This is a genomic window from Colwellia sp. Arc7-D (assembly GCF_003061515.1).
GTDB lineage: Bacteria > Pseudomonadota > Gammaproteobacteria > Enterobacterales > Alteromonadaceae > Cognaticolwellia.
This window is the reverse complement of record NZ_CP028924.1, coordinates 173,015-230,685: the sequence shown is the minus strand read 5'-3', so window position 1 is coordinate 230,685 and position 57,671 is coordinate 173,015. Positions and strand designations below refer to the sequence as shown.

Sequence of the window (57,671 nt, the reverse complement as noted above, 5' to 3'; positions counted from 1 at the left end):
CGAAGGCTGAGCCGTCAGATTTACAGTCTGATCCCTTTGGCCACTCGGGAACCCCTCCAAATTTTATTTTTCACATTACAAGTAATGTATTAATGGTGCCGACTGCCGGAGTCGAACTGGCGACCTACTGATTACAAGTCAGTTGCTCTACCAACTGAGCTAAGTCGGCACTACATTAAGTGGTGCGAATTCTAGAGTAATGTTTTCTAGCTTGCAACACCAAAATGCAAAAAAAAGCATGTTTTTATGCGTTTGATGGTTTTTTGCACACAATGACATTTAATTGTTGATTGTATCTCGTCGTTCAGTGGCCTTAAAACAGCTTAAGCCATGAAATATTAGCTTTGGCTCAAGCTGACAAGTCTCTGGAATAAGGTTAGCAATTTCTTGAGCATTGCCGCCAGTGATTAACACTTTGTTCAGTACAAGCAAGTTGTTTGCTTGGGTAATCGCTTCTTTGATAGCGCCAATAGTCATAGCCCAACTGCCATGATTTAAGCAACTTGAGCTGTCGGTACCAAATTCAAGGCTTGCGCTAGCACTTGGTGAGGCAACAATTTTATTAGTTCGAGACAACAAGCTACTAAATAGCACCTCTACGCCAGGCATTATCCAACCACCATGATGCTGACCATTAACATCTAAAATATCCACTGTTGTTGCTGTACCGGCATCAATAATTAGTATGTTTTGTTGTGGGTAAAGCTGCTTGGCTCCTATTAAAGCTAGCCAACGGTCAACACCTAAGCGTTCTGCTTGATGATAAGAAGACGTAACACCAAAAGCTTGTGCACTGCTGTGAACTTGTAAGCAGGCAATATTTTTTTCTGTAGCCCAGCATTCAATTGATTCAAGTACTTCCTGTCCATGCACGTTAGCCACAATAATTTCAGTGACTTGTGAAAACTCACCTTGCGATAATTGGTTTTGAAAAGTCTGATAATCTACATATATAACATCAGAGAATACCGAAGAGGTTTTAGTGCCTTGCAGCACATATTTTACCTGCGTGTTACCAACATCAACTAATAGTCTCATATACCAGCCCTTAAACTTACTTCACCGCCATAAACAGGACTAACTTGGCCGTTTATTTCTAGCATTAATGCGCCTTGTGCGTTAATGCCGCGACAAATACCCCGGGTAACTTTTTCTCCCGTGATTAATGAAACTGGTTTATTGTAATAAAAATCTTGTGATTGCCATTGCGCAACCATGGTATTTATACCTGTTTCGCTGTGTACTTTAAGGCGTGTAAGCAATGCTGAAATAATACTGGCCGCCAAAACATTACGATCTATATCTACACCAAGCGCCGTCGATAAATCAATCCAAGGTTGGTCAACTAAGGCTGCACTCTTTTCTGGCATTTTAATATTTAAACCAATACCAATAACACAATGACAAGGCTCCATTGCTTGACCTTCAAGATCAATTAAAATTCCCGCAAGTTTGACACCATTAAAATAAATGTCATTTGGCCATTTCAGTTCAACATCAACACTATACAAAGATTTTATAGCATCACTCACGGCAAGTGCAGCGACAACGCTTAAGCCCATTGCAGCCGACATACCTTGCTCTAAATGCCAATACATCGATAAATAAATATGCGAACCAAAAGGAGAAATCCACTGCCGCCCTCTTCGCCCTCGCCCTGCACTTTGGTGCTCAGCGATACACACTTGCCCAGGAATATTTTGATTAGGTAAGCGTCGCATTAAGTAACTATTAGTAGAATCAATTAAGTTATGTACTTCTACTTTTGCTTGCGTTTTTTGCTCAATAAGTAATTGCGTAATACGGCTTTCATCGAGAAGTTCAATTGGGCTTGCTAAACGATAACCTTTACCGGTAACACTAAATATATCGAAGCCTATTTCTTGCAAAGCACTAATATGCTTTGAAATGGCAGCTCGGCTAACACCTAACTCCTCACCTAAAGCTTGGCCTGATAAAAACTCACCTTTGACCAACCTCTTTATTAATTGCTCACGTATGGCTTTCATTTTCACTTCCTGTATTGGCATTGCGCAATTCACCGTTAGCACCAATAAACCGAACTTCTGGCACTAATTGGATGTTAAATTTAGCCATAACTTGTTCCTGAATATAAACCGACAGAGCTACAATTTGTTCGCCCTGTTCACTTTCATAATTGATAATAACTAAGGCTTGGTTTTCATGCACGCCAACACCGTGTTGACGAAAGCCTTTAAGACCTGTTTGTTCAATTAACCATCCCGCTGCTAGCTTTATGTCACCATTAGATTGTCGATAATGCGGCATAGTAGAATACTGATGATGCAGTTTATTAAACAAAGCTTCTTTCACTATAGGATTTTTAAAGAAACTGCCCGCGTTAGGCAAGTCTTTAGGATCAGGTAATTTGGCTTGGCGAAGCTGAATGACCTTTGCCATTATAGCTTCAGGTGTAACAGGTGAGGCAATATCGCTCAAACCTTGATAGCTATTTACTGCTTGCCAAGCTTTTGGAAAAACGAAATTAACATGGGTAATAATACCCGAACCATTTAACGCTTGCTTAAAAATACTGTCACGATAACCAAATTGACATTGCGCGTTAGTAAAGTTTATTTGTTTTTGTTGAGCAAAATCGAACCATGAAACAGACTCGATGAAATCGCACACTTCGATGCCATAAGCACCTATGTTTTGCACAGGTGCAGCACCAACACTTCCAGGGATTAAGGCTAAATTTTCTAAACCGAATATGCCATGTTTAATACAAAACAGCACAAAATCATGCCAATTTTCTGCACACGCAACTTTAACTTTAAAATATTCATCGCTTTCGTTGACTTCAATGCCCATAAGACTGGGTTTAATGATAATAGGAGCACTTGTTTGGCAAAATAAAGAGTTGGTACCTTCACCGAGAATATAAGATGACGTCGCTTTTGCTACTGGTATTTCAGCCAACTCTTTTAACGTCGATGGAAAAAATATCTCTGGCGTAACAACAGGCACATTAAAGCTATTGAAAGATTTTAAGGAGAAGTTTGTACGTATTTTCATAACAGTGACTATTAAAAATTTGCCCTATTGTACGCAAAAATAGCCAAGGCATAAACTGCTTTGATCGCAATTGAATTAAGTAAGTAAATGATAATAAGTTTGAGTTAACCGCGTTTTCTGGCCGCGAGCTTAATGATATTGTCACGCTCGGTATAATATTTATTCTGATATTTATCAGTATCAATATTTTCACTGTGGTTAACCACCACACCTTCAATTGGTGCATTCACTTGTTTTAGCATTCTAAGACCTGACGAAATTTGTTCTCGTTTAGTTTTGTTACCGTGCACAATATAAATAACACTATCCACTAATTTTGAGATAATAACGGCGTCACTCACTGCATGAACAGGTGGAGTTTCAATAATAATACGATCATAAAAGTTGCCAAATACTTTAATCAACATATTAAAACGTTTCATTGAGAGAAAGGCTAACGGATTAGCGGGGGTTACACCTGAGGTTAAAATATCTAATTTGACGTTTTTATCACGAATAATACATTCATTAATTTGATGCGTTTTAGCTAACAAATTAGATAATCCTGGGCGATGTTCGTTCAAATTCATATTTTTAGCAATGGTTGGGTGTCGCATATCGGCTTCTATAAGTAACACTTTTTCCATTTCACTGAACGAACGAGCAAGATGCAACGCAACAGTCGATTTACCTTCATTAGGCACTGAAGAAGTTACTGCTATAATTTTCGGCGGCTTCTTTTCATTATTAAATAACAAAGCAGTGCGTAATGTTCTTATCGCTTCAGTAAATCTATTATCAGTAGTGTAAGCATCTTCCTTTTTTTGATGAGCTCTCACCTTGATTTTTGGTAAAACAGCGAGAATAGGTGCGTCATTAAAATTATCCAATTTTCGGCGCGAATTCAATGTATCCATTAACAATTCACGCATGATAATAATCAACGAAATCACAGCTAGCGAGAGTATAAATGTGAAAGCTATCACCATTATTTTATTAGGTGCAGACTGGCTTTTTGGTACGGTTGCTTTATCTATAAACCGAACATAAAAATTCGATTTATAGTTACCCATAGCATCAGCTTCTTTTAAGCGTACTAAATAGTTATTGTAAAGCTCTTTGTTGGTATCCACTTCACGCGTTAACTGCGAAAATTTATTTTGCAAACGACTTAAGCGTAAGTAGTCTTTTTTAGCGATATCTAAGCGCTGTTTTGTACCATTAACCTTCTCTATTGCACTATAATATTCTTTCTCCATTGAGATAACAATATCGTAAACTTGCTGTGTAATACGGTTTTGTAAGGACATTAATTCGGCATTAACGGCAATTTGTTTCGGATGCTTAGGGCCATATCGTTTCGATAACTCGAACATTTTACGTTCAACTTTCTCTTCTTCTCGACGTAATTGCATTAACGTTGCATGACTACTTATTTCATGTAGCTCACTGAGCTTTGCAATATCTCCTGAGTATTTTTGAATCTCTTGATGTGAAATAGCAAGATCATCGGCTAATTTCGCCGCCTTCAAGGTTTCCGATGTTAACTCTGTCAGTTGAGAGCCTACCAAGCCCACCACACCATGAATATCGACAATACCTTCAGCTTCTCGATATGCTTGCAAAGACAACTCTGACAGTTGCAGTTTTTTGCCTAACTCTTCAAGTTGGTCAACCAGCCACTGAGAAGTGGTTTCTTTTGATGCACTATGAATTTCGTCTTGATATTGCAGATACGTAACACCCACTTGATTCGCTATTTCTTGTGATAATTGTGCAGAAAAAGATACATAAGATATTTTAACTAACTCAGTACCCGCAATTGGTACTATGGATAAATTTTGTTGAAATTTTCGAACAACATCACTGACTGTCGCTTGAGATTTTCGTTGCCCCACGTTAGTAAGAAAAACAAGTTTATCGTTATATTTCCCGCTATTGAATTCTGCGTGTTTAACTAGATTAAGTTGATAAATAACACGCTCGGCAAACTTTCGAGAACGTAATAACTCAAATTGTGTTTGAATTTGCTCTTTACTGGCATTTGATTCATTAAAGGCATCATTAATCGATAAGGTATTCGCAGGTTTGTTAGTACCAATTTGTAGAATTGCAGTCGCACTATATGAAGGTTTAAGTAACGATACATAAACTGCAGCTAAAAGTGTCAAGATCAAAGTAAAAAATATAATTTTCCATCGACGCGACCAAAGTGGCGTTAAAATTTCTTTTAAAGCCACTTCTTCATTAATGGATATTAAATTTTTATTTTCTATTGTTTTCAAAAAAAGCTTTGCTCAATTTCTATTATATCGTCTGGTAAAATCGCGCTAGAGACATTCGCGTCAATTACCAATTTTTTACCATCGACTAATCTTGTAATATTCCAAGATGACTTCGACGCTCTAGCTGCTAGACCACCAGCGATAGCTATCGCTTTATCTAGGGTTAAATCCTCTTGAAAAGGATAACCTCCCGGGCGCTTAACTTGCCCATGAATAAAAAAAGGTCGATACATTGCAATAGACACACTTACTTGTGGGTCAATGAGATAATCACCACGTAAGCCGTTTGCAATTTTATTCTCTAATTCTTTTGGCGATAACCCCGCCACCTTAATATCAGATAAAAATGGAAAAGAAATAACACCAGATTTATTAATTTTAATGTTGGTGGTTAAATCTTTTTCGCCATAAACCGTGATCTGAACTTGATCGCCAGCACCTAATGTATAATCACTACCTGTTGCATGGGCAAGAAAAAACAACAAGCCAAAGATTAAAATTCGCATATCTTTCATCCGATTATGTTAAAAATTTAACATCAAGTTAAAGCTCTCTACTGACTCTTAAATGTTAGTAACATTATTACTGCCACTTAGTATCTGTTCACACGCTTAAGCAATTAAAATTTATCTATTATTGCATTTACTGCTTAACTGCTATTTTTGCCAGATACAAATATTCGTGACTTACAAATCAAGTTTTAGGCTAATACCTAGTTTGTTATACGCAAAGTCGATATTGCCATAATTTGCATCGAGTGTTTTATAGTCATAAGACAATTGAAAACTTAAACGATCGTTGTACGCGTAATCTAATTCCAGCGTAGTAAATAAATAGTCTTCATCTTTACTTCCCAGTGGCGATATAAATTCATCGTTATTAATACCGACAGCAAAAAAGACAGATAAATGCTCTGTAAAGTCATGCATAACATCAATTTGATATGTTTGTGCTAAACGATAACTGCTGATTAACCGATAGGTTTCATCAAATTTTCGATTTGATACAATATGCAGGGTAGTAAAATCAGATGGACGCCATGTGTAGTCAACTCGCCACTTGAACGCACTATCATCGCTTAAGCGATTATCTTCGAAAGTTAAGTTCTGATAACCAACAAGAAAGTTAAGTTCGCTGATCACCGTGGTGTACCATTTAACACCAATGAGTCCCGCTATGCTGTCTCGACTAATGAGAGGATCATTCGGGTAGTCGATAATTTTGTAATCAAGATCAAAGGCTAAATACGTTTTCCCCGATAATAAATAATCAAAACTCGATTTTATGTGCAGTATTTCTGTATCTAATCTGTTGGTGTCAGCACGTCGAGTAGTAAATTCACTTTCTTGATAGTTAAGGCCGAAGTTTACTCTGCCTTGAGATTCAAATGTGCCGTACTCATAGCCAATACTTGCACCTAAAATTTCTTGTTCATCACCTTTTGATAAGGCTTCAGCTTGGCCTAAAGATAAACCTGTACCGCGATAAATGTAATTGTTTAACCAAAGTGCAGAAACATGTAGCCGTTGATTTTGACTAAACTTGAATTGATATTTAGGAATGATAGTGAAATTGGTATGGTTGTCATCCTCGAACTTATCGAAAAGATGCGTGGCAATATTAGCATCGAAGTTAAATGCCGATTGTTGGCTTTTTGAAGTTAAAGATACATCAGAGCTTAGCGAATAAAAACGAGTACCTGGTTCGTTATTAGATAAATATAAAAAATTATCTATATAACCCGCTTCAGGAACTACGCTAAACGCTAGTGTATTGTCAGATTCTGCCAATACTAACGTGCTAAATGTGCAATAAGTTGCACATACAGCTAAGAATCGAGAAAAACTCATATCTCAAATTTGCCTATTTTTTATTATTATTATACGGATAAGTACGTTAATCCGGTTGGCAGTTTAGCCATTTATATTACCTAGTATGCACAAAAACAAATTCTATTGAAATGATTTGTTATAATTTGTAACCGATATTAAGTATAGCGTTGGTAAATGTTAGAGGCACAAAAAAAGCAACCTTGCTGGTTGCTTTTTATATCTATGGTAAGCTTCAATAATTAAATGGCTTTAGTAAATGCCTTAGACTTACGTTGAATGTTATACATCTTTTGCTTACCTTCTGGAAGGTTTTCAATGGCTTGCTCACTATAACCTTGTTCAATAAACCAATGAGCACTAACCGTAGTTAAGACGAAAATAGAATTGAGGCTTTGCCTTTTAGCTGCTTCTTCAAGCGCTTGAATTAGCCTAATACCTCGATTACCACCTCTATAATCAGGGTGAATGACTAAACAGGCAATTTCGCCTGTTTTAGCCTCCGGGTAAGGGTAAAGTGCTGCACAAGCGATAATAACGTCTTCTTTTTTAATCACGGTAAAGCGATCAATTTCAATTTCAAGTAACTCACGAGAACGCTTTACAAGTACACCTTCTTCTTCGAGAGGGGCAATTAATTCTAAAATACCACCAACATCATCAATATTGGCAGCCGACAGTTGCTCTTGATAATCTTTAGCTATTAGGGTGCCTGCACCATCACGCGTGAACAGCTCTTGTAATAAAGCACTATCGCTGGTGTAGCTGACACTATGACAACGCTCAACACCTTGTTTACCACACTGGATAATGGCTTTTAACAGTAATTGTTGTACATGATCTTTTTGATCGGCAAGCAGTTGACTAACCGTCGCAATACCACAACTTCGGATTAACGCGCCTTTTTTATCGATTAAACCATCTTGTTCGGTTAAGGTGATTAACTTATCTGCTTTTAAGGCAATTGCAGCCTGTGCTGCAACATCTTCTAACGCTAAATTAAACACTTCGCCTGTTGACGAATAACCTACTGGCGATAGCAATACTATTGAACCAAAATTCAATTGTGTATTAATGCCCTCAGCATCAATTCTGCGTACTAAACCACTATGTTTAAAATCAATACCGTCACGAACACCAATGGGCTTAGCAATAACAAAGTTACCCGTGCTAACCCGTATTTGTGCACCATGCATCGGCGAATTAACTAAGCCCATAGTTAGCAGGGCTTCAATATGAATACGCAGTGAACCGGTAGCGTCTTTAACAGCGAGTAAAGTCTCTGCATCGGTAATTCGAATGTTGTTTTCTATGTGCTGTGGCAGTGCGCGAGCGGTTAACCGCTCTTCTATTTGCACGCGCGCACCATGCACTAAAACTAACTTCACACCTAAACTTCTTAGTAAAGCAATATCATGAATAATATTAGCAAAATTAGCATGTTGCACTGCTTCTCCGCCAAACATTAACACAAAGGTTTTACCGCGATGGGCGTTAATATAGGGCGCAGCACTTCTAAACCACTTTACATTTTCTTCATTACTATTCATGACATTTGTTCACTAATATCGATCACTTACTACCAATGCTAAAACGACTATGCTTCTTCTGCACAGCGATTAACAATATATTCCATCGCCACTTCATCTGCAGGGTCTTTATGCGGACTTTGCTCACTGTCTTCAATAATATTGTCAGCTAATGAGTTTTTATCAATTAAGTTAAAGCCTAATTGCTCAAAATATTGTGGAATATAAGTCAGCACTATAATTTTTTGTAGTTGAATTTGATGAGCAAATTCTAATAAATATTGCACTAGCGCTTGCCCTTGGCCTTGACCATGAGCACTTTTATCAATAACGACCGAGCGAATTTCAGCTAGTCCCGTTTGATAAATATAAAGTGATGCACAACCCACAACAACACCGTCAACTTCTGCGACAACAAAATTTTGTACGTCATGAATAATATTGTCGCGACTGCGCGGTAATATTTCTCCAAGATCTGCCCAGTAATCAACTAACGCCGAAATACTATCAATGTCTGACATTCTTGCTCTTCGAACCGACATAGCGGCTGCTCGTTGCGCATTCAAACGTTGTTTAACTTGTTTTAAGGTCATGTTGATTTGCGTTTTACTGGGTGCCCCTAAAACTTGTGTGTTTAGAGTATCTTGATTATCAGATAAAAGATTACCCGACTGCACTTCTGCTAAGGCTTTTTCAACTTGTTGACGAGAAGTACCACCTATTGCACCACGTTTATCTAAACACGACTCAATGGATAAATGTTGGTAAACATCTTGCTCTATTCTGTCACTAAATTTTTGTAATTGCGCAATCGAGAAGTCTTCTAGTGCATGACCAGCATCGATTGCCGCCAATACCACTTCACCAACAATATGATGTGCTTCGCGAAATGGAATATCTTTACTTACAAGATAGTCTGCAAGCTCGGTTGAGTTTGCATAACCTTGTTGAGCAGCAGCTAATGTACGGGCACGATTTACCGTTAAACCTTCTGCAACTAAAACAGCCATTTGCATACATTCTTGCCACGTATCAAGCGCGTCAAATAAACCTTCTTTGTCTTCTTGCATGTCTTTATTGTAGGCAAGCGGTAAGGCTTTCATTGTCATCATCATACCGGTAAGAGAGCCCATTACTCGGCCTGCTTTACCACGCAGTAATTCACAAGCATCTGGATTTTTCTTTTGCGGCATTAATGATGAGCCAGAGCTAACCAAATCGCTCATTTCAACAAAACCGGCTTCGCCTGAATTGTAAAACACTAAATCTTCTGCAAAACGTGACAAGTGCATCATGCTGATACTGGCAGTTGATAATAACTCAATGACATGATCACGGTCTGAAACTGCATCTAAACTATTCAGCGTTGCGCTTCTAAAACCAAGGTTATGGGCCAGTTTTTCACGATCAATCGGGTAAGCTGTACCCGCTAAGGCGCCTGAGCCTAATGGCGAAGTGTCTGCACGATATAAAGCATCTTTTAAACGTCCTATATCACGGTTAAACATTTCAACATAAGCCAAACACCAATGACCAAAGGTAATCGGTTGAGCACGTTGTAAATGGGTATAGCCTGGCAGTACCGTATTACGTTCGCGTTCAGCAAGATCTAGCATAGCTTGTTGTAAGTTCACTAATGCATAAAGTAAATCACTACCAGTTTCCTTGCACCAAAGTTTTAAATCAGTGGCAACTTGGTCATTACGGCTGCGGCCGGTATGCAATTTCTTGCCTAAATCACCCGTTTTTTCAATCAGGTTAATTTCTACCCAGCTGTGTATGTCTTCAGCATCGGAAGCTAAAATTTGCTTCGGATTTTCTTCTACTGATGCTTTTAACTCTAGCAGCGCTGCTTTCAATTCTTGAAATTCTGCTTGGCTTAGCACATCAACCGTAGTTAATGCTTCTGCCCAAGCAATTGATCCAACAATGTCTTGCACTGCCATACGATAATCAACAGGTAAAGAGTCATTAAACTTTTTAAACTGTACACTCGCTTGCTCTTTAAACCGTCCGCCCCATAATGCCATGGCTAAATTCCTCTACCTTTTTTATTTCTTTTCAGTTAATACTGAGTCTGCTTGTTTTAGTGCGGTTATTCTACTTGATAAACTGAACAAACGAATAAAACCTTCTGCATGTTTTTGGTCGTAAACATCGTCAGCACCGAAAGTAGCAAACTCTTCTGAATATAAACTGTTTGGTGAACGACGTTGAGTGACTTGCGCCATGCCTTTATAAAGTTTTACTACTACATCACCAGTAACTTTTTCAGCAAAAGATGCTGCTGAAGCAAGTTGCGCTTTAGCAAGTGGCGTAAACCAACGACCGTCATAAATTACGTGTGAAAACTCATGACCAACCGATTCACGATATTTAAGTGATTCTTTGTCTAGAATAAGTGATTCTAAACCTTTATAGGCTGCCATTAATACGGTGCCACCTGGAGTTTCGTAACAACCACGTGACTTCATACCTACTAAACGGTTTTCAACAATATCAATACGGCCAACACCATGAGCGGCGGCTTTTTCATTTAAATACATTAATGACTGATACGCTGACATAGGTTTACCATCAACGGCAACTAACTCACCTGCTTCAAAACTTAACATGACTTTGCCAGCTTCATTAGGTGCATCCATTGGATCAACTGTCATGGTCCATACTTCTTTTGAAGGCTCACACCAAGGGTCTTCTAGCTCACCACCTTCATGCGATATATGCCACGCATTTGCGTCACGGCTATAAATCTTTGTTAAAGAGGCAGCACAAGGAATATTACGTTCAGCTAAATAATCTAATAAGTCTTCACGTGAAACCATGTCCCACTCACGCCATGGCGCAATAACTGTTAACTGTGGAGCTAAAGCAGCAAAACAAGCTTCGAAACGTACTTGGTCATTACCTTTACCAGTACAACCGTGACAAACGGCATCAGCACCAACTTTTAAGGCAATTTCAATATGAGCTTTGGCAATCACTGGACGTGCCATTGAAGTACCTAACAAATACTGTCCTTCATAAACCGCACCAGTTTTGATGATAGGGTAAATATAATCTTTAACATATTCTTCTTTTAGGTCAACTACATAACATTCTGATGCACCTGAAGCTATCGCTTTTTCTTTAATGCCAACAAGCTCTTCTTCGCCTTGTCCAACATCAGCACAAAATGCGACAACTTCACAACCATCATAATTCTCTTTTAACCAAGGAATAATTGCTGATGTATCTAAACCGCCAGAATAGGCCAATACGACTTTTTTAATGTTTTTCTTTGCTGCTAATGCCATGATTTTTTTCCTTTACAATTTTTTATCATCAGTCTAGCTAACTCTATGGAATTGGCTAGGCTAAAAAGTATTTTTAAAATTAAATATGATTTATTTGTTTAATAACAACTGCGTGATTAGTCCGCTAATAATGTAACTAACACGGCATTTTGTGCCCACATACGATTCTCTGCGGATTGAAAAGCCACTGACATTTCGCTGTCGAATAACTCGGTGGTAATTTCTTCTTCAAGGTGAGCCGGCTGACAATGCATAACTATACTTGCCCCTGCTGTAGCCATTAATTCATGGTTAACTTGATATGGCTTAAAGGTTGCTAAAATATCAGCGACGTTGGTGTTACTGCCCATAGATATCCAAGTATCAGTATAAATAGCATCTTGTTGACCTAACGCTGAAATATCGTGGCTAAAAAATAATTTACTGCCTGATATTTCGCTAAATTTCACTGCCTTATTAAGCATGGTTTCATCTGGACCATGACCTTGTGGACAAACTAACGTGAAATCAACACCGATAATAGCCGCCATAATCATTAATGAATTTGACACATTATTGGCATCACCAACATAGGCGAGCTTGATGGTGGTTAAATCAGAAAAGTTTTCTGCAAGGGTGACAAAATCAGCTAATGCTTGGCATGGGTGATATACATCACACAAAGCATTAATCACTGGTACGCTACCATGTGCAGCCAATTGCTCAATAGAACTGTTACTAAATACGCGAGCAACAATAGCGTCGGCATAACACGATAGGTTTTTAGCGTAGTCGCTAACCCTTTCACGATCACCTAACTTACCATTTTGTTGGCCTAAGTAAAGTGCATGCCCACCTAATTTATTGATACCGATATCAAAACTGACATGTGTTCTTAAAGACGGCTTCTCAAATATCATTGCAACCGACTTGCCCGCTAAAGCCTGATTGTATTTTTTAGGCTGCTGTTTAATATCACGTGCTAAGGCAATTAAATCGAGTATTTGTTGTTTATTTAGCTGATCATCAGCTAAGAAATGTTCTAAGTTCATTAAAATTATATCCTGTACGAAAACGAGTTCACGACGTGTTTTGGTTATTTATGTTTAACTAACACTTGGCTGTATTCGGGTACCTACGTTGGCACCATTGAGTAAATCGATAATTTGCTCAGGCGATTGCCAACTAGCAACCGCGATACTTCGTCGTAACTTATTTGCCGCTTGCAACGCTGCATTTACTTTTGCGGTCATGCCTCCAGCAATAACACCACTACTAATCAGCGCTTCTGCTTGCTCACGATTAAGTGAACTTAAATATTCTCCTGTAGCACCTTTAACACCATTAACATCAGTGAGTAATAGCAGCTCAGCATTGAGTAGCTGACATATCGCAACGGCGGCATCATCAGCATTTACATTCACGAGCTCACCATTTTCTAAAGCACCAATTGACGAAACAATAGGTAAAAAGTTAGCTTTTAACAGTGTATCCAGTAATGCGCTACTAAAAGGCTTAGGTACGCCTACTTGCCCTAACTCTAAAGGGCTTAAGTCACATTGAACCATTTTGCCATCAGTAAGAGATAAGCCAACTGCAGCTAGCTTCAAGCTAGCTGCAGTTGCAACGATAGCTTTATTAACACTTCCCGCAAGGGCACCACTAATAATTGGCATTTGCGCTTTTGGTGTCACACGTAAACCGTGCTTTTTCTCGGTTGTAAATCCTGCTTGGGCAAGCATTTCATCTACAACGCAACCGCCGCCGTGTACTATCACGACAGGCTGATCTTTTAAACTAGCAATAACTGACAATAATGCTGTCAAAGCGAAAGTGTTACCTTGGTTGTAGCCATCTAAAATAGCCCCACCAATTTTTATCACGACGGGTTTTTTCATAAACTTTTCCCTGGCATCAATAAGCTATATTCACTCGGTAGACCTAAGCTAATATTAGCGCATTGTATTGCTTGTGATGCTGCACCTTTTAATAAGTTATCAATAGCGCAACTTACAACAACAACATGCTTAGCTTCATCGACTTGCCAATGCACATCGGCAAATGGGGTATGAGCGACATTGTCTATTTTAGGCCACGTATTAACTATTCTTACTAACGGAGTGTTTTGATATGCTTGTGTATAGGCTTCGTCAACTTGCTGACTAGTTACATCAGATTTTAACTGTAATGTTACCGTCACTAATAAACCACGCTTATAAGGCGCTAAGTGCGGATTAAAAATCACCTCAGCATTGGCTTCTTGACTAATTTCAGGTTGGTGTCTGTGTTGTAAAATATTATAAGGCGTTAAACTCACTTCACAAAAACTTGTTGCTAAAGACGCTTTACGCCCGGCACCCGTTACCCCACTAATGCCATTAACGACAATAAGTGAATTTTCTTGATGAAGTGCATTACTGGTAATGGGTTTTAACGACAACAAACTAGCGGTTGGATAACAACCTGGCACAGCAATAAGCATACTAGCTGCAATTTCATCGGCTTGCCATTCAGCTAAACCGTACTGAGCTTGTTCAAGTGCTTTTAACGATTGGTGTTCAAAACCATAATGGATAGGATAATGTGTCGCATCTTTTAAGCGAAACCCGCCAGACAGATCAAAAACTTTAATACCTTGATCAATAAAGGCTTGTGCCCATTGCGCACTAAATTCATGAGGAGTAGCAAAAAATACGGCATCTATACCATGCGCAGGCGAACTAATATGTTGATCAAACCATTGCTGCGAAAAAGAATGCAGGGGTAAAGCACATATCCCCTGCCAGCGAGCATGTAATTCCGCAAAAGTTTTACCACTAGAAGTACTATTTTCAGACACTAACAAATGTTGAATTGATATTTTATTGTGCTGCGTTAGCAACCCAATTAATTCAGCACCTACATAACCACTTGCACCTATAACTACAACGTTCATTTACTTACCATTTAGCTTATGATTAGAAATTACAACGGCTGTGTTATTAATACGATACGTTTGCAATTCTATTCAACTTTGACCGATTACTTTCTAGCTATTATTAATAAACTCAATAAACTAACTAAAAAGCCATGACTTCCAAGACCTAATATATGACTCTATCGTCGTCGCATAGTTGAATACATTACATACATTTTCATAGTGTGGTTAAATTAGGCTATTTACATTGTGGTGCTAAAGTATCATCATATAACTAGTTATGCAACTAAATCGCATAACTACCCATGAAATAATTTTAGGTTACTATATATAATGAAAAGTACGCAATTAAAACTACCCAACTTTACTCAAGCCATTAGTCAACTAATAGCGCAACCCAGCATTAGTTCATCGCAGGCAAGCTGGGATCAAAGTAATGAAAGTGTCATAAACCTACTAGCCGCTTGGTTCGAAACTCTTGGTTTTGACATTACTATTCAACCAGTACCTGGTACGAAAGGTAAATTTAATATGCTAGCTAAATTAGGCACGGGTGATGGCGGCTTATTACTTGCTGGCCACAGTGACACAGTACCTTTTGATGAAAATCGCTGGTTATCTGACCCACTTAAAGTTACCGATAGCGATAATAAACTCTTTGGCCTGGGTAGCTGCGACATGAAAGGCTTCTTTGCATTTATCTTGCAGGTTTGCCAACAAATAGACCTGAAATTATTAAAGAAGCCATTATATATTTTAGCTACTGCTGACGAAGAAACCACGATGGCAGGCGCACGATTTTTTGCTGGTAGCGGTATTATAAAGCCTGATGTTGCTATTATAGGTGAGCCAACCAATTTAGTGCCGGTAGTTATGCATAAAGGGCATATGTCTCATAAAATTAGCATTAAAGGGCAAGCTGGTCACTCCAGCAAGCCTGCAAGTGGTGTTAATGCTATTGAGATAATGCATCAAGTCATTAGTGAGTTATTTAAGCTCAGAGAAAAACTTGACCTGAGTTATCAAAATGAAGCTTTTGATGTTCAAACACCAACGATGAACTTAGGCGCAATTCATGGTGGCGATAATGCTAATAGGATTTGTGGCCATTGTGAGCTCGATATTGATATGCGCTCTTTACCTGGTATGAAAGACGAAGAGTTGGTTTCTTGGTTATCAACGGCATTAGCGCCCATAGCAGAAAAATACCCTGGACGCTTAACCATCAACGAACTAGATCCAAGCTCGCCAAGCTTTGAACAAACAGTAGAAAGTGATTTAGTGCTAACGGCTGAGAAGCTTTCTGGCCATAGTTGTTGTGCCGTTAACTACGCAACAGAAGCACCTTTTATTCAACAGTTAGGCTGTCAGACTATTGTTATGGGGCCAGGTTCAATTGACCAAGCTCATCAACCTAATGAATATTTAGCACATAGTGAAATTACAAAAACAGAGCTATTACTGACAAAAATCATCCACCATTATTGCTTTTAATTTTTGTTTTTATCCTCTGTTTTAACCAAAAAGTGTAAGCAAGATTATTGTTAATCTTGCTTACCTAACTGTAATTCATACGATTCCAAAGTTTTTGATTAATTTTTTGTGTGAAAAATTCTTCAGGCTGCCAGCAACGTGGAAGTAAATCGAGTTTTTTACGTTCAAGATAATTGGATGATAGTAACTCTAAAATTTCGTTCAGCCTTTCTTTGTTGATGCTTGAAAACTCTTTCGCTGTTTCGACAAAATAAAGATTATTAGTTTTTTTAACAACCAAGTCATGACCATGGCCAATAAATGCCAACTGCCGAGTGGCTATTCTACATATCGGTTCATTAGGTTTCTCTGGGTATAGCTGGGTTACAATGGCATATTCGTAGCGAACGTTTTGATCGCTATCCTTGGGGATATAAATAACACCAAACCCTTGTGGGAAATCGCCAGTAATTTTATATAAGCTGTCTACAACACCACGGCAACAATTACCACGCTCTGCATTTTGGTATAAAGCTTGGTATACCTTAGGCAGTAATTTGTAGTTGTAATTATCTTTAGTTGATAAAACAATGGCGGTATATATTTGGGGGATTTTTAATATATTTCCCACCCCTAGCTTTGGCTGTATACTTCCTTTAAGTAACTGTTTAACAAAACGCAATTTATTAGTTTCGACTTTATTAAAAGTATTTCTTTCTTCTTTTGAGTTACCTAAATACATTACTACGCCGATACCATTAACAAGATACTTCATCGTTTCGCGATAATTTATTTGTAATAGGGCTTTGCGTTCTTCAACGTTTAATGCACGAAATACACTTTTTTTACCATCACTGCCTTGCATAATCATCTGTGCATCAGGATGGTAATTACCAATATCTTGCAGAATAGCAGCCATTAGCATGGGTATTTTTACATGATCGACAAACTCAAGATAAGCGGTTTCGTTCTCATTACGAAGATCTTGATAGTCATATTCAGATATTTTAGCTAGCTCTTGGGTTAAATAGGCACCTGACGAAAGGGTTTTCAAACAGATTTGATCAAGTAACCTTAAAGTAAGCACTCCACGATATAAAGGCTTACTGCGCTCATTTACGCTGGCAACTTTACTGCCTTCTGTTGGTGATAACAGTTGAATGGTTCCTAGAAGCTCTGCAGATTTTTTGTTAGTGTCTGCACGAGTTTCGCCTTCACATAATTCGATTATATCTCGACACACTAACTGTAGCTGTTGCGCCCGCTCATTACTTTGCTGTCGTAATACTTGTAGATAATCTCGTTGTTCACGTTTCAGGTTAGTCAGTTTATTTTTACTTTTATCACTGCCCACACTGACTAGCCTAGTAATCTCATTATTGAGTTTATCGAGCTTACGTTGTGATAATGCTTCTAGTTCAAAATAACTAATAGCTCTTTCCAAGACAGAGTCTTTTAAAGGGCTACGGCCATAAATTTTACTTAATAAAATTTTCACCTTGGCTGTAAAATTAGTATCACCTGTTAAATATTTCGACATGAATTCCGTTCAATAAAAATAATACCTATTGGTATAATGCTAATACGGTACAACCTTAAAACCTATACTTGGCTGCTCAATCAGTGGCTTAATTATTACTTTTTATACTTTAACCTTATGCAATATAATGAAAATATCAATACAAAAATAGCTAAAAAACTGAAAAATTACAAAATGTTGATAAATTTACATCATTCTTAGTTTTATATAAAAGTAAAGTGCATAACCGAGCAATAATTAAGTAAGTATTATTTGTCCAACTTAACTTGAATACCGCTTAGAAGAGCTAGTTCTGTTTAGGTGTGCACCAAGTGATTAAAAAAGCGTGTTGCTTGATAGATATTACGCATTAGCACATACTGCTAAAATGCGCTTAAATAACTCATTAATCGTTTAAGGATAGTAATGGCCTCAAGTAACTTTAAGAAAACATTTAAAAGTGTCGGTGCGGCATTTTTTGGCGTACAAAGTGATAAAAATAGGGAAAGAGATTTTACTGAGGGGAAATTCAGCCATTTCATTATTGCCGGGGTCATTGCAGTGGTGATATTCATAGCCTCATTAATTGCTATCGTTAGCCTCATTTTACCAAGCTAAAAACCTATTCTAAGATTAACCAACCCCGTATCTAGGCTTAATGGCAACATCAAGCTATAAGTTTACTTATTAACGGTTCTTGCTTACCTTTATTGTCGAACGGTTATATAAATGGTAATGGTCTTAAGCGCCAGTTACATTTTAATACAGCGCGAGAAGTTCAGAGACCTTATTACGTTTACTGCCTTTTTGGCTAATTGTTCTAGAGACTTCTATTGAATGTTGCTTTTTTGCATGCTCATAAATTTTTCTAGTCCAAATAGTATCGTGATTACTAATAAGCACAGATATATTTGGTACTTTAGTCACTTCTTCAGCAACATTAGCTAAATCAGCTTGCTCATCTAAGCCAAAACCATTACCTGAATAACTCGTAAAGCTAGCCGTTTTACTTAATGGCACATATGGCGGATCGCAATAAATAACATCTCCCGATTTTGCATGAGCAAAAGTTTGTCGATATCCATCACAAATAAATATCGCTTTTGCCGCCTTTTCTGAAAAATAAATCAGTTCAGCTTCAGGAAAATATGGACGCTTGTATTTACCAAAAGGCACATTATAACCACCAGATTTATTGTATCGGCATAATCCATTATAACCATGTCGATTCATATATAAAAAAACTAGAGATCTAAAGTAGGGATCTGAGCTTGCATTAAACTCTTTACGTAATTGGTAATATTTTTCCGCTTGGTTATATTCAGGGGTAAAAAATCGTCGTGCATCGGCAATAAATTTATCAGGTGTGCGTTGAACAATTCGATAAAGATTAACAAGATCCTGATTGATATCGCTCAGTAAATATTCGTCATAATCACTATTCAGAAAAACCGACCCTGCACCGACAAAAGGTTCAATCAGTCGATTTCCTTTTGGCAACATAGAGTTTATGACATCGCTTAGTGCGTATTTACCACCTGCCCACTTTAAAAATGCTCGATGTTTCTTCTTCATGACACCTACAAACTATAAAAATTAAAACCAGATGATTAGTATCTGAAAAGTAAGCGGGGATTGTATCCTGAATCAAGCTTTATTGGGAGAGTTGAAATGCATTGATTTCGTTATTCACCACACTTGTTGGCTTAATCCAAGGTTGTCGAGATAAAAGTGACTCGGGTAAACTTGATAAGGCTACTTGTGCTGAAGCTTTATCTGTATAAACCTTACTGGTAATAACCATCAAGGGTTTATCATTTAATTGACGCTGATAAATGTGATATTCAATCGTTGCTAATGCTGCTAGATATTTTGGCGGTAATGTTAAATCGCTAAAAGCTGATAATTGAATAACATACCCTGCTTTAGCTGCATAAAAATTATTATCCACTAGGAAATTATTAACTAAATTTAGCTCTACTTCAGTAGCTTTTACTTCAATTTTATCAATTTTTGGTTTTACCAATGATACATTCTCTGCTGCACTATCCGTTTGTTCAATGGTTATTGCATAGATAATATCCAACGGGGTCGCTGGTAATGGGAGCTCTTTTTTCATCACGCTTGTTTTGGGGTTGACTAATAATGAATAGATGTCTTCGGGGATCGCACTTTCTTTTGATGTTACTGTTTTTAATGTCGTGTCATCAAGAGCATCAAGAGCATCAAGAACCATAGTTTGTGGCTGTTCTAAAGTTTCTGTTAGCGATACCTTTTCAGGCTTTAGAGCTGATATTGACTGCGTAAAATTGAAACTATCTAATTGTAAAAGGTTAATCACAACTGCAGAAATGGCTAAGCAAAAAAGTACTGCACCAAGTAACCATTTATTACGTTTAGTCAAAGCCCAAGTTGTGCGATTCTTTTTAAATATAGCTGAAGTAGTTGATAATAATTGCCCAGATTGTGAAGATAACAAAGAAAGTTTATTATCAAATAAGCTTTTATTAACGGCGACATTCCTACCAGACTGTAATGAGCCAAACATAACAACATTAACGACTAAGTTTGCCTTTTTTGCAATTAAGGCTAATTGCGTTAACTCATGCATAACTTGTAAAGATAAATGTTGAGCACTGTCGAGTACAATACTAATACTTTGTTGTGATTTTTTAGCTAAATTTATCACACTTACGGCTAGCGAAATTTCAGGATCAAATAACTCGCCAGTGTATAATTGCTCAATAACACGACAACGAATTTGAATATTATTAAACTGCGATGAAAGGGCAACATAGGCTACATTATGCTGCTCGGGTAAGCTTGCTAGAAGTTGGTTTGAAATTGTGGCGTTTTGTTCAACGCTTTCATCAATAACCAGAATGGCTTGTTTTGAAAAACGTAAAATATAGTCGATACGCGCTTGAGCACTGATTTTTGTGACACTTGTAATATCGTTCGATATGTCAATATTTTGTGTTAACGCCGACATGCTTCACCTACTCTGAATATAATTACAGAATTTGCTGAAGGAGTTCCACGCTAACATCATCGTTAATTTCAGACTGGCCTATTGCCGTCGGAAGAATAAAACGAAGTTTACCGGCTAAATTCTTTTTATCGCGACGCATATGACAAATAAATTCATCAAAACCCATATTCTCGGGAGCGATCAGCGGTAAATCAAAAGCACTAAGTAAAGCTTCAATACGACGAAGATCTGACACTTCAAGCAAATTCATTGCTACTGATACTTTAGCAGCAAGTACCATGCCAGTAGCAACAGCTTCTCCGTGCAACCAATTACCATAACCTTGATCTGCTTCAATGGCATGACCAAAAGTGTGGCCGAGGTTTAATAATGCACGAACACCTGCTTCAGTTTCATCTTCTGCAACTATGGTTGCTTTGCACTGACAACAACGTTCAATCATTTGCATTAGGATAGTATTATCACCGGCTTTAATTGCATCTGTATGCTCTTCAAGCCAGGTAAAGAACTCTCCATCACCTAGTATTCCATACTTAACCACTTCAGCCATACCAGCGTTAAACTCTCTAACAGGTAAAGTAACTAAGCTTGCTAAGTCGATAAATACAGCTTTAGGCTGATAGAACGCGCCTATCATGTTTTTACCTAAGGGATGATTAACCGCGGTTTTACCACCAACAGATGAGTCTACTTGTGACAACACCGTTGTTGGAACTTGAATAAAATCAATACCACGCTGATAACATGCTGCAGCAAAACCCGTTATATCACCTATAACACCACCGCCTAATGCGATTAGTGTTGTATCTCTACCATGATTACCGGCAAGTAAGTGAGACATTATCCGTTCAAAATTTGCTAAACTTTTTTGAGCTTCACCATCCGGTAAAATGATTTCATCGACATCGAAATCCTTTAAGCTGGTTTTCATTTGCTCAATATATAATGGAGCGACAATATTATTACTAACAATGCAAACTCGTTTACTGCGGATATGACTAGACAGCAGTTTACTATTTGATAGTAATCCACTGTCTATATAGATTGGGTAGCTGCGAGAGCCAAGTTTAACGTGAAGAGTAGTCATAGGTATTTTGGTTAGAAATCTAATCGCTCTACTATTTTACTAGCTACAACCTTTGCACTTTGATCATCCGTTTGCACGATAACATCGGCAATTTCTTCATATAACGGATTACGCTCAACAGCTAGGTTTTCAAGTACAGTTCTAGGTTCTTCATCAGTTTGGAGTAGCGGACGGCGTCGGTCTCTTTGCGTGCGAGCAACTTGTTTATCTATAGTAGTTTCAAGATAGACAACAATACCGCGCGCTGATAAGCGATTGCGTACTTGAGCGCTAATCACAGAGCCACCACCAGTAGCTAAAACAATTCCCTGTTTTTCACTTAAGTCTTCAATGACTGATTCTTCTCTCAATCGAAAGCCTTCTTCACCTTCAAGATCAAAAACCCATGCGATATCAGCACCAGTACGACGCTCAATTTCTTGATCGGAATCAAAAAACTCTAAATGTAGCTTATCTGCTAATTCTCTACCAATGGTGCTTTTGCCTGCGCCCATTGGGCCTACAAGGAAAATATTACGTTTTTCTGCCATTAGATTAATTAATACTCGTTTATTTATTACGTGAACAGGTAAGAGGGAACCCCCTCGAAAATTTCAAGGGCGCAATTATCGCAATTGTTGGGTACAAATTGCAAGCATGTAAGATGAAAACACCAACTTACATGCAAATTAACTTAAAATCTTTCCGTAACTATGCGTGGTGTAACGAATATTAGCAGTTCTTTTTTCTCATTAAAGTTACTACTATTCCTAAACATCCAACCAAAATACGGAATATCACCTAAAACTGGCACTTTTGATACCGAGCTAATAATTTGTTGCTGATAAATACCACCTAATACAATGGTCTCACCATTATTAACTAAAACTTGTGTGCCAATTCGCTGTGTATCGATTGCAGGTGCTGTGCCATTAGATACATCTGAGACGGTATCTTGGGTAACGACTAAGTCCAAGATTATTCTGTCATCCGGTGTAATATGAGGCGTGACCGTTAAACTTAATACCGCTTTTTTAAATTGGGTTGATGTTGCACCACTTGAAGCCGCTTCTTGATATGGAATTTCTACACCTTGTTCTATATAAGCTTCTTTCTGGTTAGCGGTAGTAATTCGGGGACTGGCAATAATTTCACCTTTGTTTTCTTTTTCCATCGCACTCAATTCAAGATCCAGAATCGTACCATCGGCTAATCGTGCCACCTGAAATGCAATGCTACCAGCCGGGCTTGCTACAGGTAAGTTAACATTAAGTCGGTCACTTAACGAAGGTATGATGCCATTGCCAGCACTTTCAGCACCAGACAATGAACCAGATGTTGATGAGTCTGAACCCGTATCAGTTACGCCCCAACGAATACCTAACTCTTCATTGATATTATCTTTTACCGTTACCATACGAGATTCGATAATAACTTGGCGAACAGGAATATCTAACACCGATACCATACGCTTAATATCTTCGATACTAGTTGCCGTATCTCGAATTAATAATGTATTAGTTCTTTCATCAACACTCACGCTACCACGAAGTGATAAAATACTATTATCTTCATTCTTGATTAGCGCAGCAAATTCAGCAGCTTTTGCATAATTAACTTGTACATACTCAGAATATAAAGGCGCTAGCTCTTCTACTTGCTGTTGTGCTTGTAAATCACGAGCTTCTCTTGCAGCTAATTCATCGCTTGGTGCAACCATAAGAATGTTGCCTTCCATGCGTTTGTCTAAACCTTTCACTTTTAGAATAATATCGAGAGCCTGATCCCAAGGTACACCATCTAATCTCAGGGTAATATTACCGACAACGGTATCACTGGTGACTAAGTTAAAACCATTATAATCCGCAACAATTTGCAATACTGTACGTACAGAAATATCTTGGAAGTTCAATGATATAGCTCTACCACTAAAGTTTTCTTCTTCACCAAGGTAACCGTCTTGCTTAACTTTAGCGTTAACAGTTAATGAAAACACATCATTAAATTGCTGATGTTTATATTCAAATGGACCATTAATATCAACAACTAAACGCGCATTTCTCCCTTCCTTAAAGGTTTCAATGCCAGTAACCAAAGTGCCAAAGTCGGTCACATCTAACTTGTAAATGTAATCGTCTAAAATTTCAGTATTATGAAATTCAATATAAAGTTTGCCAAGTTTATCACTTACATCTACAGCGACTTTACTGTCGATAAGTTTCACTAATAACTGCGCTTCATTTTGCTGACCACGTTTAAAGTCAATATTATCTATTTGATTAATAAAGCCATGACCAAGTGGAATTAACTGGGTTACTGATGGATTTACTTGCCCAGTATTTAACGTTAACGCAAAGGTATTGCCTTTTTGGACTGCATCAAAAATTGAAAGGTGCTGCAAACTCACATCAGCAACAACTTTACCCGCAATTTTCTGTACGGTAATGTTATTAACACCCGCGTGATCAATCAGCGTTGAAGCAACTGTAGGATTAAACTGATCTGCATCAAAAGTAATTCTAACTTGTGCAGGTGACATCGATGTAACCACTTCGGGCGCCACAGCGATATTGTCAGATAACTCAAACACTAATTCTATTTCGTTGTTTTGAATCGTATTATAGCTGATCCCAGTTAACTCGCTTGCCCACGAAAAAGTGGAAAATACGCATAAATAAGCGACTGTGACTAGCTTCATTTTTTTGCAATGTGTCATAAGATTATCGTTTTTGATTTTATTAAATAGCAACATTACTTCCTTTGCCCCTCTGCACTTGTCTCCGTCATGGTAACGACAGTTTCACGTTCCACCCAGCACCCAGCGCCATCTGGGATTAATTCTAGTACTTTTACATTATCTTGACTTACTGTGGTAATTTTCCCGTGGTTTAAACCCACATAGCTCCCAACAGCTACTCTGTGTAATGTTCTGTCAGACGCCTCGACGAGCGCCCAAGTAACACCTAATTCACCTAAAGTGCCACGCATGACCAAATTACTCAGAGAATATTTCTCCAATGGCTGTTTTCTTCGACGCGGATCAGGGCTCAAGCAGCCTGACATTTGTTGAATTTTTTCTTGAATTGCTTCTGGCTTTGGCACATCAAATGGACTGCGCAGAACGTCTGCTGAATAGTCAAAGTGATCGAAAACTCTAACTTCTGGCATCGGCTCTATCGTATTACCGGTTCCTGATTGTACCGTAGCAATATGTTGCTTTAAATCATCAGTATCATTAAAACAGCCCGATAATATCACAGCACTTAATAAGATTAATTTCTTCATTATTCTGCTGCCTCCCGATAACGATAGGTTTTAGCTTGCAGCTTTAATTTTAAGTCACCTGATGCTTGCTTTTGTAAATTAATATCAAAGTCATGCAGCGTTACTATACGTGGCAATCCGGCAATTCTACTAACGAATTGGCCAAACTCATGATAAGTGCCGATGACTTCTATATCTATCGGTAACTCGATATAAATTTCTTGCTCTATCTCTGGTTGCCAATTTAATTTTACAAAATTAAGCCCAGTAGTTGTGCCAACAAAAGTAATGTCATCAAGTAAACCTGGTGTTTCATGGCTTTCGGGCAAACTTTTCAATTGATTAGCAAACATTGCTTCCGCTTCAATCATTTGTTGTTCAAATAATTCTAAGTTTGCCGCTATGTGATACTTAGCTTGGTATTGTTGCTTAAGCGTGGTTTCTTCAACAGTCACACGTTTAAGTTGTTCAATTTGATCGCTGATCATTAAAACGTAACCTAAACCTAACACTAAGATAACCAAAAATATTGATAATACAATTTTTGCAGCTTTTGGCCATTGTCCAATATTATCAAGCTCTAAGCCATCGAATTGCTCCATAAATTCCGATAAATCAAAATTCATTATAGCGCTCCTTGACTAGTAGGTTCATTTAAATTGATCAACCCTTTGATTCGAACACGCATTTTGAAATCACTTAGTAATTTACTTTTTGCATCATTAGAGGTTATAGATTCAAGTATCGCATCTTCAAATAAATCAGAGCTTTCTATTTCTCTAATCATATTGGCTAAGTGGTTGTTAGATTCACTTTTACCGATAATATTTAAGCTGTTGCCTTGTTTTTCCAAACGTGTGAGATATATACCGTTTGGCACTACTTTTGCAATTTCGTCTAAGACTTGCGTACCTACATTTCGACTGCGTTGTAACTGTTCAACAACACTTGTGCGCTTTTGAAGTTCTTTTTTCTTTTCATTTAACGACTTTATTTTCGAAATTCTTAAATCTAATATTTGTATTTCATTTTGTAAGAATTGATTACGAGTCTGTTGACCGTCAATACGCATTTGATAAAATTGATTTACAGAAAACACAATCACAAATGCCACTAATGCCACAATAGTCAGTACGGTAAAGTACTCACGCTGTTTAGCTTTTTCGGCTTCTTCGCGCCATGGTAATAGATTTATATATGCCATGGTGTGAAACTCCTTAATGCTAAACCAGCCGCGACCATAAAGCGTGGCGCTGTTTTAGCTAACTCTTCTTGATTAATTGTGCTCGATACTTCCATGCCAGTAAAAGGGTTAGCTATTACCGTATGAATACCTAATTCTTCAGTTAACAGTTGTTCAACACCTTCAACTAAGGCACTGCCGCCTGATATCACTAAGTAATCAATTTTTTCTTTACCACTTGTTGTTAAAAACATCTGAATTGCACGACGAATTTGTTGAACTAAAATGGTATGAAATGGCGCTAAAACTTCGAAGGTATAATTAGGGGGTAGATCATCGGTCAATTTAGCAATTTCTGCCTCTTCAAACGATTTATTATAATAAGAAACAATTGAGCGAGTGTATTGTTCACCGCCAAATAACTGATCTCGGCTGTAAATATGGTTACCTGCTTCAGTAACGGAAAATAAAGTCATTGTTGCACCTAAATCTACGGTCGCTATAACTTTATCAGCAGCGTCATCAGGTAATTGATTTAATGTTAAGTCATAAGCTCGGCTGATAGCATAGGACTCTACATCAATAACTTTGGTATCAAAACCACCGGCTTCTAATGCAGCAACTCTTGCCTCAACAGACTCAGTTCGTGCAGCGCTTAGTAAAACATTAATTTTACTTGGGTCTGATTCATTAATATCAAGCGATTCAAAATCTAAACTTACTTCATCAAGTGGATATGGAATTAAACTATCCGCTTCAATTTCTATCTGGCTGGCCAGCTCTTGTTCATTTAAGGCAACATCCATATAGATGATTTTAGTAATTACCGTTTGTCCGGAAACTGCTGACGCCGCATGTCCAACTGAAGAGGTGATTTTTTTTCTTATTTTAGCAACAACTTTACCGACAGCGTCAATATCTTGAATTTCTCTGTCAACAATGGCGCCTCTTGGCATTGGCTCGATCGCGACAGTCTCTAGCACATAGCCGCCTTCATTTTGGTTCAGTAAAACCGCTTTAATAGAGTGAGAACCAATGTCAATTCCAACCATTAAGGAGGTCTTTTTTTTCCATAAACTACTTAACATAGAATCCTACTAGAACATTTTATTATAATAATATTAGGTAAAAAATTGGTATAAATACATTTATTACATGCTTTTACAGGATATACTAGTACTATTACGTCAATTTTATAACTTTTATCGAGCATTTTTTTGTGTTTTCTATAAAGAACCTGTTTAAAACGGGTGCTGTATTGATATTTATCGGATTTTTAGCACTCGCCGGAATTTATCTCTCAATGCGCTCGAGTCTACCTAGTGTTGAATCATTGAAAGATCTGCAGTGGCAAACGCCAATGCAGATATTTAGTGCTGACGGAAAACTCATTTCTCAATTCGGTGAAAAGAAACGCATCCCTTTAACCTTAGACGAAATGCCGCAACAATTAATAAATGCGATATTAGCAACTGAAGATGATCGTTTTTATTTGCATTTTGGTGTTGATCCAATTGGTATGGGTCGTGCCATTATAGGCCAGTTAACGGGACAAAATAGAGGCGGCGCAAGTACCATTACCATGCAGGTGGCCCGAAACTTCTTCCTGACGAGAGAACAAACCTATGTGCGAAAAATTAGAGAAATATTTATTTCTTTCCACATTGAGAGCTTGCTGACGAAAGATGAAATTCTTGCGCTCTATATGAATAAAATTTCATTAGGGCATCGCTCATTTGGCTTTGGCGCCGCTGCTCAGGTTTATTACGGTAAAGAAACTAAAGAACTAACGCTCGCGCAAATAGCGGTATTAGCAGGTTTGCCAAAAGCTCCTTCAACTTTAAATCCAATTAGCCGACCTGATCGAGCATTGCAACGTAGAGCAGTAGTATTACAAAGAATGTACGTGGCAGGCTATATTACTTCTCAAGAATTGGCCACTGCGAATCAAGAGCCCATGACGGCCATAAAGCATGGTGCTGAAATTGAATTAAGTGCACCTTACATAGCTGAAATGGCGCATCAAGAAATGGTCGATCGTTTTGGTAAAGAAGCCGCCTATACGGGGGGTATAAAGTATTTACGACGGTTACATCTAAACTACAATATGCTGCTCAACAATCTGTGGTTAATAATATTTTTGCTTATGATCAGCGCCATGGTTACCGAGGACCCATCAGTACCATACGCCCTATTGATGAAACACTTACCAGTACGAGTGACACAAGCAACACTGAAATAAAACCTATCAATGCTGAAGAAGCTATTGAAGCACTTAAGTCGCTCGATAGTTATCATTCCATTGTTCCTGCCGTTGTAACTCAAACATTTGAACAATCAGCTCAAGTTAGACTACAAGATGGTTCACTAGTCGATATTGATTGGCTTGGACTTGCTTGGGCACGTGCATACATCAATGATGACAAACAAGCAGCGCCTCCATCACTCGCTAAAGATATTTTATCTCCTGGTGATATTGTTATGGTTTCAGCAACTGAGTCAGGCTATCGACTAAGCCAGTTGCCAGAAGTAAGCGCAGCCCTTATATCGCTTGCTACAGATAATGGTGCAATAAAAGCGGCGGTGGGTGGCTTCAGTTTTACTCAAAGCCAATTTAATCGTGTCACACAAGCAAAACGTCAAGTTGGCTCTAACATCAAACCTTTTATATATTCTGCAGCCCTAGAAAATGGTTATACTTTGGCATCAATAGTTAACGATGCGCCAATTAACCAGTGGGATCGAAGTTCAGGTGTAGTTTGGCGTCCTAAAAATTCACCTCCCGTATATAACGGTGAAATACGATTTAGACTAGCATTAGCGCAATCAAAAAACGTTATCGCTGTTCGTTTACTTAGAGAAGTTGGCCTAGATAAAATTATTCCTTATTTAGCTACCTTTGGTTTCAATATTGATGATCTACCACGTAATGAATCCCTAGCCCTTGGTTCTGCTTCTTTAACACCGCTTGAAGTAGCTACTGGCTTTGCAACTTTTGCAAATGGTGGTTTTTTAATTAAACCTTACTTAATTGAACGTATTGAAGATTCATTCGGTAAAGTGTTATTTCAAGCAAATCCTGCCATTGCGTGTGATGATTGCGATCAGTTAACAGATGAGCAACCTACGTTAGCAGATATCAATACTGAGAATGATGACTTTAATATTACTCATGACATAAATATTGTTGATGACATAGAATCTGAAGCACCACCAATCAACAAAGCCCCGCGTATTATTAGCGCTCAAAATGCATTTCTAATGACTGAAGCACTGAATTCAGCTATTTGGGGAGCCGACTGGAATATAAAACCTTTTTGGCAAGGTACTGGTTTCCGTGCTCGAGTGCTAAAACGAAGAGATATTGCAGGTAAAACAGGTACCACTAATCAGGCAAAAGACGCGTGGTTTTCTGGCTACAGCCGTAGAATAGTTACTACGTCTTGGATTGGTTTTGACGACCCTAGTCGCAACCTTGGGCAAACAACCTATAACAGTAACCTCACTAAAGACCAAACAACAGGGAAAGAGTTTGGAGCCAAGTCTGCTCAGCCAGCCTGGATAGATTTTATGCAAGTGGCATTAACTGACTTACCTGTTGAACCTTTTGAACAACCGGTTGCATTAATGTCGGTTCGCATTGATAAAGTCTCTGGTAAATTAACCACTAAAACAGATAAATCGAGTCGTTTCGAATATTTTGAATTGGGCACAGCGCCAACCGAGTATATAAGTCAGGATGTCAGTAGTGAGATACTTGATGGTAACGATGTGGTTATCAATGCCGAAGACGGTATATTCGACTAAGTCTAACTTTTGTTGATCTTTCTAAATCGTTATTTATAAGTGCGACTTATTTTATTGAAAGATCAACAACCATCATAAAAAAGTTTCGTTATATAATACTTCGAAGCTAATTTTTGTTTCCATTCGAAATTTATATCCACTATTTTCATTTTTTATAATCCTTTTATGATCTTCTTTCCTTGATAATTTCCTGACCAAACAGTCAACCACAACAAAAACATAAGCTACTGTTATCTATGTATATAAACTCATCTATCTATTTGCAGAATAGTACCTTAAACCTTTCTATATTCTATTATTAAACTACTTGCCCCCCTAAATTATGAAAGTCAGTATGAAAACTTTCAAAACGAAAGAAAAAAAACTTTCGTTTTGCCGAGTGATCGCATAAAATCGACTTCCAAACTCGGAACACCGAAACTAAACATTTAAAAATCGTCATAATTTTAGGAGCGAATTCGCAATGGCAGCTTTAGAAAACTCAATCGATTTATCTTCATACGGCATCAATAACGTTGCAGAGATAGTTTACAACCCTTCTTATGAGTTACTCTTTGCTGAGGAAACTAGATCCGACCTCACAGGTTGTGATAAAGGCACTGTTACCGAACTTGGCGCAGTTTCAGTAGACACTGGAATTTTTACCGGCCGCTCTCCAAAAGATAAATATATTGTTCGTGACGATACCACCCGTGATACGGTTTGGTGGTCAGATCAAGGTAAAAATGACAACAAACCAATGACACAAGAAACTTGGGCTAATCTTAAAGGTTTAGTAACTGAGCAATTGTCAGGTAAGCGCTTATTTGTTGTTGATACTTATTGTGGTGCAGATGAAGCTACCCGATTAAAAGTGCGCTTTATTACCGAAGTCGCTTGGCAAGCTCACTTTGTTAAAAACATGTTCATTCGCCCAACCGATGTAGAGTTGGAAACTTACGAACCAGATTTCATCGTAATGAATGGCGCAAAAGCAGTTAATCCTAACTGGCAAGAGCAAGGTTTAAATTCTGAAAATTTCGTGGCCTTTAACCTAACTGAACGTGTTCAGTTAATTGGTGGTACTTGGTATGGCGGCGAGATGAAAAAAGGTATGTTCTCAATGATGAACTACTTATTGCCACTAAAAGGCATTGCATCAATGCACTGTAGTGCAAACGTTGGCGAAGATGGCGATACCGCAGTTTTCTTTGGTCTTTCTGGTACCGGTAAAACAACCTTATCAACTGACCCTAAGCGCCAGCTTATTGGTGATGATGAACATGGTTGGGATGAAAACGGTGTATTTAACTTTGAAGGCGGTTGTTACGCAAAAACAATCAACTTAAGTAAAGAAAACGAACCTGATATCTATAACGCTATCCGTCGTGATGCATTACTTGAAAACGTAACAGTTGATGAAAAAGGTCAAATAGATTTTGACGATAATTCAAAAACTGAAAACACTCGTGTTTCTTACCCTATTTACCATATTGATAATATCGTTAAACCTGTTTCTAGAGCTGGTCATGCAAAAAAAGTTATTTTCTTAACTGCTGATGCTTTTGGTGTATTACCACCTGTTGCTAAATTAACTCCAGCACAAACAGAATACTACTTCTTGTCAGGCTTCACCGCTAAACTTGCAGGTACTGAGCGTGGCATAACAGAACCAACACCAACATTCTCAAGTTGTTTTGGTGCTGCTTTTTTAAGTTTGCACCCTACACAGTATGCTGAAGTTTTACGTAACCGTATGCAAGCTGTTGGCGCTGAAGCTTACTTGGTTAATACCGGTTGGAATGGCACAGGTAAACGTATTTCAATAAAAGATACCCGTGCAATTATTGATGCTATTTTAGATGGTTCAATTGATGATGCTCAAACGCAAGTTTTACCTTTATTCAATTTAGACATTCCTACAAGCATTGAAGGCGTTGACGATAGTATTTTAGACCCTCGTAATACCTATGCAGAAGCAGAACAATGGCAAGGTAAAGCTGTTGACTTAGCCACTCGCTTTGTAAATAACTTTAATAAGTTTACTGATACAGATAACGGTAAGTCACTTGTTGCCGCTGGTCCAAAAGTATAACCAAACCTATTGCGCAATAGCGTAAACTAAAAAGCCGTCGAATATTCGACGGCTTTTTTATATCTTCAATATTGATGTAATCACGGTATATATAAGCGATTATTTTTCCTAATTATTAGCCATGGCTAATAGGTAAGCAAACTTGTGCTTTTAAACCGCCTTCTTTTCGATTCGACAATTCAACTCGACCACTATGGGTGTCGACTATACGCTTGATAATAGCTAAACCTAAACCACTACCTTCACCACCTCGTGCTTCATCACCTTGAGTAAAGGGCTGAAACAATCGCTCAATATCAACGTCAGGGATACCCGGCCCTTCATCGCAGACACAAAAGCAAACTTCCTGTTTATCTTTGTCATAAGAAGTTGTCACTGTCACTTTACCGTTAGAATAACGTAAAGCATTTTGAATTAAGTTAGCTAAGGCACGCTTCATCGCAACGTAACGTAAAGGCACTTTAGGTAAAGATTCAGCATTAAAAATTATTTCACGATCTACTACGCTTTCTGACTGAACCACCTCGTCAATTAAAATATTGATATCATCTAACTCAGCTTTGTCTTTGCTGTCATGACGAATATAATCAATAAACTGATCGATGATGTTATTCATGTCTTCAATATCGCCTTCAATGCCCTCTTTCAAAAATTCATCTTGTTGAGAAATCATTTCAGTGGCTAAGCGAATACGGGTTAATGGCGTTCGTAAATCATGCGATATACCAGCCATCAATAAATTTCGGTCGTCTTCAAGTTGTTTTATACCTTTCGACATACGGTTAAAAGCACGAGTTACAGCGACAATTTCAGTAGTGCCTCGTTCAGTTAGTGGTTCTGGAAAATCACCACGTCCAACATCAAGCGCAGCATGTTGTAAGGCACTGAGTGGGCGATTAAGTTGTCGAACAAAAACCCAGCCTCCAACGACACTTAAAATACCTAATATCATTAGCACAAAAATAAGCGGTGAAAAGTTTTCTTCTTCTAAGCCATTGATAGGTATTTTAACCCAATATTTAGGTGCTTGAGGCGGACGTATCCAAAATAAATATTCATCTCCCTGAGAGATCCTAACTTCTGCTGGTCCCCCTAATAGATCAGACATTTCATTAGAACGAAAGGCATAATATACCGCATCTTGCAGACCTAGCTTCATTGCAGCGGCTTCACGATAAACACCGATACCGGTTTCTCGTTGAAACGCTTCTCCCATTGCGGGGCTTATCGCTTCATCCTCAATATCAATAAAAACAACCCGAACTTGCTTTGCTAATAGTTGGTTCACTTGTTGAGCATTCGGTTGAATGATATATATCGACATTGAAATGAACGACACAACTTGGTTAATTAATAACAAAACTCCAATTAAGAGTACTGTTTGACCAAAGGCACTGCGGGGTAATATTTTCATAAACCACGACTACGGTGAGAGTTTTTTCCATGCATTTTAAAGTCATACCACTGATGTTTTTGAACATTTGTTCTGGTGAAAATTATTTAAAGCAGCAAAACCTTACAAAGTAAGGTTCATGGGTAAGCTGATAACGTGGGTATTTCAAAAATTAAGCAACAGATTTTCCTTCCGGCACAAATACATACCCTAAACCCCAAACGGTTTGTATATAACGAGGTTTTGCAGGATCTATTTCCAGCATACGTCGTAAGCGTGAAACTTGTACGTCGATACTACGCTCTAAAGCAGAGTAATCTCTACCACGAGCCAAGTTCATTAGTTTATCACGCGATAATGGCTCACGTGGATGGGTGATCAGCGCTTTTAACACCGCAAACTCACCACTAGTTAAAGGCATATTTACATCTCCCTTCACCATTTCTCGTGTAGCAAGATTGAGCTTATAATCTCCAAAAGAGATAACATTTTCTTCTTGAGAGGGTGCGCCTGGAGCTTCCTGCACTCTTCGACGAAGTACCGCTTTTATTCGCGCCAGTAATTCACGCGGATTAAAAGGCTTAGGCATATAATCATCAGCGCCAAGCTCTAAGCCAATAATACGGTCAACTTCATCGCCTTTCGCTGTTAGCATAACAATAGGAATATCATTGGAATTTTGGCGTAAGCGACGACATATTGATAACCCATCTTCGCCTGGTAACATTAAGTCGAGTACTAATACATGAAAATTTTCGCGCTCTAGTAGTCTATCCATTTGCTCTGAGTTTGCAGCACTACGCACAACAAAGCCTTGCTCGACTAAATATCTCTCCAGTAAAGCGCGCAAACGCATATCATCGTCTACTACCAAAACCTTCGGTGTTTCATGTCCCATAATATTCGTTCCACTTTTATTTTTAAACTTATGTTAACTATAAGTCATATTACTTCAAATATAAAAAACTGTGCAGTGTCAACCGGCTAGCATTTGTTACAAATTATGTTTCACATTGGTTTCGCTAATTGAATTACTTACTTTGGTTAATTATTGTGGGAGAATACGCGCATGAGAATTTGGAACCATTTTCACAAAGTCCCCCTGAGAGTTTTACGCATTAGTAAAAGGCGTAATATCATCCGACTAAAACGCAGTATGGTTAAAGTTAAAATAGCCTTAGCGCAAGAAAAAGTCGAAACAAGAGCAATGCTTAATATTTACAAACGCTACACAAAGCGTGATGCAAGTGCTGAAGAAATGCGTATTGCTAATCAACAATTTGTTGATATTTTAAAAGGTCTCGGCATTGGAATTTTCGCTATTTTACCCTTTGCCCCTATCACTATTCCGTTAATGATAAAAATTGGTCGCTTGGTTGGCGTTGAAATTTTGCCTAGTGCATTTGTCGATGACAAAAAACCACCTAAACTTTAACTTTAACTTTAACTTTAAACATTATTGTAAATAATTAATGGCTTGGTCAGTAACACACTGAGTAAAACTTTTTTTTCGCTCACTTCTTGATAGTTCGTTGATACTTTGTGTGACTAAGCGCATTTTTTGCTGCTTTTCCTCAGCAGGTAAGTTCGCCAATTGCTCATGAAAACACCCTTTCAAACCATAATTTAACGCGGTGTCTGATTTAGGTGACTCCCCAGCTAAACAGGTCATTAACTTTTCAGCTAAAGTGTTTTTATCCATTTGTGTAATTAACATTTTAATCGTTTGATTTTCATTTATTTGCTTTTGTTGCTGACAGCTAAATAACATATCAGCCACTGCGACAACAGGAATAAGCGCTTCATGCTGAGCACCGAATCGTGCTTTTAACCATTGGTTTCTATCAAGTGTTTGGCTTTGTGTTGCTTGCGAAGGTGCACTAAAAACTAGTACAACTATGCTGAGTAGCAGGTTGTTAAAATTACTGTCTTTTTGACTAAATATTTTCTTGAACATATACAAACCCTAACGTATTGAATGAACTAAATCTCTTAAAATGAACAGTAACTCAATGCGATAACCTCAGTAAATTTAGTCTCTGATGATTAAACATAAACGGTCAAATTTTGTTAATACGCATTAACGTGGTTAAATAATGGCAAATAAGGCTTAACCATTGTTGATTATATCGTGATAAAAAAATTTAAAATATGCTGCTTTCTTATAACTGTCATGACTTTTTCAAGTCAGTTGTTGGCTACTGATAATGTTAACGCAAGTACTGCCACTAATACAATTGAGTTATTAGACCAGCACTTAAAAAACGAATTAGGTAACGTTGTGTACGTAGATTTTTGGGCCTCTTGGTGTATTCCATGCCGTAAGTCATTTCCGTGGATGAATAGCATAAAAGCACAGTATCAGGCGCAAGGGTTAACCATCATCAGCATTAACTTGGATCATAGCCGAGCATTAGCCGATGAATTTCTAAAGGAATCACCAGCAAATTTCCCGGTTATTTATGATCCTAAAGGCTTAATAGCGAGAAAATATCAACTTAAAGGCATGCCCAGTAGCTTTATAGTTAACCGACAAGGGCAAATTGTCAGTGCACATGTCGGTTTTAATCAAATTAAGCAAGAAGCCTACGAAAGTGAGATCAAAACACTTTTAAATGCGCAATAAAAGGCATTATATAATCATAGCAAACTAAATTTTCTAACCTCAGCTATCTACTCCAATGCTCTAAACTCAATAGATGCTGTGAACCAAATTTATGATCTTTTAAAAACAAAAAGCGAGCTCAGGCTCGCTTTTTTAATCGTTAATCATAAACTTAGAAGCTATATTTATAACCTAAAGTTACGCTACGTGGCTTACCGGCCATAATTGAACCATGTGCACGTGTTGCCATATATTCTTTATCAAGTAAGTTATCTACATTAAAAGTAATTTCTTGATTGTCTGCAATATTATAATGTGCAGCTAAGTCGACCACTGTTCGGCTCTTTATGGTTTCACTCGGTATGGTTGCACCTTGGCCAGCTGTTGTGCGCATTTCATCCATGTAACGTAATAAAATATCACTACGCCAATTTTCACCTAATAGACCAACACTAAATTGTAATTGGTTTGCTGGTACGTAAGGTAATTCATCACCAACAGCAACATTACCCCAAGTGTCTAAACCTGAGTCAAAAGCGTTTTGAAACTTTGTGTCAGTAAATGTATATGTTAAGTCGACAGGAATTGTGAATTCACCTGCGTTAAATTCATAACCTGCTTTAGCTTCTAGGCCTGAAACTTTAACTTCACCCGCATTGTATTGATTACCAATAAGCTCTTCGTCACAGCCTTGGCTTGCCGTACAGTTGCCATGCATGTTTTCGTAATCAGAATAGAAATATAAGGCTTCTGCACTTAACGCGCCTTGGTTAAAGCGCATGCCTAGTTCGTAGTTAACACTTTCTTCATTTTCAGATTTATCGTTACCCGGTGCTGGTGGAGCGAAACCTTTTTGTACGCCACCAATAATAACTAAATCAGTATTTACACGGTAAGTAACAGCAAGTGACGGCAATAAAACATCAACATCGTTGCTAACATCTTTTGACAGTGGTTCATTTCTATCAATAACGCCTTTTGCCCAATCTTTACGCGATATGGTCATATCTTCGTAACGTAAGCCCGCATTTATAATGAAGTCACCTATCGTGTACTCATCATGAATAAATAATGCAATAGCTTTAGCTGAATCGATACGATTTGAGTCAGTACCTTGAATACCGGCATCAGTTAAGGTCATTTCATAATCAGTGTTATCTAAACTATAAGTATCAACCCACTGAAAGCGATCCATACTGTCTTCATGATAACGAGCACCAAATTTAACTTGATGTGCCCCAAAATCTGCATCTAAAACGGTTTGTATACCTTGAGATTCGTAAACACGGCTATTAGCTTTAACTTCAACACTGATCTCATCACTTCCGAATGTACCATTATCAAATGCAGACGCGTCATCAATGCCACCGTCACTTAAACTTTTATCATTAATCTTATTGGTTTTATACCAGTTGCGGCTGAATTCATTGTAGTAAGCTGAAGTACCTAAAACAAAGCGATCAGATAATTTAATGTGGTGATTTACTTGGAATTGTTTATGACTAGTATCCATGTTATCAAGTTGAGACGCTGAGTAGCGAGAGTATGGATTGGTTTTAAAATCACTCTCAGTTAAGCCCATATAAGTTTCATCAGAGTTTTCATCTGAATACTTTAATTTAAACTCTAACTCTTGGTAATATTTTGCATCGGCATCGCTATTAATAAGCACTTTCGCCATGATGTCATTTTTAACAAAGCCCGTGTCATCACCGGTATGATTTACACCTTTAAAACCATCAGCTTGATAGCGAAACACTTCGAATAATGACGATACATTTTTGCCAGCACCGCCAACATAAGCATGGGCTTTAGCAAACCCGTCTTCGCCAGCACTTAAGTTTACTTGTCCTGCAAGGTCCTCGTTTGGAATACTACGAGAAATCATGTTAACTACACCACCGGTTGTGCGTGGACCATACATAGCACTTGATGTACCTTTAAGCACTTCAATTTGCTGCATACGACCAGCAGTTGGGAAGTAGTAAGCAGATGGTGCTGAATAAGGCGCTGGAGCCGCCAATACGCCATCTTCCATAATAGTAATTTTTTCACTTCGGTTTTGACCAGTACCACGCATACCAATATTTGGTCGCAAACCGTAACCATCTTCTTCTAGTACATAAACGCCAGGGACTGACGTTAATGTCCGCATAATATCGGTAAAGTCGAATTTCTCTAATTCAGCTTGAGAAATCATGTGGGCACTGCCCGGTACATCATTTACCGCTTGGGCATTACCAAAAATAGCTAAATGCTCGATTTCATCAGCTGCTACAGCAGTATTCGCAATAGCACTAACAACAGATAAAGCAATCAAAGCAGGCTGAAAAAGAGGTGAAATTCGCATAAATAAACCTATAAAAGAGACAATTATTTTAATTGCCCGCATTTAATCACGAAACTAAATAGGAATCAATATCATTTGTATTATTTATTGTTATATTTTTTGATATATATAATTTCAATAAGTGCGGTAGTCGTTCTGTATTTTAAAGTCCCATAATATGGCTAATGGCTTCGTTTACCTGCGTTACATTAAATTTATCTTCAACCATTGCACGACTAGCATTCGCCATTCGATGCCATTGTTGCGGGTTTTCTATAAACCAAATCATTCGCTTGGCCAATTCATCTACATTTCGGGTTGCCACTAACCAGCCATTTTCGCCATTAACTACTGTATCTCTACAACCAACAGCATCGGTAGTCAATATGGGTCGTCCTATACTCATCGCTTCTAATACCGTTCTGGGTAAACCTTCATGATAAGAAGGTAATGTGTATATATGGCAGGCTTTTATATAAGGTTTAACGTTATCTGTTTCTCCTAAGTAATCTATATTTCCTTGGGCTTGCCACTGAGCGACTTCGCTAGCGCTGATTTTATCTGGCGAACTATCGTAAGGGCCTAACACTTGAAACTTAACGTTAGGGTAACTTTTTTTAACTATTTCAGCTGCGCCAGCAAATTCTCTTATGCCTTTATCACCTAACAAACGCGCAATCAGTAAAAAAGTAGTTTCTTGCTCAGGGAAAGGTTGCTGCTGATACGCCGTAATATCAACACCAGAGCCAAATACACGATGGCACTTTTTTTCATCCGCTAATTCTAATTCAACAAATAGTTGTCGATTATCTAGGTTTTGAAAAATAATACTTTTTGCATTCGCTAATGAGTATTTATATAAGCGTTTAACAATAACGTTAACGGCATTACGAGCAAAACCACCACTTTCAAAAGCGTAGCCAAGACCTGTGATCATAGCGTTAAAGTTTTTTAAGCCGATTAAACGAGCCGCAATCCCTCCCCAAATAATCGGTTTTATAGTATAAGCAAGCACATGATCTGGCTGTAAAGTTTTTAAGGCTTTTTTAATCTCGAAGAGCGTTTTCAGGTCAGCAATCGGGTTTACGCCATTGCGCTCAACTGAATAAGGTTGAAAAGTAGCTCCAAGCGCTGTAATTTCGGCGATTACATCTATCGAAGCCTGTGCAGTCATCACCGTAACCTGATGCCCTGCGTTAACAAATTTACGGATCAAAGGTCCACGAAATCCGATGATTGAATTGGGATACGCGCCAATAATTACTATTTTCAAAATACTACCTTAGGGGAGTTCAACGGATAAAAGTCTACGCCAGCTGGTATTAGCATTTTACCAGGGTCAACAGCTGAAACACTTTGCTTATGACGTTCTAAAAACAAAACGATTTAATTTTTGGCGTTCACTTGGGACTAAGCTAATAAAATAACTAAATCCCGCATAAATAAAGCCGGTCAAACCACAAGCGATAAACAGCCCAAACCAACTAGCTGATACATAATCTGAGACCAAGAATGCTGTCATTAAGGTCAGTAATATTGCGGGTATAGAATAGCGTAAAAACTCTCGATATAAATGCCACATGTTTAGCCCAATAACGCGGTATAAATAAATATTCACCATTAATAGCTCTCCTACAAATAGGGCGAATGCTGTTCCCCATGACGCACCAACCATACCTATTTTTTTCACCAATATAATCGAGATAATAATATTCGCCATTGCAGTTACCAGTAATAACAAACTACGAACCTTATGTTTATTAAGCCCTTGTAATACCGCGTTAGTAGATGTTTGAGCTAGCACAAACATCAGCGGCACCATTGAAATTAACGCAACCCAATAGGCTTGTGAAAACTCAGCGCCAACAAATAATTGAATAAATAACTCACCAAAAGCAGCAAAAACTACAAAAACATAGCCTAGCACTATCATTTGATAGCGACCGATAATACAAAGTTGCGCCATTAGCACAGTTTTCGATACTTCTTGTTTAACCATTTGCACTATTTTTGGCGTAAATATATTAGAAATAGCGCTAGCAAAAGCAATAAAGCTGAAAAGCAATTGGCTTCCTATATTAAAGATTCCCAAAGTTTTACTGTTCGTAAGCGTACCAATAATCAAGTTGTCTACGCGCCAATTAATTTGGTTAACAATGACATTAAGCGCAATAAAAGATGAATAAACAAATATCTCTTTCAAGGTGGCTTGGTCAGGTAGTTTTGCCTTAAATTCAATATCAATATTGCGTTTGATATACAAAAAACGAATGAGGCTATGGAGTAAGTTGGTTACAGTATCTATAACAACGATTGCCAACACACCAAAGCCGGCTTCTAAACAGCCAACAACAATTATACAGCGCGCAACAAATACCAATATTTCAGTGCTTTTTTGAAAGCGAAAGCGTTGATAGGTACTGATAATACCCGTCAGTGAATTACTCATTAAGGTAATCACGACATTAATCAACAACACTAAAAATGCCGACTGCAATAATTGAATTTCAGCTAAAGTCATTGACTGCTGAAATATCGCTGGCAATTTAAACCAAATAATCAAACCAATAGCGACAACACATAATGCCAAGGCACCATATATAACAACAATACTGCTGATAAATTCTGACTCTTTAGCTTTTTCGTTATTAGCTTGATATACAGACAAAAAGCGAATAGTGGTATTTGCTAAACCAAACTCTAAGACAATTAAGTAGCCTGCTAACGCGGAAACTAAGCTGTAAATACCATAATCACTCACTCCTAAGTGATTTATAATAAAGGGGATTAAAAGCAAAGCAGCGACATTTCGAATGGCTATTGAACCATAACTTAATAAAATGCCATTACGCCTTTCACGGCTCAAGTTTGTCATTTAAGATTCTTTTCTGTATGTGTTGTAAACGATCAACATTAAAATAAAGTAGCTACTATATTTTCCTAAATTTTGCAGGCTAAAGCAGTACAACAAAAATACTAGAATAGGCAGCCAAGCTAAACGAAAAATATGGTTACTGGCTACACGGTTTCTTTCCGCCCTAAAGCCGAAGTAGATATAAGTCGCAAACAAAGTGAAACCTATTACACCAAAACTTATTATTATTTCAAGCAAGGTGTTGTGCGGCCCAACGACTTCATCAAATAAACCGGCCTGTAAAAAGTAATGATTATAATATGTTAAGTAACCATTAATACCGGCACCAAACAACACAAAGTTATAAGGTAAATCAAAAAATAGTTGCAGGTAAGCTTGCAATATATCACTACGAGAACCTGTTAAGTCGGATAAATTATTACCACTGAACCTAACAAATATATCTAAGTCTCCGATAAACGATGCTCCGCTTATCCAATACAAACAAAACAAAATCAACAAACAATTTAATAACAAAAGCAGGCGAACAAACATATCGCCGATCGCTGAACGAAAATAAAAAATAAAATAGGTCAGTAAACTTAACGTCGCTACAATAAAAAAACTGCGAGATACAGTCAGTGCGCCAAATGCTAGCATTAGAAAAATAATGACAAAGGTAGATCTAGGTATATTTGCTCGAGGCACTATAGGTAAATAGAAATAAATCAGCAATAAACAGAACAATCCAAAGTTGTTAGGATCACCCGCCCCACCTGAAAAACGGGAAATAGTACTTAATGACTGTGCACCTAAAGGCACAAAATACTGCTGCATTAAACCAAAAAAAGTTGATGTTATAACACCACATAATAATGCAAAACGTAATTGTGAAAATGAGCAATACTTATTTTTATCGAACAATAGCAAAGACGTAAAAATAAAGAAAACTGACCAACGCAACGTAACAAAAGATGCCATTGCGGGGTTATATAAAATATGCATAAACTCGTAAACGAGTACCAACAACATCAATAACAAACCAGGCTGTGAATACTGAGTTTGAGCAACATGAGTCAGCAAATATCGACCGAACATCGCCAAAAAAATACACGTAAGTAACGAAATTGAAATATAAGGTGATTGGGTAAAGACCTCAGTACAAGGCAGTAAAAAAAAGGCAAGTTGAATACTACGCCCAAACGGCAATAAAAAAGCACAGGCAACACCAATCACAACAACACATAATAACAATGGCGCACTATTCGTAATGCCATACAATGCGACCAATAAGCCACATAGCACAATTTCAACATTCAGTAATCGTGCTAATTTATGAACTATCATTCAAGGGCACGCGCGTTGTAAATATTGGTTAACTGCGCGAGTACACTTTCAGTAGAGAAGCCTCTAACAAAAAAAGCATCAGTAATTTTTTCAGGAGGTAAGTCAACAGAAGGCAATTTATTTAACTGCGTAAGCCAAGGAGAAAGATCATCAAGTGAGTTAAATGAAATTAATTCGAGCCCCATATCAGACGCTTTCACGATGGTATTGGAAATTAAACACGGTAAAGCAGCAGCCTGAGCTTCTAATAATGCCACCGAAATACCTTCGAATAATGACGGCATAATAAAACCATCGGAAACTTGTAATAGACTCGGTATTTCAGGTGTTGCAGGTAATAAAGTAAAACGAGATTGTAAGTTTCTTTGCTGTATTTTTTCCAAAAAATCTACTTTTAATGGTCCCTCACCTACACAAACAAAATGTACCGATGGATCGAGGTTTTTATCTTGCGCTAGTTGTAATAAAAATTGATGATTTTTAACAATTGAAAAACGCCCAACATGTAGCACCAGTTTTTTATTGTTCGGTAATGAAAACTGTTTTTTTATTGCTTGATGATCGCTAGCTTGTGCTAAATAACGTTGTACAGAAATTGCATTGTTAATCACTGTAAAGGGTTTGTTACCATATAAAAACTCCCCAGCTTGTTTACCACACGCTAAATGTACATTACTTGCACGAGTAACTAAGGCTTTAAAAAGTACCATAAATGGCAACAAAAACTTATTTTCAACACCACTAGTATGAGAATGACAAACCCGTACTTTTACACCCTTTTGCTTAGCAAGCCAAAGTAGTACGCCATTTTTAAAGCTATTATGCACATGCACAACATCATAACTTTGTGTATCTGACAGGATTTGGTTCACCGCTTTTAAATGCTGAAAAGGCTTTTGCTTAATGGTAGGAATAATATGAATATTCCCCCAAGCGCTAAGATTTCTTCTTTTAATGGGCCATCATTAAAAGTGATAAAATCAAATTGGTATTTATTAGCATCTAAGTGGCGAAACCAATTCATCACCACAGACGATATTCCACCTAAGGTTAAGGCAGGAATAACCTGCAATATTCTAATTTTTTTCATGGCGTAAATATGCATCCAAATAACGCTGACGCGTGGCTGACAAACTGTAGCCACGATGATCAAATTGTTGGTCGATAACAGCTTTACTGACCGGAGATAATAAGGCTTGTGCTTGAATAGCTTTAGACCATTGTGTAAGCGGCTCACTCAAATCAACATATCGACATAGCCCCAAACCAATATCCGCTTCTTGAGGAATAGCCGCCGATAATACACAAGGTAATCCCGCGGCTTGTGCTTCAAGCGCTGCTACGCCAAGTCCTTCACTTTTTGAGGTCATCACCATAACATCAAATAGAGACAATAATTGTGCAACATCGGCTCTTTTACCCCAAAACCTAACGTGTTTTTCAATTTTCAAACCTATAACGCTTGCTTGCAAGCTTTCAAGTAACTCGCCATCACCAATTAAGTGCAAACAAATATCCTGCCGCTCTTGCACTAATTCACTGATCATAACTAACAAAAAATCATGATTTTTTACTGCATAAAAACGTCCAACACAAACAATATTAAGCAGGTTTGGATCAAGTCCAAATTGCACCTTTTCTTCTGTGCCACTATCGTGTTTATGTCTTATTTTACGAAAATCAAAAGCATTGGGTACAACATAAAACTGCGCTTTTTTGGGATTTTTACCGTACAGAAAAAATCCTGCATCAGCAGAAATAGCAAAACGAGTGGTGGCAAACATAGCACTTAATAAACGTCCTACTGACAACATAACCCTAGAGGATAAGTTATTCGCGCCGGTGCTAGTATTTCGAGCATGGGTTACCCTCGCTGAAATACCTGCCAAAAAAGCAATAAAAACACACAAGCCAGAATAGTAAGAGGTATGAGCATGCAGCGCGGTGTACTGAGGTTGAGTTTTTAATAATTGATACAATTGCCAAAGATTTTTTACGATACCATCGCGCGGGCTATCAATAACATGAATGGTGCCTCCTTTGGCAATAACTTCATCAGCAAAGTAACAATGCTCATCAGTCATAATAACAAAGTCATTCAACAATACATCGGCATCTTGGCTACGAAATAAATCCATAATGCGGCTTTCTGCTCCGCCAAGATTTAAATTCATAAAAACATGCAAAACACGCTTTTGCGCAGTTTTATTCAACATAATATTATTCAGCCTTTATAAACGAACTTGGCTGGAGATAAAACTAACATGAGGTGAGCAGCAACGTAATAAATGATATAAACGAACAACAGCGTGCATAAGGAGACTTAGATATGAAAATCAATTTGTTATTATTGTACTGTTCAATTTACTCCTGTTATATTGGAAAATAAAGTCAAAAAGCAAAAACGGAACATTGCAGCTTTCAATTTCCTGAGTGCTGACTACTTATTATGTATAAAATAATCAAACAAACTATCGATATATTAGCGAGCTCAATAACGCTAATTCTACTCTCACCCCTATATTTCATTGTTGCTCGCAAAGTCGCTAAAAACTTGGGTAAACCTGTGCTATTCAGTCAACAAAGGCCAGGGTTGAATGGCCAGATATTTATCATGAAAAAGTTCCGTTCCATGCGCGATGCGCAAGACAAAAACGGTCATGTTTTACCTGACGAAGAGCGTTTAACGCCTTTTGGCATAAAACTAAGAAATTCTAGTCTCGATGAACTGCCTGGACTTTGGTCAGTATTAAAAGGCGATATGAGCCTAGTTGGACCAAGACCCTTATTAGTTGAATACTTGCCCTTATATTCCACAAAACAAGCCAGAAGGCATGACGTGAAACCCGGCATTACAGGTTGGGCGCAGGTCAACGGCCGCAATGCTATCAGTTGGCAAGAAAAGTTCGAGCTCGATATTTGGTATGTCGAAAATCAATCTTTATGGTTAGATATTAAAATTATATTCCTCACCGTTAAAAAAGTATTTTCACAAGCGGACATTAGCGCCGAAGGGGAAGTGACAATGAGTAAGTTTACAGGCCAATTATGAAAAAAAATAAAACCTTAGTCATTATTGGTGCTGGTGGCCATGGCCTTGTTGTTGCCGACTGCGCTTTAAGTATCGGTCACTATAATGACCTTATATTTCTCGACGACTGTTTAGAAAAACTTGACGATAAAAGCCCATGGCAAGTATCTGGGCCGATAGCGAGTTGGCCTAATTATAGCGAAAACGCTGATTTTATCGTTGCTATTGGCAATAACACAATGCGCGCAAGTTTATTACAACAGCTGTCTGTTAAGCATTGTTGCATAGCAACATTAATTCATCCTACGGCCTTTGTTAGTCAACACAGTACTATCGGACAAGGCGTGGTTGTTTTTGCCAATGCCGTGGTAAATATTGGTGCTCATATCGACGAAGGTTGTATTATTAATACCGCCGCTACTATCGATCATGATTGCCATATTCAAGCTTGTTGCCATATTTCTCCAGGGGTTAATATCGCTGGTGGGGTTAATGTTGGCAAAGGCTCTTGGTTAGGAATTGGAAGTTGTGTTGTCGAGTATATTACGATTGCTGAAAACACCCAATCTGGCGCAGGGGCGGTGCTAACCAAGTCTACCCAAAGTAATCAACTTTATGTCGGGGTTCCTGCCCTCGCTGTTCGTTCACTTATTTAAATTTTATAGGATCACCCGTGCTCAATACCCAACTATCTCCATGGCCTAGCTTTAGCGAAGAAGAAATTGCAGCTGTTAGCCAAGTATTACGATCAAATAAAGTGAACTACTGGACTGGCGAACAAGGGCGAAAATTTGAAAAAGAATTCGCTGCATACACAGATAGTAAATATGCCGTTGCCGTCGCCAATGGCACCTTAGCATTAGACTTAGCTTTACATGCATTAGGCGTTAGTAAAGGTGATGAAGTTATTGTGACTTCAAGAACTTTTATCGCTTCAATCAGTAGCATTATCAACGCGGGTGCCACACCCATTTTTGCCGATGTAGAACTTGATAGCCAAAATATCAGTGCAGCCACAATCAAAGCGGTAGTCACTCAAAAAACCAAAGCTATTATTTGTGTTCACTTAGCCGGTTGGCCTTGTGAAATGGACGATATAATGGCACTTTCAAAGCAAAATAGTCTTTATGTTATAGAAGATTGTGCACAAGCACATGGCACAAAATATAAAGGTAAGTCCGTTGGTAGCATCGGGCATATCGGTGCTTGGTCATTTTGCCAAGATAAAATAATGACCACAGGTGGAGAAGGAGGCATGATCACCACCAATGACGAAGAACTCTGGCGCAAAGCATGGGCTTTTAAAGATCACGGAAAGTCTTATGCCGCCGTTTATGAAAAACAGCACCCTCCTGGTTATCGTTGGTTACATGAAAGTTTTGGCACCAACTGGCGACTCACTGAAATGCAATCAGCTATTGGCCGCATTCAGCTTACACGTATGCCCACTTGGACTAAGCTACGTAATGACAATGCTGAAAAAATATTTCAAGTATGTCGACAATACCCTTGGTTAATTGTACCGAGAGTACCCGACAATATCGTACATGCTTATTACAAATGTTATGTATTTGTTGATAAAAACAAGTTACCTAAGGGTAGTTCTCGTGACAACATCATCACCACTATTAACGAGTTCAATGTGCCTTGTTATTCAGGTAGCTGTTCAGAAGTTTATAAAGAAAAAGCATTCGATAACACCGATTTACAACCTAAAGTGTCGTTAAAACATGCACAACTCCTCGGCGAATCAAGTTTAATGTTTCTAGTTCATCCAACATTGACCAATATCGAAATGAATAACGTTTGCCAAGCTCTGACCCAAGCACTTGATAATATTGATAACAATACATAGGGCGCTGTCTCGATAGTTAGTATTTACATCATTTGTTAAATTAAGTAATGACAATGTAACTATATGTTGCAAGAATACCTACCAAAGATCGTTGATGCAGTTTGCATTAAAAACGGCGTGTTGTAGGGTACATTTTCATGGTTAGACGAATTGACTTAATTCCAAGTTCAATTAAGTTGTTATTGGCATTAATATACGATTTATTTTCATTGGCAGTAGCATTTTATTTTGCTTATATCATTCGATTAGGCATCGAAAATATTGATTTCTCCCGCAATGAAAACATTGCATTTATTGCGGTGGCAACATCAACACTTGCGCTATTTTATACCTTCGATGTGTACAGCTCTTTTGTACGGTTTTTTAATGCAAAAGCCTTTCTTAAAGTTCAAATATTATTAATTATTGCCTGTGCTATTTTCTATTTAAGTGACTTTGTATTCGACACCTTTATCCCACGATCAGTCCCTATTGTTTTTTTTGTACTTGCAAGCATACAAATTGCTGGAGCGAGAGCTTTAGTCAGTTTAATTTCTAGAAAACATCTATTTGATGAACGTGAAGGTGTCGTTATTTATGGCGCGAGCAGTGCTGGCAGACAACTGGTGCATGCATTATCTCAAGGTAATAAATATCAGCCATTAGCATTTTTAGATGAAAAAAAACGCTATGTGGGCCGCAGAGTGTTAGGGCTAAAAATTCATTCTCATCAAAATATAGCAAAGCTGATTAAAAAGCATGGTCAGTTCAAAGTATTAATTGCAATACCCACCGTTGATCCCGCTCGCTTGAAACAAATAGTCGCTCACTTAGAGCCATATGCACTCGAGCTATTAATTGTGCCTGACATGTCAGATATCGTATCAGGTAAACGTAATATCGATGAACTAAGAGAAGTTTCAGTTGATGAATTACTCGGTCGTAAACCGGTAAAACCTATTGCTAAATTACTGAGCGCAAATATTACCGACAAAGTCGTTATGGTTTCTGGCGCGGGTGGTTCAATTGGTAAAGAACTGTGTAGGCAAATAGTACTAAATAAGCCTAAAGCACTGATACTGTTAGATGTTAGCGAAGCCTTATTGTACGAAATCCATCAAGAATTAAGTGAAACATTAGCCGAAAAACAAAATTCCCTGCATGTTGAGCCATTAATAGGCAACGTGCAAAACGGCATGCTAATGAGCCATATTTTTAATAAGTACAAAGTACAAACTATTTACCATGCCGCTGCATACAAGCATGTACCTATGGTTGAGAACAATGTTATTGCGGGTGTAACTAATAACGTTTTAGGAACTTACGAAATAGCCCAAGCAGCCATTTATTGCGAAGTAGAAACCTTCGTACTTATTTCTACTGACAAAGCGGTAAGACCCACCAATGTCATGGGAGCAACTAAACGCCTAGCAGAGTTAGTTCTGCAAGGTTTTGCTAAAAAAGACCATAACACGCGCTTTATTATGGTGCGCTTTGGCAATGTATTAGGCTCATCGGGTTCGGTAGTACCGCTATTTAAAAAGCAGATCAAACGTGGCGGTCCTATAACAATTACTCACCCCGATATTATTCGTTACTTTATGACTATTCCTGAAGCAGCACAGTTAGTTATTCAAGCTGGAGCAATGGGCACTGGCGGAGATGTTTTTGTATTAGACATGGGTAAGCCGGTAAAAATAGTCGACCTAGCGTATAAAATGACGCATTTAATGGGTTTAACCGTTAAAGATGAAGCAAATCCCCTTGGAGATATTGCAATAGAGTTCAAAGGTTTACGCCCTGGTGAAAAGCTTTTTGAAGAATTACTTATTGGTGATCAGGCTAGCAAAACCGAACATCAACGTATTTTAACCGCCAACGAGCGATCATTGCATCATAGTGATGTCGCAAAAATAATCGTTCAACTAAAAGATGCGATGTGTGAGGAAGACGAAGCTAAAATTCGTCAAATCCTGATCGCAGCTCCACTCGACTATAAGCCAACAGTTGAAACTATAACTAAAGAAAAAGCACAACTGCGTGTTTGTACTCATGTCGCGTAAATTTATTCACTGAGTTTACGCAGCATGCCTAGTATTTTTGTGGTGGTTTCATCAACATTAACCATGCGCTAGCGTAATCAGGTAAATCTTTATTGGCTTGATGGTAATCTTCCCAGCCAAAATAACTATCGACTAATAAGTCGAGCTGAAATAAATTATTATCAAATGCACCACCTTGATCTGACAGTACGCCTAAACGCGATATTTCTTCACCTGCTTGTTTATAACTCACCATAAACAATTTGCCTAAGCCAAGCTGATCAACATTACCGGCAAAAGAAACTTGTGGCCTGATCGCAATTTTACTCTCAAGTGTTTCTCCATAACCCATGATGCTGGGGACTTCTGAAAAATACCAATAACGTGCTTGGTCACGCTTCCCTATTGCATAGTCGTAAGCAATGCCGTTATTACGATGCACATTAAAATAGCGTCGTTGACCATTAACTTCTACAACCCCGGTACCCTGCAACAACACATCATGTAGCGCTTCCTCAGTTAGCCAAATTAATGCTTTAGCTAATTTTTTTTCTTCTAACACGCCAGCAATCACTTCTTGGCGAGTAAATTTATTGCGCGTAATAGTTAAGTCATTGTTCGCCTCAGCTAACGTTAAGCCTGTTTCATCATAAGGTAGCGAATACAACGCCTGATTATACACAGCGGTTTTAACATTACTGGCGATCAATAATTTGGTGTAATACTTGGTTAAAAATATCTTGTCTGTAGGGATCGCATTTAACATGCTACTTTTTCTAGCATTCGTGCTTTTTAACGCTATTTTACGCGCCGTTGCAATATCAGGAGTCCAACGGTAAAAATCAAAATGAGTCGTTAAAAACTCTTGATCATGTAAACGACTTTGGCGCTTTTCCCGCACATCTTCTCGATACGTTTGGCAAATAAATTCAAGCGTTTGCTCTACTTTGACAAGCGTCACGCTTTCATCAAAAACTTTACCCGCATGAACAGCAAATTTATCTTCAGTGAACTGGTTTAAATAAGACTGGGTTTTATCTGCTACATCGCATAACTCGCTGGCTTTGAAACTTGCCATTTTTCCAAGCTTAGGCGCTTTATCAAGATTAAAAAATCCAGCTGGGGCTTGGGCAAAAGTATGAAAAGATATCGCTATAACAAACAATAAAGAAAAACAAAAACGCATAAGAAAAATCACTCAATGAAACCTAGCCCCATGGTATGACAATCACAAAAACTACGCTAGCGTAGACGCATATAAATAAGGATTAAATTCACCTTGATATTTTTTGTTACTAAATTCAATTATCAGTCATAGCCTTTTATTTTGCATTATGGGATAGTGATATTTGATAACAAATTCAATCAGCTTGCGCAGCTCACTTGTTATAAATTCATCATGGATGATGCAGTGAAAAAGGACAGACACAATGCGTTTAAAAGGGAAGTTAATTAAATGGCATGCAGATAAGGCTTATGGCTTTATTGCGCCAAATGGCGGTGGTAGCCATGTTTTCATTCATAAGTCGGCTTTTGAAAATCGACAAAGAGAACCACAAATTAAAGACGTAATTACCTTTTCAATCACCAAAGATTCAGACAATAGATACTGTGCTAGTGAAGCAACATTTTCAGGTGAGAAATTAAAAATAAAAAAGCCAAAAAAAATCAGTCTATTCTCAATTTTTTTATCACTCAGTTTCCTTGCTGTAATAATAATTGCTTCGTTTTTAGTTTATTTACCGCAAAAAATCATGCTGTTCTATGTTGCGCTAAGCGTTATAACCTTCCTAACTTACGCCTTCGACAAATCAAAAGCTCAGCGTAAAGTTTGGCGAATATCTGAAGGTACTTTACACATACTTGCATTAGTTGGTGGTTGGCCAGGCGCAGCATTAGCTCAACAACTGTTGCGACATAAGTCATCAAAGCGTGAATTTAGAAATGTTTTTTGGCTAACCGTGATCATTAACATGGGTGCGCTAATTTGGTTACTTACAGCAACGGGCACTAAATTTTTAGCGATGTTTAATTAAGTTTTTAGCGAAGTGAATTTGTGAATTTGTGAATTTTCGACAATAAAGCCAGTGATATAAATCAATATTCATGAGATTTATATCACTGAAATAATTTTTACCTGCTCTCTAAATGTCGTTACTCTAATGGTGCTAATAACGACGTTAAAATATCATCTGTTAAGCTCAGTTTATTATCACTAACCTCTTCCGACAATAATGCTTTAGCTAACTCAGCCTTGTTTTGCTGTATGCGTTGAATTTTTTCTTCTATTGAGTTTTCAATAATATATTTATAGACAAATACCGGTTTATTTTGACCTATACGATGAGCACGATCAGTCGCTTGGTTTTCTACCGCTGGGTTCCACCATGGATCAAAGTGAATAACGGTATCGGCAGCGGTGAGGTTTAAACCTACGCCACCGGCGCGCAAGCTGATTAAAAATACCGGTACGTCACCACGCTGAAACTTATCAACTACTTCTTGTCTTTTCGTGGTTGAGCCAGTTAATTTAACATGGCCAATACCCGCATCTATTAACGCTTCTTCTATTAAACTCAGCATACTGGTGAACTGCGAAAATATTAATATTCTACGTCCTTCATCAATTTGCTCAGGCAATGTTTCCATTAAATAATCGAGTTTTGCTGATTGATTTACCTTTTTAGCGCCTTCAAGTGCCAGTAATTTAGGGTGGTTACACACTTGTCTTAATTTTAATAACGCATCAAGTACTTCAATCTGACTACGCTTTAACCCTTTCTCAGCAATAATATCTTTTAAGCGGCTATCCATCGCCAATCTTACTGACTCATAAAGCTCAGCCTGTTTACCCTCAATACGAAGCTTTTGAATAATTTCGGTTTTTGGTGGTAATTCAGTGGCAATTTTATCTTTGGTTCTGCGTAATATAAATGGTTTAATTCGCTGATTTAGCAACTGCTTACGGTCGTGATCAGCATGCTTTTCAATCGGCGTTCTAAAGAGTTTGGTAAATTGTCTTTGCCCACCTAAAAACCCCGGCAGTAAAAAGTTAAATTGCGCCCAAAACTCACCCAGATGATTTTCCATCGGTGTACCCGTCAAGCACAGTTTATGCTGTGCTTTAAGTAACAGAAACGCTTGATATAATTGTGTTTTAGTATTTTTAATATAATGTGCTTCATCAAGAATAAGGTAATAAAATGGTTGTTCTCGATAAAGGTCTAAATCTTTAATAATTAACGCATAACTGGTAATAATAATATCAACAGGTTCTTCACCGTCGTTGCGATCTAAACAATTAAAGTGCTGTTGACGTTTACTGCCATGCAAGACCTGATAAGAAAGCTGCGGGGTAAATTTTTCTATTTCATTAGCCCAGTTAAAAATAACACTGGTTGGCGCTACAATTAATACCGGCTTCGTTAATCGACCTTGCTGTTTTTCAATTAACAAATGCGCCAAAGCTTGAATGGTTTTACCTAACCCCATGTCATCAGCCAAAATACCGTTTAATTGATATTCACGCAAAAACTGCAACCAGTTAAGCCCTTGATGCTGGTAAGTACGCAATGTAGCGTTTAAACCTTTTGGTACCGGCACGGTAGTGACTTGTTGAAAATCTCGGAGCTTATCGGCCAATGATCTTAACTTACTTGTTCCTGTTGCGATCATGCCTTGATCGTCTAACATCGATAATGTTTGATGACCCTGAAAACGAGATAACTTTAACGTACCATCACTGTTTAAAGCATTTGGCATAAACAATTCAATAAACTGTTTTAATAATGGCTGAACACTTTTATAGCGCAAAGCAACAAAATCACCATTGTCTAAATCAACATAAATGAGTGATTCAGGGGCAATCAGTTGTTCTTTTTCTTTATCAAGCAAAGCAGATTTTGGCAATTGCTCAATAGCGCCGAGCAAAATAGGGAACGCCGGCATTTTTTTACCATCAACGGTTAAGTTTAAACCTAAGGAGAAAAAATCATGATCGTCGGTTTCAATAACTTCTGCATCAAATATGCTGTCCGTTGAGAGTGCTTTATAGTAAAAATTATCCGCAAAACTTATATGCCAACCTAAGTCTTTTAGTAGAGGGACTTCTTGATGCACAAGCGCCTGCCAAAAAAATCGACCTTGCATTAACATTGAAAACTTAGGGGTTTTATTTTTATTTAAATAGTCTTCGTTAGTAAACGTGTAACGTTTTGGCTCAGGTTGTACACTAAATTTTAAACTCGTTAATTTATCAACAACGCTTTGCTCAAAGGCTAAATCCCTATAAAGCTTAACCTTGCCAGTACTTATGTTGTCTGGCGATACGGTTACATTTTTATCATGCGGGTTAACTAAGCTGCCTTGATACGAAAAGTTAACTTTTACATAACCCGTTTCTGGATTAGATTTTGACGGTGTCGAAAAGTGTAAATAAACCTCAGGTTTAGTTAACTCTTGTGAGAACTCTGTTTTAGGTTTTGGTAAACGCTGTACCGCATCGCCCAACGACATCGACAGCTTATTCATCACCCAAGGTAATTTATCTTCTTCAAAAATAGGAGAGTTGAGTAAGTCAGCTTCAAAATCACATTGGGTGTTGGTATTAATTTTGCCAAAACAGTTTTGTTCTTCGTCGTAATAACAAAGCGGTTGCGCTTTAACGATAAGAATATTAGTAGTTGGTTGATCAAAAACCAGTTTCAGCGTGTGTAAATGGTTACCCAGCGCTTGCCATTGCCATTGTGCTTCTAAAGGAGCACCTAAGGTAATAGCTTCGTCTAAGTTGTAACTTGTTTGCCAAAAGCAGCGATTGGTTTTGATAATTTGTTCAAATAAATCAAAATACTTAATATTATCGCCAAATTGATTGGTGCGCATAAGTTCAGTAAGTATCGCCACATCATCGTTATTCGCGTATGCACTATTAATTAAGGAGCTTGCCGAGTGCTCGGTGCTCAACGTTTGGCTCCAACCACCATTAACTTTAGATCGTGCAGATTTAATCGATAAAGTGAAATAGTCATCATCAATATAGCTATTAGGTTTTAAAAAATATAATAACGACTTTTGCAAATTATTAGGCTGATATCTCGTGGGTTGAGCTTGAAAACGATTTAGCCACTTTTCAATCACTTTTTCTGGCGAAGCTGTGCTGTTAGGGTCAAAGTGCTGATGAATAAAACTCTGCGCTAGTGCAGCTCCGTGTTTGCAATCACGTCCAATATAACAATCACAAAAACTGGCAATATCACCATTTTTTCCTTCAAAAACTAAACGCGTTAAATAACTTGACTGATTTGCGCGTTCACTAGACACAACACCACGAATAGTTTCACCGTCAAGAGCACACGTTTTTACGCCTTGAGACTGAAAAATTCTCGTGCCTTTTTTCCATTCATTTTTACTAAAGTGTCGTTCAAGTAGTTCAGGTGTGAAGATATTTATTGCCATAGGGTTTTAATTATTAAGCATTTAAGTCTATTGGTAAGTTGAAAAGTTAAGACGTTATCTCTTCTCAAAGGATAAAAGTAGCAATAGTACTTTCAAGCACTATAACTAACAACGGATTACTCATATTTCATTCGAATAATACCATAACCACGGCTTATTCATAAGTACAGCATCAGCAATATCGTTAAAAATAAATTTAATTTCATGCTTTGTCCAATATAGACTCTGATTTTATGTTATCAAGAAGCACTTTATCTAACAGGCTTTAATGAAATTAACTTACTCTGTAGGCCATAAATACGCTAAAATAATACGCTATTGCCCTTGTTTTGAGCCTCGAGATTAATGACCACAGCGACTACACCAGCCAACTTTACACAACTTGGCCTTATTGAACCTATATTAGCTCGCTTATCTGAGCTTGAATATCTGCAACCTACACCTATTCAAGCGCAAGCTATTCCTAGTATATTAGCCAGACGTGATTTAATTGCAGGAGCAAATACCGGCTCAGGAAAAACCGCCACCTTTGCACTGCCAATGTTGCAGCAAATACAACAGTTACAATCATCCAATACTGAAAAAAACAGTCAAACTAACAAGGGTAATTATGTTACCGGACTCATTTTAGTACCTACGCGTGAACTAGCAAAACAAGTGGCTGACAGCATTAAGTCTTATGCTGCGCACTTTAACGGAAAAATTAAAACAGTCGCGGTTTTCGGTGGTGTGTCGGCCAATACACAAATGTTGGCATTACGTGGTGGTACCGATATTTTAGTGGCAACGCCGGGCCGTCTCCTCGACTTAATTTCAAGTAACGCGATTAAACTAGATAAGGTAAACACTCTAGTACTCGATGAAGCCGACAGAATGTTAAGTTTAGGTTTTACTGAAGAACTGTCTGCGCTGTTAGCGTTATTACCCAATAAAAAACAAACTTTACTTTTTTCAGCGACATTTCCAGAGCAAGTAAAAGAGTTAACCCAAAAATTGCTCAACAATCCCATTGAAATACAAGTGCAAAGTGCTGATAGCAGTACTTTAGTTCAACGTGTGTTTACGGTAAATAAAGGCGAAAAAACCGCCCTTTTAGCACACCTAATTCAGCAGCATCAATGGCGACAAGCGCTTATTTTTGTCAATGCGAAAAATAGTTGTGAGCACTTAGCGTCAAAATTGTCTAAGCGTGGCATTACTGTTGAAGTATTTCATGGAGATAAAGGCCAAGGCGCGCGTAGTCGAGTACTTGAAGCCTTTAAAACCGGTGAGATTGATGTATTAATTGCCACCGATATTGCTGCCCGTGGTTTAGACATTGAAAAACTACCGGTTGTGATCAATTTTGATTTACCCAGAAGCCCGTCAGATTACATGCATCGTATTGGCCGAAGTGGCCGAGCTGGTGAAGTAGGCTTAGCATTATCGCTGATTGATTATGAAGATTATCATCACTTTAGCGTTATCGAAAAGAAGCATAAAATTCGTTTAGAGCGTGAACAAGTTGAGGGTTTTGAAGTCGACGAAGCGCTTAATGACCAACTGTTAGCTCAATTGCTCGCTGAAAGTAAGCCAATGGCAGCGCCAGAAGGAAGCGGTAAGAAAAAACGTAAAAAGAAAAAAACCATTAATGCTGATATCTGGGCCGGTCATTCAGAATCTGATTAGTTAAAAAAGATTAATTGGGTTTTTGCGGATGAACTAAGAGTACAACATTGATTCAAATAATTCAGACCGAAAGCCAATAATAATTAGCTAAATTTAACATCACTAACTTACTTTATAATTTAATCAAAGAGATCTCATGTTCGCTAATATTGCTCAACCTGCCGCCGACGAAATTGTTGAACTAATGGCACGTTCATCTAAAGATGACAGACCCTTTAAAGTAGATTTAAGCGTAGGTGTTTATAAAGATGCCAATAACAACGTACTGTTAATGCAAGCGGTGAAAGCCGTTGACCAGCAACTTGCCAATGCCGGACGCAATAAAAGCTATGTGGGCTCAAAGGGTGATCTTGAATATGTGCAATTACTACAAGAGCTAGTATTTGCAAACCAAGCGGTTACAGGTTTCGTCAGTGGCGTACAAACAGCAGGTGGCAGTGGTGGTTTACGTGCTATTTTAGATTTAATTAAGCTGGCAAACCCTAAGGCTAAAATTTGGGTAAGCGACCCAACTTACGCCAACCATATCCCTACGATTAAAGCCGCAGGCTTGGCGTATGAGGAATACCCCTTTATTGACTATAAAACCATGACACTTGATGAAAGTGCTATGTTCAATACGCTCGAAAAGCTAGGTGAAAATGACGTTGTGCTACTGCATGGCTCTTGCCATAACCCTTCAGGTTTACGATTAACATTGCAGCATTGGCAGCAACTTGCTCAATTAGCAAAATCAAACAACTTTTTACCCTTAATCGACACTGCCTATCAAGGCTTTGCTGATGGTTTAAATGAAGATGCAGCCGGATTACTGACTATTGCTAATACGGTTGAACGCTTAGCCCTTTGTGTTAGTTGCTCGAAAAATTTTGGTTTATATAGC

At 38.0% G+C, this 57,671-nt stretch carries 48 protein-coding genes and 2 tRNA genes (2 of these 50 running past the window's edge); 14 read left to right on the top strand and 36 right to left on the bottom strand.

Going from position 1 to position 57,671, the window contains the following annotated elements; genetic code table 11:
* The 14 genes from DBO93_RS00990 to argC form a co-directional block, all read right to left on the bottom strand.
* Nucleotides 1-58, bottom strand: a tRNA-Tyr gene (locus DBO93_RS00990) (it extends 27 nt beyond the left edge of the window).
* Between the two features lie 35 nt (nt 59-93).
* A tRNA-Thr gene (locus tag DBO93_RS00985) sits at nt 94-169 on the bottom strand.
* 110 nt (nt 170-279) lie between these two features.
* The gene (locus tag DBO93_RS00980) at nt 280-1,038 is read right to left on the bottom strand and encodes a type III pantothenate kinase (RefSeq protein WP_108454664.1); all 759 of its coding nucleotides are present in this window, start codon (nt 1,036-1,038) and stop codon (nt 280-282) included.
* A complete protein-coding gene (gene birA, locus DBO93_RS00975) occupies nt 1,035-2,009 on the bottom strand; it encodes a bifunctional biotin--[acetyl-CoA-carboxylase] ligase/biotin operon repressor BirA (RefSeq protein ID WP_108454663.1) in 975 nt (324 codons plus the stop codon). Before birA ends, DBO93_RS00980 begins: the two co-directional genes overlap by 4 nt.
* Nucleotides 1,993-3,039: a UDP-N-acetylmuramate dehydrogenase gene (murB, locus tag DBO93_RS00970; RefSeq protein WP_108454662.1), complete on the bottom strand. Its 1,047-nt coding sequence runs from the start codon at nt 3,037-3,039 to the stop codon at nt 1,993-1,995. The genes birA and murB overlap by 17 nt, the downstream gene beginning before the upstream one ends.
* Nucleotides 3,040-3,143: 104 nt before the next feature.
* Nucleotides 3,144-5,303 (bottom strand): polysaccharide biosynthesis tyrosine autokinase, encoded by a 2,160-nt coding sequence (locus DBO93_RS00965; protein ID WP_108454661.1) that lies wholly within the window; start codon nt 5,301-5,303, stop codon nt 3,144-3,146.
* Entirely contained in the window at nt 5,300-5,809 is a 510-nt protein-coding gene (locus DBO93_RS00960) for a polysaccharide biosynthesis/export family protein (RefSeq protein ID WP_239059059.1), read from the bottom strand. The genes DBO93_RS00965 and DBO93_RS00960 overlap by 4 nt, the downstream gene beginning before the upstream one ends.
* Nucleotides 5,810-5,989: 180 nt before the next feature.
* Nucleotides 5,990-7,153 (bottom strand): outer membrane beta-barrel protein, encoded by a 1,164-nt coding sequence (locus DBO93_RS00955; RefSeq protein ID WP_108454659.1) that lies wholly within the window; start codon nt 7,151-7,153, stop codon nt 5,990-5,992.
* 221 nt (nt 7,154-7,374) lie between these two features.
* Nucleotides 7,375-8,682 (bottom strand): amino-acid N-acetyltransferase, encoded by a 1,308-nt coding sequence (gene argA / locus DBO93_RS00950; protein WP_108454658.1) that lies wholly within the window; start codon nt 8,680-8,682, stop codon nt 7,375-7,377.
* 47 nt (nt 8,683-8,729) lie between these two features.
* Nucleotides 8,730-10,691, bottom strand: coding sequence for an argininosuccinate lyase (argH, locus tag DBO93_RS00945; protein ID WP_108454657.1), 1,962 nt, complete (start codon nt 10,689-10,691; stop codon nt 8,730-8,732).
* A 21-nt stretch (nt 10,692-10,712) separates the two neighbouring features.
* Nucleotides 10,713-11,957, bottom strand: a complete 1,245-nt coding sequence (locus DBO93_RS00940) for an argininosuccinate synthase (protein WP_108454656.1) — start codon at nt 11,955-11,957, stop codon at nt 10,713-10,715.
* Between the two features lie 116 nt (nt 11,958-12,073).
* Nucleotides 12,074-12,988, bottom strand: coding sequence for an ornithine carbamoyltransferase (locus DBO93_RS00935; RefSeq protein WP_108454655.1), 915 nt, complete (start codon nt 12,986-12,988; stop codon nt 12,074-12,076).
* A gap of 54 nt (nt 12,989-13,042) precedes the next feature.
* On the bottom strand, nt 13,043-13,834 hold the full coding sequence (gene argB, locus DBO93_RS00930; protein WP_108454654.1) for an acetylglutamate kinase: 792 nt from the start codon (nt 13,832-13,834) through the stop codon (nt 13,043-13,045).
* A complete protein-coding gene (argC, locus tag DBO93_RS00925) occupies nt 13,831-14,871 on the bottom strand; it encodes an N-acetyl-gamma-glutamyl-phosphate reductase (RefSeq protein WP_108454653.1) in 1,041 nt (346 codons plus the stop codon). The genes argB and argC overlap by 4 nt, the downstream gene beginning before the upstream one ends.
* Nucleotides 14,872-15,186: 315 nt before the next feature.
* Here argC and argE point away from each other — a divergent pair, with 315 nt between their 5' ends.
* Nucleotides 15,187-16,347 (top strand): acetylornithine deacetylase, encoded by a 1,161-nt coding sequence (argE, locus tag DBO93_RS00920; protein ID WP_108454652.1) that lies wholly within the window; start codon nt 15,187-15,189, stop codon nt 16,345-16,347.
* A 64-nt stretch (nt 16,348-16,411) separates the two neighbouring features.
* Here the strand turns inward: argE and DBO93_RS00915 are convergent, their stop codons facing one another.
* On the bottom strand, nt 16,412-17,866 hold the full coding sequence (locus tag DBO93_RS00915) for a hypothetical protein (RefSeq protein WP_108454651.1): 1,455 nt from the start codon (nt 17,864-17,866) through the stop codon (nt 16,412-16,414).
* 405 nt (nt 17,867-18,271) lie between these two features.
* On the opposite strand from DBO93_RS00915, the gene DBO93_RS00910 reads away from it, so the two are divergent.
* The gene (locus DBO93_RS00910; protein ID WP_108454650.1) at nt 18,272-18,463 is read left to right on the top strand and encodes a DUF2970 domain-containing protein; all 192 of its coding nucleotides are present in this window, start codon (nt 18,272-18,274) and stop codon (nt 18,461-18,463) included.
* Nucleotides 18,464-18,604: 141 nt separating this feature from the next.
* Here the strand turns inward: DBO93_RS00910 and DBO93_RS00905 are convergent, their stop codons facing one another.
* The 9 genes from DBO93_RS00905 to DBO93_RS00865 all read right to left on the bottom strand — a co-directional run bounded on the left by DBO93_RS00905 (nt 18,605) and on the right by DBO93_RS00865 (nt 27,438).
* A complete protein-coding gene (locus tag DBO93_RS00905) occupies nt 18,605-19,420 on the bottom strand; it encodes a Dam family site-specific DNA-(adenine-N6)-methyltransferase (protein ID WP_108454649.1) in 816 nt (271 codons plus the stop codon).
* Nucleotides 19,421-19,499: 79 nt separating this feature from the next.
* Entirely contained in the window at nt 19,500-20,837 is a 1,338-nt protein-coding gene (locus DBO93_RS00900) for a hypothetical protein (RefSeq protein WP_108454648.1), read from the bottom strand.
* 22 nt (nt 20,838-20,859) lie between these two features.
* Nucleotides 20,860-21,924 (bottom strand): 3-dehydroquinate synthase, encoded by a 1,065-nt coding sequence (gene aroB / locus DBO93_RS00895; RefSeq protein WP_108454647.1) that lies wholly within the window; start codon nt 21,922-21,924, stop codon nt 20,860-20,862.
* An 11-nt stretch (nt 21,925-21,935) separates the two neighbouring features.
* Nucleotides 21,936-22,454, bottom strand: coding sequence for a shikimate kinase AroK (aroK, locus tag DBO93_RS00890; RefSeq protein ID WP_081150979.1), 519 nt, complete (start codon nt 22,452-22,454; stop codon nt 21,936-21,938).
* A gap of 143 nt (nt 22,455-22,597) precedes the next feature.
* Entirely contained in the window at nt 22,598-24,601 is a 2,004-nt protein-coding gene (locus tag DBO93_RS00885) for a type IV pilus secretin PilQ family protein (protein ID WP_239059058.1), read from the bottom strand.
* A 53-nt stretch (nt 24,602-24,654) separates the two neighbouring features.
* The gene (locus DBO93_RS00880) at nt 24,655-25,188 is read right to left on the bottom strand and encodes a pilus assembly protein PilP (RefSeq protein WP_108454646.1); all 534 of its coding nucleotides are present in this window, start codon (nt 25,186-25,188) and stop codon (nt 24,655-24,657) included.
* Nucleotides 25,188-25,793: a type 4a pilus biogenesis protein PilO gene (locus DBO93_RS00875; protein WP_108454645.1), complete on the bottom strand. Its 606-nt coding sequence runs from the start codon at nt 25,791-25,793 to the stop codon at nt 25,188-25,190. Before DBO93_RS00875 ends, DBO93_RS00880 begins: the two co-directional genes overlap by 1 nt.
* Nucleotides 25,793-26,371: a PilN domain-containing protein gene (locus DBO93_RS00870; RefSeq protein WP_108454644.1), complete on the bottom strand. Its 579-nt coding sequence runs from the start codon at nt 26,369-26,371 to the stop codon at nt 25,793-25,795. The genes DBO93_RS00875 and DBO93_RS00870 overlap by 1 nt, the downstream gene beginning before the upstream one ends.
* Nucleotides 26,359-27,438, bottom strand: coding sequence for a pilus assembly protein PilM (locus tag DBO93_RS00865; RefSeq protein WP_108454643.1), 1,080 nt, complete (start codon nt 27,436-27,438; stop codon nt 26,359-26,361). The genes DBO93_RS00870 and DBO93_RS00865 overlap by 13 nt, the downstream gene beginning before the upstream one ends.
* A gap of 131 nt (nt 27,439-27,569) precedes the next feature.
* Between DBO93_RS00865 and DBO93_RS19170 the strand changes: the two genes are divergently transcribed.
* The 3 genes from DBO93_RS19170 to pckA all read left to right on the top strand — a co-directional run bounded on the left by DBO93_RS19170 (nt 27,570) and on the right by pckA (nt 32,231).
* Nucleotides 27,570-28,592 carry a transglycosylase domain-containing protein gene (locus DBO93_RS19170; RefSeq protein ID WP_343215939.1) on the top strand — a complete coding sequence of 341 codons (1,023 nt, stop codon included), beginning with the start codon at nt 27,570-27,572 and terminating at the stop codon, nt 28,590-28,592.
* A complete protein-coding gene (locus DBO93_RS00860; protein WP_343215938.1) occupies nt 28,475-30,157 on the top strand; it encodes a penicillin-binding transpeptidase domain-containing protein in 1,683 nt (560 codons plus the stop codon). Before DBO93_RS19170 ends, DBO93_RS00860 begins: the two co-directional genes overlap by 118 nt.
* Nucleotides 30,158-30,620: 463 nt before the next feature.
* On the top strand, nt 30,621-32,231 hold the full coding sequence (pckA, locus tag DBO93_RS00855; protein ID WP_108454642.1) for a phosphoenolpyruvate carboxykinase (ATP): 1,611 nt from the start codon (nt 30,621-30,623) through the stop codon (nt 32,229-32,231).
* Between the two features lie 115 nt (nt 32,232-32,346).
* Here pckA and envZ read toward each other — a convergent pair whose 3' ends face one another.
* Both envZ and ompR read right to left on the bottom strand, forming a co-directional pair.
* Complete coding sequence (gene envZ / locus DBO93_RS00850) at nt 32,347-33,645, bottom strand: two-component system sensor histidine kinase EnvZ (protein WP_108454641.1); 1,299 nt, start codon at nt 33,643-33,645, stop codon at nt 32,347-32,349.
* Nucleotides 33,646-33,796: 151 nt separating this feature from the next.
* Nucleotides 33,797-34,522 (bottom strand): two-component system response regulator OmpR, encoded by a 726-nt coding sequence (ompR, locus tag DBO93_RS00845; protein WP_108454640.1) that lies wholly within the window; start codon nt 34,520-34,522, stop codon nt 33,797-33,799.
* A 171-nt stretch (nt 34,523-34,693) separates the two neighbouring features.
* On the opposite strand from ompR, the gene DBO93_RS00840 reads away from it, so the two are divergent.
* Nucleotides 34,694-35,059 carry a hypothetical protein gene (locus DBO93_RS00840; protein WP_108454639.1) on the top strand — a complete coding sequence of 122 codons (366 nt, stop codon included), beginning with the start codon at nt 34,694-34,696 and terminating at the stop codon, nt 35,057-35,059.
* A gap of 21 nt (nt 35,060-35,080) precedes the next feature.
* Here the strand turns inward: DBO93_RS00840 and DBO93_RS00835 are convergent, their stop codons facing one another.
* The gene (locus DBO93_RS00835; RefSeq protein ID WP_108454638.1) at nt 35,081-35,581 is read right to left on the bottom strand and encodes a hypothetical protein; all 501 of its coding nucleotides are present in this window, start codon (nt 35,579-35,581) and stop codon (nt 35,081-35,083) included.
* Nucleotides 35,582-35,797: 216 nt separating this feature from the next.
* On the opposite strand from DBO93_RS00835, the gene DBO93_RS00830 reads away from it, so the two are divergent.
* Nucleotides 35,798-36,250 (top strand): TlpA disulfide reductase family protein, encoded by a 453-nt coding sequence (locus tag DBO93_RS00830; protein ID WP_108454637.1) that lies wholly within the window; start codon nt 35,798-35,800, stop codon nt 36,248-36,250.
* Nucleotides 36,251-36,401: 151 nt separating this feature from the next.
* On the opposite strand, the gene DBO93_RS00825 is transcribed toward DBO93_RS00830, so the two are convergent.
* The 7 genes from DBO93_RS00825 to DBO93_RS00795 form a co-directional block, all read right to left on the bottom strand.
* Nucleotides 36,402-38,579: a TonB-dependent receptor gene (locus DBO93_RS00825; RefSeq protein ID WP_108454636.1), complete on the bottom strand. Its 2,178-nt coding sequence runs from the start codon at nt 38,577-38,579 to the stop codon at nt 36,402-36,404.
* Between the two features lie 142 nt (nt 38,580-38,721).
* Complete coding sequence (locus DBO93_RS00820) at nt 38,722-39,831, bottom strand: glycosyltransferase family 4 protein (RefSeq protein ID WP_239059057.1); 1,110 nt, start codon at nt 39,829-39,831, stop codon at nt 38,722-38,724.
* A gap of 87 nt (nt 39,832-39,918) precedes the next feature.
* Nucleotides 39,919-41,433, bottom strand: coding sequence for an oligosaccharide flippase family protein (locus DBO93_RS00815; protein WP_108454634.1), 1,515 nt, complete (start codon nt 41,431-41,433; stop codon nt 39,919-39,921).
* On the bottom strand, nt 41,434-42,759 hold the full coding sequence (locus tag DBO93_RS00810) for an O-antigen ligase family protein (RefSeq protein ID WP_108454633.1): 1,326 nt from the start codon (nt 42,757-42,759) through the stop codon (nt 41,434-41,436).
* Nucleotides 42,756-43,631, bottom strand: coding sequence for a glycosyltransferase (locus DBO93_RS00805; protein ID WP_108454632.1), 876 nt, complete (start codon nt 43,629-43,631; stop codon nt 42,756-42,758). Before DBO93_RS00805 ends, DBO93_RS00810 begins: the two co-directional genes overlap by 4 nt.
* A gap of 5 nt (nt 43,632-43,636) precedes the next feature.
* Nucleotides 43,637-43,849: a hypothetical protein gene (locus DBO93_RS00800; protein WP_108454631.1), complete on the bottom strand. Its 213-nt coding sequence runs from the start codon at nt 43,847-43,849 to the stop codon at nt 43,637-43,639.
* Nucleotides 43,836-44,975: a glycosyltransferase gene (locus DBO93_RS00795; RefSeq protein WP_108454630.1), complete on the bottom strand. Its 1,140-nt coding sequence runs from the start codon at nt 44,973-44,975 to the stop codon at nt 43,836-43,838. Before DBO93_RS00795 ends, DBO93_RS00800 begins: the two co-directional genes overlap by 14 nt.
* 233 nt (nt 44,976-45,208) lie before the next feature.
* Here DBO93_RS00795 and DBO93_RS00790 point away from each other — a divergent pair, with 233 nt between their 5' ends.
* The 4 genes from DBO93_RS00790 (at nt 45,209) to DBO93_RS00775 (ending at nt 49,687) form a co-directional block, all read left to right on the top strand.
* Nucleotides 45,209-45,811: a sugar transferase gene (locus DBO93_RS00790; RefSeq protein WP_108454629.1), complete on the top strand. Its 603-nt coding sequence runs from the start codon at nt 45,209-45,211 to the stop codon at nt 45,809-45,811.
* The gene (locus DBO93_RS00785; protein WP_108454628.1) at nt 45,808-46,446 is read left to right on the top strand and encodes an acetyltransferase; all 639 of its coding nucleotides are present in this window, start codon (nt 45,808-45,810) and stop codon (nt 46,444-46,446) included. Before DBO93_RS00790 ends, DBO93_RS00785 begins: the two co-directional genes overlap by 4 nt.
* A gap of 17 nt (nt 46,447-46,463) precedes the next feature.
* Complete coding sequence (locus DBO93_RS00780; protein ID WP_108454627.1) at nt 46,464-47,645, top strand: DegT/DnrJ/EryC1/StrS aminotransferase family protein; 1,182 nt, start codon at nt 46,464-46,466, stop codon at nt 47,643-47,645.
* Nucleotides 47,646-47,782: 137 nt separating this feature from the next.
* Nucleotides 47,783-49,687: a nucleoside-diphosphate sugar epimerase/dehydratase gene (locus DBO93_RS00775; protein WP_108454626.1), complete on the top strand. Its 1,905-nt coding sequence runs from the start codon at nt 47,783-47,785 to the stop codon at nt 49,685-49,687.
* Between the two features lie 28 nt (nt 49,688-49,715).
* On the opposite strand, the gene DBO93_RS00770 is transcribed toward DBO93_RS00775, so the two are convergent.
* Nucleotides 49,716-50,864 (bottom strand): MltA domain-containing protein, encoded by a 1,149-nt coding sequence (locus DBO93_RS00770; RefSeq protein ID WP_108454625.1) that lies wholly within the window; start codon nt 50,862-50,864, stop codon nt 49,716-49,718.
* Nucleotides 50,865-51,096: 232 nt separating this feature from the next.
* On the opposite strand from DBO93_RS00770, the gene DBO93_RS00765 reads away from it, so the two are divergent.
* Nucleotides 51,097-51,702, top strand: a complete 606-nt coding sequence (locus tag DBO93_RS00765) for a DUF1294 domain-containing protein (protein ID WP_108454624.1) — start codon at nt 51,097-51,099, stop codon at nt 51,700-51,702.
* Nucleotides 51,703-51,820: 118 nt separating this feature from the next.
* Here the strand turns inward: DBO93_RS00765 and DBO93_RS00760 are convergent, their stop codons facing one another.
* On the bottom strand, nt 51,821-55,120 hold the full coding sequence (locus DBO93_RS00760) for a DEAD/DEAH box helicase (protein ID WP_108454623.1): 3,300 nt from the start codon (nt 55,118-55,120) through the stop codon (nt 51,821-51,823).
* Nucleotides 55,121-55,465: 345 nt separating this feature from the next.
* Between DBO93_RS00760 and DBO93_RS00755 the strand changes: the two genes are divergently transcribed.
* Both DBO93_RS00755 and DBO93_RS00750 read left to right on the top strand, forming a co-directional pair.
* Nucleotides 55,466-56,788, top strand: coding sequence for a DEAD/DEAH box helicase (locus DBO93_RS00755; protein WP_108454622.1), 1,323 nt, complete (start codon nt 55,466-55,468; stop codon nt 56,786-56,788).
* A 136-nt stretch (nt 56,789-56,924) separates the two neighbouring features.
* Nucleotides 56,925-57,671, top strand: partial view of an aromatic amino acid transaminase gene (locus DBO93_RS00750; RefSeq protein WP_108454621.1) — the 5' portion only. Its footprint extends 447 nt past the window's final position; only the first 747 of its 1,194 coding nucleotides appear in the window; its start codon is at nt 56,925-56,927; the stop codon falls past the right edge of the window.

Excerpts from the sequence above, each read along its gene's own strand:
- DBO93_RS00980 (WP_108454664.1), bottom strand. The coding sequence starts at position 1,038 with ATGAGACTATTAGTTGATGTTGGTAACACGCAGGTAAAATATGTGCTG.
- birA (WP_108454663.1), bottom strand. The coding sequence starts at position 2,009 with ATGAAAGCCATACGTGAGCAATTAATAAAGAGGTTGGTCAAAGGTGAG.
- murB (WP_108454662.1), bottom strand. The coding sequence starts at position 3,039 with ATGAAAATACGTACAAACTTCTCCTTAAAATCTTTCAATAGCTTTAAT.
- DBO93_RS00960 (WP_239059059.1), bottom strand. The coding sequence starts at position 5,809 with ATGCGAATTTTAATCTTTGGCTTGTTGTTTTTTCTTGCCCATGCAACA.
- DBO93_RS00955 (WP_108454659.1), bottom strand. The coding sequence starts at position 7,153 with ATGAGTTTTTCTCGATTCTTAGCTGTATGTGCAACTTATTGCACATTT.
- argA (WP_108454658.1), bottom strand. The coding sequence starts at position 8,682 with ATGAATAGTAATGAAGAAAATGTAAAGTGGTTTAGAAGTGCTGCGCCC.
- argH (WP_108454657.1), bottom strand. The coding sequence starts at position 10,691 with ATGGCATTATGGGGCGGACGGTTTAAAGAGCAAGCGAGTGTACAGTTT.
- DBO93_RS00940 (WP_108454656.1), bottom strand. The coding sequence starts at position 11,957 with ATGGCATTAGCAGCAAAGAAAAACATTAAAAAAGTCGTATTGGCCTAT.
- DBO93_RS00935 (WP_108454655.1), bottom strand. The coding sequence starts at position 12,988 with ATGAACTTAGAACATTTCTTAGCTGATGATCAGCTAAATAAACAACAA.
- argB (WP_108454654.1), bottom strand. The coding sequence starts at position 13,834 with ATGAAAAAACCCGTCGTGATAAAAATTGGTGGGGCTATTTTAGATGGC.
- argC (WP_108454653.1), bottom strand. The coding sequence starts at position 14,871 with ATGAACGTTGTAGTTATAGGTGCAAGTGGTTATGTAGGTGCTGAATTA.
- argE (WP_108454652.1), top strand. The coding sequence starts at position 15,187 with ATGAAAAGTACGCAATTAAAACTACCCAACTTTACTCAAGCCATTAGT.
- DBO93_RS00915 (WP_108454651.1), bottom strand. The coding sequence starts at position 17,866 with ATGTCGAAATATTTAACAGGTGATACTAATTTTACAGCCAAGGTGAAA.
- DBO93_RS00910 (WP_108454650.1), top strand. The coding sequence starts at position 18,272 with ATGGCCTCAAGTAACTTTAAGAAAACATTTAAAAGTGTCGGTGCGGCA.
- DBO93_RS00905 (WP_108454649.1), bottom strand. The coding sequence starts at position 19,420 with ATGAAGAAGAAACATCGAGCATTTTTAAAGTGGGCAGGTGGTAAATAC.
- DBO93_RS00900 (WP_108454648.1), bottom strand. The coding sequence starts at position 20,837 with ATGTCGGCGTTAACACAAAATATTGACATATCGAACGATATTACAAGT.
- aroB (WP_108454647.1), bottom strand. The coding sequence starts at position 21,924 with ATGACTACTCTTCACGTTAAACTTGGCTCTCGCAGCTACCCAATCTAT.
- aroK (WP_081150979.1), bottom strand. The coding sequence starts at position 22,454 with ATGGCAGAAAAACGTAATATTTTCCTTGTAGGCCCAATGGGCGCAGGC.
- DBO93_RS00885 (WP_239059058.1), bottom strand. The coding sequence starts at position 24,601 with ATGAAGCTAGTCACAGTCGCTTATTTATGCGTATTTTCCACTTTTTCG.
- DBO93_RS00880 (WP_108454646.1), bottom strand. The coding sequence starts at position 25,188 with ATGAAGAAATTAATCTTATTAAGTGCTGTGATATTATCGGGCTGTTTT.
- DBO93_RS00875 (WP_108454645.1), bottom strand. The coding sequence starts at position 25,793 with ATGAATTTTGATTTATCGGAATTTATGGAGCAATTCGATGGCTTAGAG.
- DBO93_RS00870 (WP_108454644.1), bottom strand. The coding sequence starts at position 26,371 with ATGGCATATATAAATCTATTACCATGGCGCGAAGAAGCCGAAAAAGCT.
- DBO93_RS00865 (WP_108454643.1), bottom strand. The coding sequence starts at position 27,438 with ATGTTAAGTAGTTTATGGAAAAAAAAGACCTCCTTAATGGTTGGAATT.
- pckA (WP_108454642.1), top strand. The coding sequence starts at position 30,621 with ATGGCAGCTTTAGAAAACTCAATCGATTTATCTTCATACGGCATCAAT.
- envZ (WP_108454641.1), bottom strand. The coding sequence starts at position 33,645 with ATGAAAATATTACCCCGCAGTGCCTTTGGTCAAACAGTACTCTTAATT.
- ompR (WP_108454640.1), bottom strand. The coding sequence starts at position 34,522 with ATGGGACATGAAACACCGAAGGTTTTGGTAGTAGACGATGATATGCGT.
- DBO93_RS00840 (WP_108454639.1), top strand. The coding sequence starts at position 34,694 with ATGAGAATTTGGAACCATTTTCACAAAGTCCCCCTGAGAGTTTTACGC.
- DBO93_RS00835 (WP_108454638.1), bottom strand. The coding sequence starts at position 35,581 with ATGTTCAAGAAAATATTTAGTCAAAAAGACAGTAATTTTAACAACCTG.
- DBO93_RS00830 (WP_108454637.1), top strand. The coding sequence starts at position 35,798 with ATGACTTTTTCAAGTCAGTTGTTGGCTACTGATAATGTTAACGCAAGT.
- DBO93_RS00825 (WP_108454636.1), bottom strand. The coding sequence starts at position 38,579 with ATGCGAATTTCACCTCTTTTTCAGCCTGCTTTGATTGCTTTATCTGTT.
- DBO93_RS00815 (WP_108454634.1), bottom strand. The coding sequence starts at position 41,433 with ATGACAAACTTGAGCCGTGAAAGGCGTAATGGCATTTTATTAAGTTAT.
- DBO93_RS00810 (WP_108454633.1), bottom strand. The coding sequence starts at position 42,759 with ATGATAGTTCATAAATTAGCACGATTACTGAATGTTGAAATTGTGCTA.
- DBO93_RS00800 (WP_108454631.1), bottom strand. The coding sequence starts at position 43,849 with ATGAAAAAAATTAGAATATTGCAGGTTATTCCTGCCTTAACCTTAGGT.
- DBO93_RS00795 (WP_108454630.1), bottom strand. The coding sequence starts at position 44,975 with ATGTTGAATAAAACTGCGCAAAAGCGTGTTTTGCATGTTTTTATGAAT.
- DBO93_RS00790 (WP_108454629.1), top strand. The coding sequence starts at position 45,209 with ATGTATAAAATAATCAAACAAACTATCGATATATTAGCGAGCTCAATA.
- DBO93_RS00785 (WP_108454628.1), top strand. The coding sequence starts at position 45,808 with ATGAAAAAAAATAAAACCTTAGTCATTATTGGTGCTGGTGGCCATGGC.
- DBO93_RS00775 (WP_108454626.1), top strand. The coding sequence starts at position 47,783 with ATGGTTAGACGAATTGACTTAATTCCAAGTTCAATTAAGTTGTTATTG.
- DBO93_RS00765 (WP_108454624.1), top strand. The coding sequence starts at position 51,097 with ATGCGTTTAAAAGGGAAGTTAATTAAATGGCATGCAGATAAGGCTTAT.
- DBO93_RS00760 (WP_108454623.1), bottom strand. The coding sequence starts at position 55,120 with ATGGCAATAAATATCTTCACACCTGAACTACTTGAACGACACTTTAGT.
- DBO93_RS00755 (WP_108454622.1), top strand. The coding sequence starts at position 55,466 with ATGACCACAGCGACTACACCAGCCAACTTTACACAACTTGGCCTTATT.